Annotated in this window: 49 protein-coding genes and 1 pseudogene (1 of these 50 running past the window's edge); 17 read left to right on the forward strand and 33 right to left on the reverse strand. The window is 50.8% G+C overall.

Features of this window, described 5'->3' with window-relative positions; all coding sequences use genetic code 11:
• Positions 1-874: 874 nt before the first annotated feature.
• Positions 875-2,770 carry a beta-L-arabinofuranosidase domain-containing protein gene (locus tag D5270_RS09190; protein WP_166543823.1) on the reverse strand — a complete coding sequence of 632 codons (1,896 nt, stop codon included), beginning with the start codon at positions 2,768-2,770 and terminating at the stop codon, positions 875-877.
• 225 nt (positions 2,771-2,995) lie between these two features.
• Here D5270_RS09190 and D5270_RS16600 point away from each other — a divergent pair, with 225 nt between their 5' ends.
• From D5270_RS16600 to D5270_RS09215, 5 genes are all read left to right on the forward strand, one after another.
• Positions 2,996-3,250, forward strand: a complete 255-nt coding sequence (locus D5270_RS16600; protein WP_207709345.1) for a hypothetical protein — start codon at positions 2,996-2,998, stop codon at positions 3,248-3,250.
• A gap of 64 nt (positions 3,251-3,314) precedes the next feature.
• Positions 3,315-4,169, forward strand: coding sequence for a carbohydrate ABC transporter permease (locus tag D5270_RS09200; RefSeq protein WP_166543825.1), 855 nt, complete (start codon positions 3,315-3,317; stop codon positions 4,167-4,169).
• Positions 4,170-4,193: 24 nt separating this feature from the next.
• Complete coding sequence (locus D5270_RS09205) at positions 4,194-5,729, forward strand: extracellular solute-binding protein (RefSeq protein WP_166543826.1); 1,536 nt, start codon at positions 4,194-4,196, stop codon at positions 5,727-5,729.
• A gap of 10 nt (positions 5,730-5,739) precedes the next feature.
• A complete protein-coding gene (locus D5270_RS09210; protein ID WP_207709346.1) occupies positions 5,740-6,612 on the forward strand; it encodes a carbohydrate ABC transporter permease in 873 nt (290 codons plus the stop codon).
• A 9-nt stretch (positions 6,613-6,621) separates the two neighbouring features.
• A complete protein-coding gene (locus tag D5270_RS09215) occupies positions 6,622-7,017 on the forward strand; it encodes a hypothetical protein (protein WP_166543828.1) in 396 nt (131 codons plus the stop codon).
• 110 nt (positions 7,018-7,127) lie between these two features.
• Here D5270_RS09215 and D5270_RS09220 read toward each other — a convergent pair whose 3' ends face one another.
• Positions 7,128-8,135 (reverse strand): LacI family DNA-binding transcriptional regulator, encoded by a 1,008-nt coding sequence (locus D5270_RS09220; protein ID WP_166543829.1) that lies wholly within the window; start codon positions 8,133-8,135, stop codon positions 7,128-7,130.
• Positions 8,136-8,264: 129 nt separating this feature from the next.
• Between D5270_RS09220 and D5270_RS09225 the strand changes: the two genes are divergently transcribed.
• The 5 genes from D5270_RS09225 to D5270_RS09245 are packed head-to-tail and all read left to right on the forward strand — an operon-like array spanning position 8,265 to position 14,401.
• Positions 8,265-9,665 carry an L-fucose/L-arabinose isomerase family protein gene (locus tag D5270_RS09225; RefSeq protein ID WP_166543830.1) on the forward strand — a complete coding sequence of 467 codons (1,401 nt, stop codon included), beginning with the start codon at positions 8,265-8,267 and terminating at the stop codon, positions 9,663-9,665.
• Positions 9,655-10,491 (forward strand): transketolase, encoded by an 837-nt coding sequence (locus tag D5270_RS09230; RefSeq protein ID WP_166543831.1) that lies wholly within the window; start codon positions 9,655-9,657, stop codon positions 10,489-10,491. Before D5270_RS09225 ends, D5270_RS09230 begins: the two co-directional genes overlap by 11 nt.
• On the forward strand, positions 10,484-11,422 hold the full coding sequence (locus D5270_RS09235) for a transketolase family protein (protein WP_166543832.1): 939 nt from the start codon (positions 10,484-10,486) through the stop codon (positions 11,420-11,422). The genes D5270_RS09230 and D5270_RS09235 overlap by 8 nt, the downstream gene beginning before the upstream one ends.
• On the forward strand, positions 11,422-12,861 hold the full coding sequence (locus tag D5270_RS09240; protein ID WP_166543833.1) for an FGGY-family carbohydrate kinase: 1,440 nt from the start codon (positions 11,422-11,424) through the stop codon (positions 12,859-12,861). Before D5270_RS09235 ends, D5270_RS09240 begins: the two co-directional genes overlap by 1 nt.
• A gap of 13 nt (positions 12,862-12,874) precedes the next feature.
• Positions 12,875-14,401, forward strand: coding sequence for a DUF5605 domain-containing protein (locus D5270_RS09245; RefSeq protein ID WP_166543834.1), 1,527 nt, complete (start codon positions 12,875-12,877; stop codon positions 14,399-14,401).
• A gap of 83 nt (positions 14,402-14,484) precedes the next feature.
• Here D5270_RS09245 and D5270_RS09250 read toward each other — a convergent pair whose 3' ends face one another.
• From D5270_RS09250 to D5270_RS09260, 3 genes are read right to left on the reverse strand one after another with little or no spacing between them, the layout of a single operon-like run.
• Entirely contained in the window at positions 14,485-15,231 is a 747-nt protein-coding gene (locus D5270_RS09250; protein WP_166543835.1) for an ABC transporter ATP-binding protein, read from the reverse strand.
• A gap of 5 nt (positions 15,232-15,236) precedes the next feature.
• On the reverse strand, positions 15,237-17,465 hold the full coding sequence (locus tag D5270_RS09255; protein WP_166543836.1) for an ABC transporter permease: 2,229 nt from the start codon (positions 17,463-17,465) through the stop codon (positions 15,237-15,239).
• A gap of 52 nt (positions 17,466-17,517) precedes the next feature.
• A complete protein-coding gene (locus D5270_RS09260; protein ID WP_166543837.1) occupies positions 17,518-18,141 on the reverse strand; it encodes a TetR/AcrR family transcriptional regulator in 624 nt (207 codons plus the stop codon).
• 312 nt (positions 18,142-18,453) lie between these two features.
• Between D5270_RS09260 and D5270_RS09270 the strand changes: the two are divergent.
• A pseudogene (locus D5270_RS09270) lies at positions 18,454-19,996 on the forward strand (beta-N-acetylhexosaminidase).
• Between the two features lie 221 nt (positions 19,997-20,217).
• Here the strand turns inward: D5270_RS09270 and D5270_RS09275 are convergent.
• The 4 genes from D5270_RS09275 to D5270_RS09290 all read right to left on the reverse strand — a co-directional run bounded on the left by D5270_RS09275 (position 20,218) and on the right by D5270_RS09290 (position 22,901).
• Positions 20,218-20,796 (reverse strand): anti-sigma-I factor RsgI family protein, encoded by a 579-nt coding sequence (locus tag D5270_RS09275; protein WP_166543840.1) that lies wholly within the window; start codon positions 20,794-20,796, stop codon positions 20,218-20,220.
• On the reverse strand, positions 20,789-21,268 hold the full coding sequence (locus tag D5270_RS09280; protein WP_166543841.1) for an RNA polymerase sigma factor: 480 nt from the start codon (positions 21,266-21,268) through the stop codon (positions 20,789-20,791). Before D5270_RS09280 ends, D5270_RS09275 begins: the two co-directional genes overlap by 8 nt.
• A 10-nt stretch (positions 21,269-21,278) precedes the next feature.
• Positions 21,279-21,821, reverse strand: coding sequence for a hypothetical protein (locus D5270_RS09285; protein ID WP_166543842.1), 543 nt, complete (start codon positions 21,819-21,821; stop codon positions 21,279-21,281).
• A 105-nt stretch (positions 21,822-21,926) separates the two neighbouring features.
• Entirely contained in the window at positions 21,927-22,901 is a 975-nt protein-coding gene (locus tag D5270_RS09290; RefSeq protein WP_166543843.1) for a calcium/sodium antiporter, read from the reverse strand.
• 356 nt (positions 22,902-23,257) lie between these two features.
• Between D5270_RS09290 and D5270_RS09295 the strand changes: the two genes are divergently transcribed.
• The 4 genes from D5270_RS09295 to D5270_RS09310 all read left to right on the forward strand — a co-directional run bounded on the left by D5270_RS09295 (position 23,258) and on the right by D5270_RS09310 (position 26,980).
• Positions 23,258-24,487 carry a Gfo/Idh/MocA family protein gene (locus D5270_RS09295; RefSeq protein ID WP_166543844.1) on the forward strand — a complete coding sequence of 410 codons (1,230 nt, stop codon included), beginning with the start codon at positions 23,258-23,260 and terminating at the stop codon, positions 24,485-24,487.
• A 16-nt stretch (positions 24,488-24,503) separates the two neighbouring features.
• Complete coding sequence (locus D5270_RS09300) at positions 24,504-25,328, forward strand: sugar phosphate isomerase/epimerase family protein (protein ID WP_166543845.1); 825 nt, start codon at positions 24,504-24,506, stop codon at positions 25,326-25,328.
• A gap of 465 nt (positions 25,329-25,793) precedes the next feature.
• Entirely contained in the window at positions 25,794-26,411 is a 618-nt protein-coding gene (locus D5270_RS09305; protein WP_166543846.1) for a helix-turn-helix domain-containing protein, read from the forward strand.
• An 8-nt stretch (positions 26,412-26,419) separates the two neighbouring features.
• Positions 26,420-26,980 carry a Type 1 glutamine amidotransferase-like domain-containing protein gene (locus D5270_RS09310; protein ID WP_166543847.1) on the forward strand — a complete coding sequence of 187 codons (561 nt, stop codon included), beginning with the start codon at positions 26,420-26,422 and terminating at the stop codon, positions 26,978-26,980.
• A gap of 34 nt (positions 26,981-27,014) precedes the next feature.
• Here D5270_RS09310 and D5270_RS09315 read toward each other — a convergent pair whose 3' ends face one another.
• The 22 genes from D5270_RS09315 to D5270_RS09420 form a co-directional block, all read right to left on the reverse strand.
• The gene (locus D5270_RS09315) at positions 27,015-27,968 is read right to left on the reverse strand and encodes a MerR family transcriptional regulator (protein ID WP_166543848.1); all 954 of its coding nucleotides are present in this window, start codon (positions 27,966-27,968) and stop codon (positions 27,015-27,017) included.
• 92 nt (positions 27,969-28,060) lie between these two features.
• Positions 28,061-28,381: a helix-turn-helix transcriptional regulator gene (locus D5270_RS09320; RefSeq protein WP_166543849.1), complete on the reverse strand. Its 321-nt coding sequence runs from the start codon at positions 28,379-28,381 to the stop codon at positions 28,061-28,063.
• A 170-nt stretch (positions 28,382-28,551) separates the two neighbouring features.
• A complete protein-coding gene (locus tag D5270_RS09325; protein ID WP_243150308.1) occupies positions 28,552-28,911 on the reverse strand; it encodes a GNAT family N-acetyltransferase in 360 nt (119 codons plus the stop codon).
• A 397-nt stretch (positions 28,912-29,308) separates the two neighbouring features.
• On the reverse strand, positions 29,309-30,079 hold the full coding sequence (locus D5270_RS09330) for a response regulator transcription factor (RefSeq protein ID WP_166543851.1): 771 nt from the start codon (positions 30,077-30,079) through the stop codon (positions 29,309-29,311).
• 37 nt (positions 30,080-30,116) lie between these two features.
• Complete coding sequence (locus D5270_RS09335) at positions 30,117-31,703, reverse strand: sensor histidine kinase (protein WP_166543852.1); 1,587 nt, start codon at positions 31,701-31,703, stop codon at positions 30,117-30,119.
• Positions 31,704-31,921: 218 nt separating this feature from the next.
• On the reverse strand, positions 31,922-33,343 hold the full coding sequence (locus D5270_RS09340) for an MBL fold metallo-hydrolase (RefSeq protein ID WP_166543853.1): 1,422 nt from the start codon (positions 33,341-33,343) through the stop codon (positions 31,922-31,924).
• Between the two features lie 42 nt (positions 33,344-33,385).
• The gene (locus D5270_RS09345) at positions 33,386-34,291 is read right to left on the reverse strand and encodes a carbohydrate ABC transporter permease (protein ID WP_166543854.1); all 906 of its coding nucleotides are present in this window, start codon (positions 34,289-34,291) and stop codon (positions 33,386-33,388) included.
• A gap of 14 nt (positions 34,292-34,305) precedes the next feature.
• Complete coding sequence (locus tag D5270_RS09350) at positions 34,306-35,160, reverse strand: ABC transporter permease (RefSeq protein WP_166544038.1); 855 nt, start codon at positions 35,158-35,160, stop codon at positions 34,306-34,308.
• A 150-nt stretch (positions 35,161-35,310) separates the two neighbouring features.
• Positions 35,311-37,059, reverse strand: coding sequence for an extracellular solute-binding protein (locus D5270_RS09355; protein WP_166543855.1), 1,749 nt, complete (start codon positions 37,057-37,059; stop codon positions 35,311-35,313).
• A gap of 220 nt (positions 37,060-37,279) precedes the next feature.
• The gene (locus D5270_RS09360; protein ID WP_166543856.1) at positions 37,280-38,140 is read right to left on the reverse strand and encodes a polysaccharide deacetylase family protein; all 861 of its coding nucleotides are present in this window, start codon (positions 38,138-38,140) and stop codon (positions 37,280-37,282) included.
• Positions 38,141-38,200: 60 nt separating this feature from the next.
• Positions 38,201-39,163, reverse strand: a complete 963-nt coding sequence (eda, locus tag D5270_RS09365) for a bifunctional 4-hydroxy-2-oxoglutarate aldolase/2-dehydro-3-deoxy-phosphogluconate aldolase (RefSeq protein WP_166543857.1) — start codon at positions 39,161-39,163, stop codon at positions 38,201-38,203.
• 60 nt (positions 39,164-39,223) lie between these two features.
• Entirely contained in the window at positions 39,224-40,351 is a 1,128-nt protein-coding gene (locus D5270_RS09370; protein ID WP_166543858.1) for a Gfo/Idh/MocA family protein, read from the reverse strand.
• Between the two features lie 110 nt (positions 40,352-40,461).
• Positions 40,462-41,349 carry a carbohydrate ABC transporter permease gene (locus D5270_RS09375; RefSeq protein ID WP_166543859.1) on the reverse strand — a complete coding sequence of 296 codons (888 nt, stop codon included), beginning with the start codon at positions 41,347-41,349 and terminating at the stop codon, positions 40,462-40,464.
• A gap of 13 nt (positions 41,350-41,362) precedes the next feature.
• On the reverse strand, positions 41,363-42,289 hold the full coding sequence (locus tag D5270_RS09380; RefSeq protein WP_207709348.1) for an ABC transporter permease: 927 nt from the start codon (positions 42,287-42,289) through the stop codon (positions 41,363-41,365).
• A gap of 49 nt (positions 42,290-42,338) precedes the next feature.
• On the reverse strand, positions 42,339-43,775 hold the full coding sequence (locus D5270_RS09385) for an aldehyde dehydrogenase family protein (RefSeq protein ID WP_166543860.1): 1,437 nt from the start codon (positions 43,773-43,775) through the stop codon (positions 42,339-42,341).
• Between the two features lie 34 nt (positions 43,776-43,809).
• Positions 43,810-45,057, reverse strand: coding sequence for an AGE family epimerase/isomerase (locus D5270_RS09390; RefSeq protein WP_166543861.1), 1,248 nt, complete (start codon positions 45,055-45,057; stop codon positions 43,810-43,812).
• 23 nt (positions 45,058-45,080) lie between these two features.
• The gene (locus D5270_RS09395) at positions 45,081-46,241 is read right to left on the reverse strand and encodes an alpha/beta hydrolase-fold protein (protein ID WP_166543862.1); all 1,161 of its coding nucleotides are present in this window, start codon (positions 46,239-46,241) and stop codon (positions 45,081-45,083) included.
• A gap of 51 nt (positions 46,242-46,292) precedes the next feature.
• Complete coding sequence (locus tag D5270_RS09400; RefSeq protein WP_166543863.1) at positions 46,293-47,438, reverse strand: Gfo/Idh/MocA family protein; 1,146 nt, start codon at positions 47,436-47,438, stop codon at positions 46,293-46,295.
• A 31-nt stretch (positions 47,439-47,469) separates the two neighbouring features.
• Positions 47,470-48,312 (reverse strand): sugar phosphate isomerase/epimerase family protein, encoded by an 843-nt coding sequence (locus tag D5270_RS09405; RefSeq protein WP_166543864.1) that lies wholly within the window; start codon positions 48,310-48,312, stop codon positions 47,470-47,472.
• 65 nt (positions 48,313-48,377) lie between these two features.
• Positions 48,378-49,547 (reverse strand): serine hydrolase domain-containing protein, encoded by a 1,170-nt coding sequence (locus tag D5270_RS09410; RefSeq protein WP_166543865.1) that lies wholly within the window; start codon positions 49,545-49,547, stop codon positions 48,378-48,380.
• 73 nt (positions 49,548-49,620) lie between these two features.
• Positions 49,621-51,198, reverse strand: a complete 1,578-nt coding sequence (locus D5270_RS09415) for an ABC transporter substrate-binding protein (protein WP_166543866.1) — start codon at positions 51,196-51,198, stop codon at positions 49,621-49,623.
• Positions 51,199-51,276: 78 nt separating this feature from the next.
• On the reverse strand, positions 51,277-52,506 hold the full coding sequence (locus tag D5270_RS09420) for an MFS transporter (RefSeq protein ID WP_166543867.1): 1,230 nt from the start codon (positions 52,504-52,506) through the stop codon (positions 51,277-51,279).
• Positions 52,507-52,814: 308 nt separating this feature from the next.
• Here D5270_RS09420 and D5270_RS09425 point away from each other — a divergent pair, with 308 nt between their 5' ends.
• Positions 52,815-54,416 carry a sensor histidine kinase gene (locus D5270_RS09425; protein ID WP_166543868.1) on the forward strand — a complete coding sequence of 534 codons (1,602 nt, stop codon included), beginning with the start codon at positions 52,815-52,817 and terminating at the stop codon, positions 54,414-54,416.
• Between the two features lie 64 nt (positions 54,417-54,480).
• Positions 54,481-56,097 (forward strand): response regulator transcription factor, encoded by a 1,617-nt coding sequence (locus tag D5270_RS09430; RefSeq protein WP_166543869.1) that lies wholly within the window; start codon positions 54,481-54,483, stop codon positions 56,095-56,097.
• 138 nt (positions 56,098-56,235) lie between these two features.
• Here D5270_RS09430 and D5270_RS09435 read toward each other — a convergent pair whose 3' ends face one another.
• Positions 56,236-57,627 carry an alginate O-acetyltransferase AlgX-related protein gene (locus tag D5270_RS09435; RefSeq protein ID WP_166543870.1) on the reverse strand — a complete coding sequence of 464 codons (1,392 nt, stop codon included), beginning with the start codon at positions 57,625-57,627 and terminating at the stop codon, positions 56,236-56,238.
• A gap of 31 nt (positions 57,628-57,658) precedes the next feature.
• Positions 57,659-57,671, reverse strand: the 3' end of a protein-coding gene (locus tag D5270_RS09440; protein WP_166543871.1) for an MBOAT family O-acyltransferase. It continues 1,406 nt past the right edge of the window; 13 of the gene's 1,419 nt are visible here — the last part of the coding sequence; its start codon lies off the right edge, out of view; the stop codon is at positions 57,659-57,661.

A 57,671-nucleotide genomic window follows, 5' to 3' on the forward strand; every position in this document is an offset into this window, starting at 1 on the left:
ACATGGTTTACTGTCTCCTTTCTGAATGGGGTGTGATAACTTCATTCTACCAGAGAGCTGCAAACCGTGTCTCTTTTTGTTTTTGCGAAACTTATTTTACCTTATCGTGCCACACCATGACGAAACCATTGACCAAATACCAGCGAATAACAAGATACCAGCATTGTCCATAACTTAATAGGTGATAAAATCACAATAAACATGATAGATTCCACCCCAAAATTGTGTTTTTGATTTTGCTGGATTGCAGGGCAAAAATGCAATGGGTTATAAAATTTTGCGTAGGTTCGAATGCATCCACCAATTGGGTAAAAATATCTTTTTGGTCGTGCGTTCACAACAAACAGACTTGCTAAAGCATCATTACTTTTAGGTAGGTCTGTTTTCTTTTGTGACCGGGGTAACATAGATATCGACCCAGGTTTCCAGTTAAGCATATTTCTGTTTTTGGGCCTCTGCCCCGGATAACCTTGATTTTTCCATATGTCTCTTGCCTTCAATATTTCGAGTGTAATAAACTATTAATGTCATTCATTTATCTTTCCTCCTTGCTGTAATGTAGTGCGGTTGCCTAGACTACTTCTATCCTGCTATACAGAGGATAGCGTCAGAATCGGTTGCCCCCGCTAGCCGCAAGTTACTGGCAATATAATATAATGCTTGTCCCAAAATCAGTAGAACGCTCACGGTCAACAAGTGCTCCCTGATAGGAGAACGTCCAGCCTCCATAGCTGGTGGCTGGACGGATTTATTGGGTATCAAAAATCTGCTTTCCCATTTCCCTTTTCGTTCATCCATACAATAACTTCTTTGAACTCAATATACTGTTACACTACGATATCCAGCTCGACCAAATTATGCTCCTTACCTCAGCCTATTTTCCCCCACTGCAAGGAAGCCACACCGCAATCCTTTTATCATAATCCTTCCCCGCCGAGGCATAGTCAGTGAAACACATACGTCCGCCATTCTCTAGCTCCGTTTTGAATGCCATCCGTGCTTCAAAAGGTACCTCTGCAAGCTCCAGCGGCTTGACTTCTAGCCTGCCACCCGCGTCCGTCTTAAATCCTGCTGGCGCTGACAGGTCATCCTCCGGGAACTCCTCGGAAACAGCCAGCGCTATCGGCCCCCTGACTAGAGCCTGATGAGACGGCAGCTTTTCACTCTCCTCGCCCATTTCATTGGATGATAGGATCTCCACCGGCATAGGGAAACGAAGGCTGACCCTGTCGCCGTCCTGCCAGAGCCTCTGAAGCTTCAGCCAGCCGGGCCCCGCAGAGGTACCTTCGCCATTCACGCGGACTTTGGCTGCCTTGCACCAGCCCGGGATTCTCATAGCCAGCTCGAAAGTCTCCGGCCTGTCCAGTGACAGCTCCAGCATGATGTCCTCCCCCACAGGATATGTGGTTTCAATAGTCAGTCCCAGCCTATTGCCCTCTGGCGTGGTAAGGTTTAGCGTGCCGGGAAAATACAGATTCACCGCCGCGCCGTTTCGGGTGTGCATAGCGCTTAGCTGAACCGCTGCACCCAGCCCAGCCGCGCCAATAGCCGCGCAGCAGCCATATATAGTGTTGTCCTCCATTACCATGCGTCCGCCCACAGCCTGTCCTCGGGGTGCGGCACGCAGGGGGCTATAGCTGTCAAAAGGCAGCCAGCCGCCCGGAGATAGCGGGTCTCTGGGAACCATGCGGGTGTTCACAGCACCCAACAGAGCGTTGTGCAGGGAGCGCTCCATGGCATCACCAAAAACAGGGTCACCGGTGAAGCAGAGCACCTGTCCGCAGAGCTTCATCCATGTTACCGTAACGCAGGTCTCCTGCATAATGCCGGCATAGTCCGGGTCAATCTGCCGGAGCCTTGAGTGGTCAAAGAGCTCGTGGGTACATCCGGCGCTGCCGATAATTGTATTGTCTGAATCCAGCACCCGCCGGGCGAAATTCACCACAGCCCTGCTCCATTTTCCGTTGCCTGTGGCTCTGGCGTACTCCAAAAGCCCCTCAAAGCAGGACATCATCTCATAGGCCTTTGTGACCGGGTACTGCCAAGGGTCCAGCCGGTCTTCATAAGCCAGCTCGAAAATATTCGCCGATTGGATTCCCCCAAGGCTCACAATATAATCCGCAAAGTCCAGATATCTCTTCTCACCTGTCATATTGTATAGCCTCACCACCGGTTCAAGTATCGAGGATGAGTTGAGCCCCTCCCAGTGGCAGCTGGCCTCACGCAGGTCGGCCTTCCCCGGGCCAAAATGAGCTAAAAGACAGTCGGTCTGTGCCATCAAGGAGTCCAGAAGCTCCCCTTTTAAACTTTCGTCTGCACAGATATCATAGAAATATTCCATTCCCAGCAGCACGTATTTCCTACCCCAGATGTCCCAGCCCTGGAACTCAGCTTCCCGGCTGTAGGTGGATATCCTGCCGTCAGGTTCGGCATTTTTGAGCATATCTCGGGCGGCGGCTTCCAGCTGCCGGTACAGTTCCGGGTTCCGGGTATAGGACCAGACCATCGCCCCGCCGCGCATGAGCTTGCCCCAATATTCGCAGCGCCAGCCCAGATCATGGTCGTCGGAGGGGCGGGTAAACTGCTCAGCAAACCTGGTCCAGAGGGCGGCGTCCAAAAGCTGGTGGCTCTCGATAAACCGAACAGCCTCGTGGAAGGGACCGGTATAGGCCCAGGAGCCGGGACCCGGGCAGAAAAACTTATCTGTGGAGAGTCTTGGGCGGTATGCGGATTGATTGGCGATAAGGCGTGTGCTCATATCGTTTAACATACTATACTTCCTTTCTTCTGTCATTTTACTCTTTTACTGAGCCAATGGTAATGCCCGTCACAAAAGCATTGATGGAGAACGCAAGTACAAAGCTATTGTATATTTTACAGTTCATAATGTCAACTCCTAAAAAATTCGGTAGTCAGTATAGCGGCAGGCGATATAGTTTGCCGTCAGTGTCAGGATAAGGGCGAGGCGAGTATTTTTGCCCGCAGTGATTTCACTGTGACCATCTGCCGCGATTCGAACCATAGTCCGGAGATATTTCCGTTTGCCTACGATACCCTGGAATATGTCAGCAAAGAATTTGTAAATGAAGGCATTTTGAACGACGCTGTTCCGCAGATAACCACGCCCTATTCCAAGTTCTACGAACATCAGGTTCACTGTATGGAGGGTAATACTGCAATGCCGGAAGCATCCATCCGGGATTACTACGGCTATTTATACCACCTGCAGCGCCGCTCCATCCGCCATTGACAATCCCTCCCATCCCTGCTATAATAAAACCACGATAATCTTTTCACACAAGGCAGTGAGTTCATTGAAAAAGCACACCTTTATTTACTGGCTTTTCCTGCTCCCCAGCCTGCTGGGAGTGGCGCTGTTCTATGTGTTTCCCTTCCTGTTTTCCCTTTACTATGCGACAGTGGATAACCTTGGGGATATGCGCTTTGCCGGTTTGGAAAATTTTGCGGACACACTCTCAAACCCCCTTTTTCAGCAGGCCGCCGGGAACACCCTGCTCTTTATTGGACTATGCGTTCCGCTGGGGATGGTACTGGCGCTGTTTCTTTCCATCTGCCTGCAGAGGATGGGGCGCGGCCGTGTACCGGCTACATTGGCGCTACTGATACCGCTGGTGGTTCCCTCGGGCAGCATCGTGTATTTCTGGAAAGTTTTATTCGACCAGAACGGACTTTTAAGAAAGCTTCTCCTGCAGGCGGGTTTTTCCCCTGAAATTGTCTTTCAGAACAGTTGGGCCATGGGTATCCTTGTGGCGGTGTTTCTTTGGAAAAACGTCAGCTATAATATCGTGCTGTTCTGGTCGGGGCTGGTCTGGATACCCAAGACTTATTACGAGCAGATGGCTCTTGAAGGAGCCGGTGCCTGGAGGCAGTTCATAAATGTCACATGGGTCTACCTCTCCCCCACTACCTTTGTGGTGCTGCTCATGTCCATTGTGAACTCCTTCAAGGTATTTAAGGAGATTTATATGCTCTACGGCCCCTACCCCAGCACAGATATCTATATGCTCCAGCACTACATGAACAATCAATTCCAGTCATTGAGTCTGCCGCAGCTTTGCAGCGGCGCGTATATTCTCTTTCTGGCGGTCAGTTTGGTGCTGCTGGTGCTGTTTAGACTGCAAAAGCGTGTGACGGACACATATCAATAAACCAATTTTGAAAGGGTGAACCATGTGAAAACAGTCAAGCCGCTCTGCTCCCTTCTGCTGGTACTCTGCCTGGTCTTTACCTGCGCGGGGTGCCAGAACGAACAGGAAGCGTTATACAGCCAGGCTTTGTCCTCTCAGACGGATGAAGCTTCAGCGCAGGAGTCTATGCCTGAGAGCGCTCTACAAAGCTCCGAACCCGGAGACGGATTGAGCGGAACTCTCACCATAAAGACAGCCTCATATTTGAAAAACAGCTCTATCAACTTTCTGGCTGAAGAGTTTATGCAGCTGCATCCCCAGGTCAAAATCGAGTTTGACTATGAACTGGGCGAAGCAGAGCTAAACTCGCTCTCCCGCACGGAACGAAATATGCGCCGGGACAGCTATTACACACAGCTGCGTCTGGAGCTTGCCTCCGGGGAGGGCGATTACCTTCTCTATAACGTGCAGGAAAAGCTGGATCTTCCAAGCGTGAGCGGACTGCTGGAGGATATTCACGAATATTGGGACAGCGACCCGGACATAGACCCCGAAGAATATTTCACACCTGTCTTGGAGGCCTTTACTGTTGGCGGAAAGATACCAGTCCTGCCCTTTTCCTTTAAGTACAATGGTATGTATTTCAGCAGTTCCATTTTACAGAGCTTAAGCGCAGACGCCGGCTCTATCCAATCGGTGAGCTGTGACGATATTTTGGACTGGTATGAGGAAGCTCGAAAGAGCGACCCGCAGCTCAATCTGATTTTCACATCACCCGGTAAGGACACATTGTTCGCTGCGGAAAAGCCCCGGTACATAGACCTGGAAAATAAAACGGCGGATTTTCAGTCTCCGAATTTCATCCGCTTTCTGGAACGGACCGCCGCCGTATCCAACGAGGACCCGGAACTGGACCCAGAGAGTGAGATTGGCATCTCGGACCCGGAGCTTATGAACGAAAAGCTGCGCTGCCTTTATACAGGGGCCGACCCGTCCGTAACCCTTGGCAATTTTGCCGAGCTGTTCGGGCACCTTGTCACCGCCAGCCGACCGGCATTTGCCGCGCAGCTGGATGTGGGCTTAGCTGAGATGGCAAGCGCCCTGCATCCTATGGAGTATGTTGCGGGACCCTATCCCTATACCAGCTCCGACGGCAAGCTAGGTATAACCTCTTTGGAGAGCTTTGCTCTGCCGGTAAGCTGCAAGAACAAAGACCTTGCCTGGGCATTTATGAAGCACTGCGTCCTGCCCAGGGACAGCGTGGACTTTTCCCATATGGGCTCCCGCCAGCGCTACACCCATGATATCCCTCTCAGCAAGACAAACTTGCGAAATTTTCTTGAGGATTTTGCGGAAAATGGCGTACCCATGATGATAACCGAGCCTCGGCTTGACCCTATGGATTTGGAAAACACGACAGAAGTCCTGGAGCAGATTTTGTCCATGCCCCTGGTCAATACCGGCGCTTACGGCGTTGACCTGCAGGATTATCTGGATGAATACTATATAAATGCTCTGACCACCCCGGAACAGTGCGCCGAAAAGCTGCAGGACCGGGTAAATATCTGGCTGCATGAATAAGAAATCGCCTATGAAGTCAAAACATATTTGGGCCGGTACCATCATCTGGCTGGCGGCAGCAGTTGCCCTGTTCCCTGTCATATTTATCGCGGCAAACTCCTTTATGGGCGGCGGGGAAATTGTCAGCCGGTACTCGCCTGAAATGCTCCCCACGAATGCCGGGGATTTCACCTCTCACAATATCCACTTCGTGCGCTTCGGGCTTATCCCCCAGGAGCCCACGCTCGAACAGTACCGCAGGCTGCTGCTGGAAAGCCCCGGCTACCTTCGGATGTTCTGGAACTCCGTGCTGATTGTCGCGCCGGTGCTGCTGGGTCAGTGTGTGCTGGCCCCCTTAGCCGCATATGGCTTGGAGAATATCCGCTGGAAGTATAAAGAGGCCATTTTCTTTACGTATATAGTTGTCATGCTAATGCCCACACAGCTTTCGCTGGTGCCGAATTTTATCGTAGCCGGGTGGCTGAACATCCGGGACTCTTACCTTGCCATCATACTTCCCGCGCTGTTCCATCCGCTGGGCGTGTTTCTGGTGCGCCAGCAGCTGATAAGCTTTCCAAAGGAGTGTATGGAAGCCGCCGCCCTGGACGGCGCCGGACCGTTTCGGACGTACAGTTCGGTGGTGCGCCCGAACTTAAACTCTGTTGTCGCTGCGCTGTTGGTGCTTCTCTTTGCAGATAACTGGAACGTCATCGACCAGGCGGTAGTCTTCATCGGCCAGACCTACCGCAACCCGCTGTCCGTCTATCTTGGCAATGTGGTCACTGACGAACCGGGTATGTTTTTCGCGGTATCTGTATTCTATTTGATTCCGGCGCTGCTGGTATTTTTGTTTGGGCAGGAACATCTTACAGAAGGCATCGCGCTGTCGGGCCTGAAAGCATAGGAGAGCGGCATGAAGAAAAAAATGCGGGTTGTTTACACCTTTATCGCGGTGATTTATTTCATAGCTGTGATATTTGCTACCGTCTACGCGCAGACCGGTTATATTGGCACGCTGCCGTCAGTGGAGCTGGGCCGGGTGACAGATGGGCGCATCCCCAAGAAATGCACCTGGTATGACACGGAAAAGGAGTGCCTGCGAGTCAATACCGTTGTCCAGGAGGATGGTCCATGGGGGAAGCGGTATGTTATACACACGAAGGATATTCTCAACTATCGGGAGCTGGATGAAGAGAGTATCGTGGTCTTTGGCGTCACAGAGATTAAAGAGCCGATTGTGGTTTCCGCAGAACGGGAGGTTTTCAGCGGGCAGGAGGTTCGGCTGAAAAGTGTGAATGAGCAAGGTTGAATTTGTCCGGGTTCTGTGCTATTCACTAGGCAAAAATGTTTCTTATAATCTGCCCAAATAACATATGGTCCCTAACACCGCCAATAAAATTCAAATACTCCGGACACCTTCTACACACTTTTGCGCTTTACAAGCACCGTGCTAATCTCAATTTTCATCGCATGTGAATCCACTTTCTCCGCCATTTCCGCCAGCCTGCTTACGGCTGTTTCTCCCATAACCTGAGTGGGAACGTGAATGGTGGTCAGCGGCGGTTCCATGTAATTGCAGAGAGGCAGGTCGTCAAAGCCAACCACTGCCACGTCCTCGGGAATCCTGTACCCCGCCTCCTTCAGCGCCGCGATTGCCCCGATAGCAATGTGGTCGTTGTCTGCAAAGTAACAGTCCGCCGGTTCTTCTCCGCTTTCCAGCAGGGCTTTCATGTCGGCATAGGCGCCCTCCTGAGAAGGCGTAAGCTGATAAACAACAGACTTCGCGGTTGACATGCCGTTCCTGCGGATAGCCTTGTAAAAACCGTCGGCCCGCTCTGCAAAATTGCTGATTTTATAGGACGAGCACAGGTAGCCCGGCTGAGTCCTGCGCTTGGAAATCAGATAATTGGTGGCAATAAACGCCCCCTGAATATTGTTGATAAGGACATAGTTATAGTCTGCCGTTTCAAAATAGGCGTCAAGAATGACAATGGGCGTTTTAATTTGAGAAAAACGGGAAAGTGCCGAAGCGTCCAGTTCGGTAGCCAGAAGAATGATTCCCCGAAAGCCGGAGGTCTCCAAAGTGTAAAGCTGGTCGGGCAGAGTTTCATCTTCGTATAGATAACGGATAAGTAAATCGTACTGCGCTTTTTGACACCCAAAGCTGACGCCGTTTGTCAGGTCTGCAAAGAATGGAGTGTCCCCCACAACAGCTCCGCTCCGTCTGTACACCACCAGGCAGAATTGCCCTTTCCAGTTTCCGCGGGCAACTGCCTTTCGGGAAAAATCGTATCCCAGGCGCCGGGCAGCTTCTATCACCTTCCGCCTTGTAGCGGTGCTTACGCCGGGCTTATTGTTTAGAGCCATTGAAACCGCTGCCTGAGAAAGTCCCAGTGCCTTTGCCAGCTCTTTTGCTGTAACTGCCATAATCTTCACCTCTATTCAATTTTAGTATATAAGATTTAGTGAATTAAGTCAATAAATACTGAATTTTTTCTGTAAATTAAGTTCCTCATCTGGTATTCTAAGTATAGGAAACCGTGAAGGAGGAATTTTATGGCAAACATCAAACTGGGCTTTGCGCCTACCAGAAGGAGTATCTTCAGCGCGCCGGACGCTGTGAAATATCGTGGCCTTACTGCCGGCCGCCTACAGGAGCTGGGCGTGGAATTCGTAGATATTGACGATATCAACGATGAAGGGCTGCTATATGATGAAAATGACCGGTTGAAGATTCTGGAGAAATTCAAAGCCTCGCAGGTAGACGGCCTCTTTCTGCCCCACTGCAATTTCGGCACAGAGTACCTGTGCGCCAGGCTTACAAAAGACCTGCATGTCCCGGTGCTTCTCTGGGGACCCCTTGACGAGAGGCCCGAGCCAAATGGCGTGCGGCTTCGCGACACCCAGTGCGGACTGTTTGCCACCGGAAAGGTGCTCAGGCGTTTTGGCGTGCCATTTACCTACATGACAAACTGCCGGTTAAACGACCCTGTGTTTGCCCGGGGCATAAATGATTTTCTGGCTGTGTGCAATGTGGTGAAGACTTTCCGCAATATCCGCATTTTGCAGATTGGGCCAAGGCCCTTCGACTTTTGGAGCACCATGTGCAACGAGGGTGAGCTGTTGGAAAAATTCGGCGTGGAGCTGTCGCCCATCCCCCTGCCGGAGCTGACCGGGGAAGTTAAGCGGGCTATTGCCGACCGGGACGAGGTGCAGAAAACCATTGCCTGCTGCAAGGCAAATATGGAAATCAATGTAACCGAAGAACAGCTTGAAAACATAGCCGGGCTTGCAGTGGCAATGGAGCGCCTGATGGGGAAATATCACTGCAGCGCCGGAGCTATTCAGTGCTGGAACGCCTTGCAAGGCGAGCTTGGCATTATGCCCTGCGCAGCCAACGCCATTCTGAACGAAAAAGGGCTGCCCGTTGTTTGTGAGACCGATATTCATGGGGCGATTACCGCTCTGCTGGTGGAAGCTGCCGCCAACGACGGAACACGCAGCTTTTTTGCCGACTGGACCATCCGCCACCCGGATATTGAAAACGGCGAGCTTTTGCAGCACTGTGGCCCCTGGCCCATTTCCTGCGCAAAAGGGAAGCCCTGCATTACTTACCCGCTGGCGTTTGATTACCCCGGCGCAGTCACAGCCGAGGCAAAGCACGGTGAGCTGACCCTCGCCCGGTTTGATGGCGACAACGGCAAATACAGCCTGCTTTTGGGCAACGCCAAAGGCGTAGACGGTCCAAAAGGTATGGGGACCTATCTTTGGGTAGAGGTGGAGAATATCAAGCGTCTGGAAGCCAAGATAGTAGAGGGGCCATATATACACCACTGTGTGGGCATTCACAGGGATGTTGTGCCGGTGCTGTATGAGGCCTGCAAATATCTGGGCGTTGCGCCTGACCTTTACGACCCTATTGAGGAGAAAGTGAGGGCGTATCTCCGTGGAGAATAAAGAACTGGAACTGCTCTCCTGGAATCTGCGCCGGGACACTTTAGACATTATTATGGCTGGGGGCGGCGGGCATATTGGCGGCGATATGAGCCTGCTTAACGCTTTGATGGTGCTGTATAAAAACCATCTGAATATTACGCCGGAAACAGTTGACGACCCCGACCGGGACCGGTTCGTGCTGTCCAAGGGCCACGCCATGGAGGCCTATTACGCCGTGCTGTGCCATTGCCGGTTTCTTGACCTGGACGACGTAAAAGCGGGGTTTAATAAATTCGGTTCACCCTATATCGGGCACCCCAATAATAAGCTGCCGGGCATTGAGATGAATTCGGGCAGTCTGGGCCATGGACTGCCTGTCTGCGTGGGCATGGCCCTGGCGGGCAAGCGGGACGGCAAAAAATATCGGGTCTACACCATTTTAGGCGACGGCGAGCTGGCTGAAGGCTCCGTATGGGAGGGGGCTATGGCTGCTGGCCACTATAAGCTGGACAACCTCTGCGCCGTAATTGACCGCAATGGCCTGCAGATTTCCGGCTCCACCGAGGATGTAATGAGTCACAAGCCCCTGGGCGCCCGCTGGGAAAGCTTTGGCTGGAATGTGCTGGAGGTAAACGGAAACAGCATTGCGCAGCTTGACAAGGCTTTTAGTCAGGCAAAATCATATATGGGAAAGCCCACTGTCATTATTAGCCAGACCACCAAGGGCTTTGGTAGCCCGCTGATGGAAAACCGCCCAGAGTGGCACCACCATCTGCCTACTGAAGAAGAATATGAAGCAATCAAGGCGGACTTTCAAAAGGGAAAGGAGGCAGTTGCCAGTGAATAAAATACCCAACCGGCAGGCGATTTGCCAAACACTTTTGAAGTATGCGGAAAAGGATAAAAGCATTTTTGCCCTGTGCAGCGACAGCCGGGGCAGTGCCGGCATGTCGCCCTTTTTCCAACAGTTTCCGGAGCAGACGGTAGAGCTCGGCATTGCAGAGCAAAATCTTGTAAGCATAGCGGCGGGACTCGCCTCCTGTGGCAAAAAGCCCTATGCTTTTTCCCCTGCCTGCTTTCTTGCGAGCCGCAGCTACGAACAGGCCAAGGTGGACTGTGCATATTCCAACACCAATGTGAAGCTTATCGGTATTTCAGGCGGCGTCAGCTACGGCGCTCTAGGCATGAGCCACCACAGCGCCCAGGACATCGCTGCCATGGCTGCTCTTCCCAACATGCGGGTGTATCTGCCCAGCGACCGCTTTCAGACTGCAAAACTGATAGAAGCCCTTTTGCAGGACGAAAAGCCCGCCTATGTTCGCGTGGGCCGCAATCCGGTGGAGGATATTTACAGCGATGAAGCTTGCCCCTTTGAACTGAACCGGGCAACCTGGCTGCGAAGCAGGGCTCAGACCGTAAGGGTAGCGCTTATTACCTGCGGAGAAATGGTGTGCCCGGCCCTGGAGGCTGCCGGTTTACTGGAGAGGGAGGGGATATCTGTCAGCGTGCTGGATATGTACTGCGTTAAGCCGCTGGATAAGGCTGCTGTGACCGAGGCCGCACAGAATGCGGATATTGTGGTTACGGTGGAGGAGCATTCTCCCTACGGTGGGCTGGGAAGCATGGTGGCCCAGGTAGTGGGTGAATGCTGTCCCAAACGAGTAAAGTGCCTGTCCCTGCCGGATGCGCCTGTGATTACCGGCACCTCTGCTGAGGTGTTTGCCCACTATGGGCTCACCGGCCGGGGGATTGCAAAAACTGTGAAGGAGCTGCTGTGATGAAATATGTGCTAGCCATTGACCAAAGCACCTCCGGCACCAAGGCTCTGCTTTTGGATGGGGCCGGTGAGCTTCTCAAACGTGCAGACTTGTCCCATGAGCAGAAAATCAATGCCCTGGGATGGGTCAGCCACGACCCTATGGAGATATACCGAAACACCATCGAAGCGGCCCGCCTGGCAGTTTCAGGCATTGACCCGGCAAAGATAGCAGCTATTGGCATCAGCAACCAGCGGGAAACCGCTCTGATATGGGATAGTGAGACCGGGCTGCCTGTAGCTGACGCCGTTGTCTGGCAGTGCGGACGGGCGCAGGAAATCTGTGACCGTTTAGCAAATCAGGCCGAGACTGTACGGCAAAAAACCGGACTGCTACTTTCCCCTTATTTTCCGGCAGCCAAATGGGCATGGATTTTAGGGAACACTCAGGGCCTAGAAAACCGGCAGTTATGTGCGGGGACGATTGACAGCTGGCTCGTCTACAAACTTACCGGCAGCTTTAAAACTGACTTTTCCAATGCAAGCCGCACCCAGCTTTTTAATATTAATCTGCTGCAATGGGATAAAGAACTGTGTGAGCTGTTCGGCGTGCCATTGGAATCCCTTCCCGAAGTCTGCATGAGCGACAGCTGTTTTGGAGAGACCGATATGGAAGGGGTACTTCCCGGGCCAGTCCCTATATTCGGTGTTTTGGGCGACTCCCACGGAGCCCTTTTCGGTCAAGGCTGTGTGAAACCCGGCATGGGAAAAGCCACCTACGGCACCGGCTCTTCCGTTATGGTAAATGTGGGAGAGAAGCCGGTGTTCAGCGACAGTGGCATTGTCACTTCGCTGGCCTGGGGCATTGACGGCAGAATCCATTATGTGCTGGAGGGAAATATCAACTACACCGGCTCAGTAATCAAATGGCTGGTGGACGATGTTAAGCTGCTGAGTTCCTCGAAAGAAGCCGGAGAGATTGCCGCCGGCGCAGACCAAAACGACGGCACTTACCTGGTTCCAGCCTTTACCGGCCTGGGGGCGCCCTACTGGAAATCTGACTCAAGGGCCATTCTCTGTTGCATGGGGCGGGGAACCGGACGTGCCGAAATCGTCAGGGCCGCAGAGGAGAGCATTGCCTACCAGATTGCAGACGTGGCCCTTGCCATAGAAAAGGGCTCCGGGATAATGCTTAATGAGCTGCGGGCGGACGGCGGGCCTACCCGGGACAAATTCCTCATGCAGTTTCAAAGCGATTTGCTGGGCCGCCCTGTGGCTGTTTCAGAACGCGAGGAACTGTCCGGCATAGGCGCGGCATATTGTGCGGGAATCGCCTGCGGCCTGTATGGCTGGGAAATACTGGAAAAGCAGGCCCGCACCAGTTTTCTTCCCCAAAGAGATTTGGCCTGGCGGGAAAAGAAATATAGCGGCTGGAAGCAGGCTGTGAGCCTGTTATTATAAGGAGGAAATTGTTATGTCAACTAACAAAACAGAACGCTGGTCTGTATTTGAGGTCGTGATTACAGGCCCGAGAGACGGCAATCCCTTTACAGAGCGGGAGCTTTCCGGAGTATTCCGGAGCAAAAACGAAGAAAAGCGTGTCATGGGCTTCTATGACGGAGAGGGCGTGTATAAGCTGCGCTTTATGCCCAGCTTTGAGGAGGAATACACCTACGAGACCACAGGAAATTTCCCGGAGGCCCAGACCTCAGGCAGTTTTACCGTAACGCCGCCCAGAGAGGGAAACCATGGCCCTGTTCATGTGGTGAACGGCTGCCATTTTGCCTATGAGGATACCACGCCATATTATTCTGTGGGCACCACCTGTTATGTGTGGGAGCATCAGCCTGACGAAGTTTATGAAAAGACCCTGAAGGAGCTTGATAAGGGGTATTTCAACAAAATGCGGTTCTGCGTATTCCCCAAGCACTATATCCACAATTTCAAGGACCCGGAGACCTTCCCCTATGAGGGCACGCCGGTGGACAATTCTGGGCTCTGCGAGGAGACCTTCACCTATGAAGCAGATTTTTCCGGAAACAGCTGGGATTTTACCCGGTTCAACCCCGAGCATTTCCGCCGTGTAGAGCGGGCAATTCTGGACCTGCAGAAGCGTGGAATTGAGGCGGACCTTATCGTTATGCACCCATATGACCGCTGGGGATTTTCCGCCATGACCAGAGAGCAGGACGACCTGTACTGGAAATACGTCATTGCTCGGTTTGCCGCCTACCGCAACGTCTGGTGGAGCCTTGCCAATGAGTACGACCTGCTCCGCGCCAAAACACTGAAGGACTGGGAGCACTATGCAGATATGCTCTGTAGGCTTGACCCCTACAACCGGCTTCGGGGCATTCACAACTGCATTGCATTTTACGACCATACGCGCCCATGGATTACCCACTGCTCCCTGCAGCGGCAGGACCTTTACCGCCACGTGGAGTATACCGCAGACTACCGCACCCAGTGGGCAAAACCCGTGGTATGGGACGAGATTGCCTACGAAGGAAACATCGACATGGGCTGGGGCAATATCTCGGGCCAAGAGCTGACCCGCCGTTTCTGGGAGGCCAGTCTGAGGGGCGGCTATGCGGGCCACGGAGAGACTTATGTAGACAATGAGAATGATGTACTGTGGTGGAGCCACGGCGGGGAACTTCACGGCGAAAGCCCGGAGCGAATCAAATTTCTCCATCAGATTCTCTGCCAGACTCCCGGCTATGGGCTTCGGCAGGGACATGGCAGCTTCGACGAGACCGTGGCCGTGCCTGACGGCGCAGATTTCCTAACTCCCGGCGGCCCCGGCTATGAGATTCACTATTACGGCTTCGGCCGCCCCAGCTTCCGGGATTTTTACAAATCTCCCGACGAAAGCTGGCAGGTTGAAATTATCGACACTTGGGAAATGACTGTCACCGACGCCGGGATACATAGCGGTAAATTCCGCATTTCCCTGCCGGGCAAAGAGTATATGGCTGTCAGGCTGAGAAAGCTTTCCTGAACGGAATAAACACATTGAGTGCAAAGGTTTTGCGATTCAGGGGCCCTGTCATTGAGACAGGGCCCCTGAATCGCTGCCGCCATCTACCAGCCCATCTCCATGAGCCACTTTGCCACTTTTTCCTCCCGCTGCTTCTCATCCCCGGCCACTATTTTGCCCATCCTCAGCTCTGCAGAAATTCGTCCGTCCAGCAGGTATGTAATCCTGTCACAGCTGCTGGCAACCCTGCTGTCGTGAGTCACCAGCAAAACCGTGGTCCCCTCCCTGTTCAGCTTGACCAGTTCCCCCATGACTTCACCTGCCGCGCTTTTGTTCAGCGCCCCGGTAGGCTCATCGGCAAACAGGATTTCCGGCTCGTTCATCATGCTCCGGCAGATACACGCCCGCTGAAGCTGGCCCCCTGACACCTGGGTTATCTTCCGGCTCTCCAGCCCGGTGATTCCCAGCTTTTCCATAAGCCTTCGCGCCCGCAGGTTCAGTTCCTCTTTCGATTTTCCATCCCGTCCCCTGTTGGCCTGTATAGCCGGGAGCAAAATATTATCCAGAATATTCAGATTTGCCATCATGTTCATCTGCTGGAACACAAAGCCCATGCGGTGCAGCCGCAGCCTCGCCTTTTCGTCCTCGGACAGCTTCGTGATTTCAACGCCACCAAGCCACACCAGGCCGCCGGTGGGCTGGTCCATTCCGGCTACGTTATATAGCAGCGTAGATTTCCCGGAGCCGGACGGCCCCATGACCGCCAGCATTTCCCCCGGCTCCATATCAAACGAAATTTTGTGCAGGATATGTTCTTTTGTCAGGTTTTCTGCCCAAAGCAGCTTCTTCATTGCTATCAATCCCTCCCTGTGCAGCACTCATAGGCTTTGATTCGCCGGACCTCAGCCGTTCCTGTCAAAATAGCTGATATCGTTGTTCCGAGAATGACAGCCGGGATTCCCACAAGCAGGCAGTCCCAGCGGATGATAAAACGGAAGCCGTCCGCGCCAAAGGATTTCAGCACAATCCCGCAAAGGCCCTCCCCAAGTAAAGTACCAAGAAACAGTCCAGACAGAACGCCCGCAGCGGCAGAGAGAAAGCCTTTCATAAAGTAGGCGCGGGTAATATCGCCGCCGGTAAACCCCAGAGCCTTTTGCAAAGAGACCGCGTCACGGCTCTGCTCCACAATCAGCCGCATAAACAGCGCAATCACCACAAATGCCACAAACGCAGCAATCAGCATGGCTCCTATTGAAGCCAGCTTGAGCTGGGCCAGTGTCGGCCCATAGGTATCCTGCACATATTCCTCAATATCTGTCACCTCGGCCCCGGTCTGCCTGTAGATTTCCATCCATTGATGGCTGGCTGCCGAATCTTTGAGCGATACATACGCAACGCTCCAAATCACGGAACTACTGCTCACTATGCTGCCTGCCTTCGCTGTTTTCCCGCCGTTTGTAATGTCAGAATAAATCCCACAGACAGTGTAGGGTATTTCCTCGCCGTTTATTTCCAGCCGCAGCGTATCGCCGATGGACAGCCCCAGTTCCTTTGCGTTTAAAACAGACAGCGCGATTTCATCGTCCATAACCGGCATTGTCCCGGCTGAATACTGCACAGGAAATATGGAATGGTCGCCCATCTCCACAGTCAGATTGCAGGCCGTGCCATCCACTAAAGCCGCTGGGACAGACTGAGTCTGAAGCACGGCGTATCTTTCTACCTGCGTGTCCCTTTCCAGGACTTCGGCAATCTGGGCCGCTGCCGAGCTGATGTCCACACCCTGGCGGATATCCATACGGATATCTGCTTTCCCAATGCCCATATAGGTGATAAATGTGGGAGAAGATAGAGTTGAATACAGATTTTGCGGTAGCAGCATCAAAAAAGTGCATGCGGCAGACACAAAGCCAATCAGCCGATATTGCCTCCTGCTCTGCTTCTGCTCCTGAGCTGGGAACAGAGCATCCAAAACAGACAGCTTATCTGTCTGTTTTAAGCTTCGCCATACAAAGAGCAGAATCACAGCCTCCACTACGGCGGCGGTACAGATGGCAGCCGCCTGCCCACTGTTATCCGCGGCGCCGTACAGCTCACGTATCCGCTGTTCCAGCGGCCCTTGCAGAGCAGTTGAAGCTCCAAAACCTAAGAGGCCGCCACAGACGGAAAATAAAATATACTTTGAAAAATAGAGCCGCTTGACCTCGCCCTTTCCAATTCCCAGGGCTTTCAGCATCCCTACCTCCCGCCTATCCCGCTCCATACGAATGGACAGAATAAAGCGGATACATAGCAGGGAAACAAGCAGTACCACCACAGCCGTTAGGAAGATTACCAAAATCGTTGTCCCGTCTGACAGAGCATTCATCATGCGAATCAACGGCTTTGTTATGGCAGGACCGTTTGCCGGAAGTCCATGCTGTGTGTATGCTGTGCTGAGATTGTTGACATCCGCGCCGTCCTTCAGGAGAAATTCAATAAGATATTCTTCCTCGCCGCTGGTTTTAAGCCGCTCATAGTCCCATTCGCTCACAAGGAACCGCTTAGAGGAAGCCATCATGGAGTTCATCTGCGCATCCCGCAAAAATCCGGCTATGGTAAGTTTCTCACCGCCGATTTGCATGGTGTCACCAATGCTCAGATTATAGCGTGTACGGTAACAGGCAGGGACATATACCTGCCCGGGCAGCACCTCAAGGCGTTTGCTGTCCATGTCCAGCAGAAAGTCAAATCCCACGTTCTGGACACATAGGCCGTTGTCCTGCGTGCTGTCCAACAGGCTGTGGCTGCCCAGTGTGACCCCGCTGTTATCCAGGTTTAGTATGCGGCAGAGCTGCCATTGGCCTATCTCCTGATGCTCCTCAACAAACTGGTCAATCTGTCCTTCGTTTATTTCACCGGTGTGCATTTGCACAAGGTCTGGAACCTGCGCCTGTTCCATCAGTCCGTTGACCGACCCAAGCAGGCTGAAACACAACAGTGCCGTCAGCGAAAGCATCATAGCGGAAACTGCCATAAAGAAAACTGTGGCGGCAGACAGCAGCTTGTTTTGCCGAACATCGTTCCAAATCAGTTTGTTTAGCATGATGCCTCCTGTTCCAGCGCCTCAACGCTTTTTAGCAGATAAAGACCTACCATCATCCAAAAATCGGGAGGATGGCCCCCTGCAGGCTGTCTCGCTCCATTCCCAGCAGCCGCTCCAGGTTGTAGATGAACGCGGTAATCTTTCTCTCCCTCTCCTCAACGCTATGTATCGCCAGATTATCGAATATTGTGCTGGAATACAAAAACGTCATCTCCGCTACCTCTGTCGGGTAATCTGTCTGGCAAATTCCTTGAGCAATGCCCTCCCCAATCAGGGCAGTAATGATTGGATTTACCCCAGCCAGCAGCCGTTCCTGCATTTTCTGGTGCATGAGAGCGTTTTGTGGCTTATGTACCTGCTCCATTATTTCATACCCGAGACCGTTGTCCACATGCAGCGCCAGCATCATCTGTGTCATGCGCCGTAATACTGGCTCATCCTTCTTTCCGGCAATTTCTGTGGCCTTTGCCACCAAGCTGCCAGTCATACGCTCGATTATAGCGTCCAGAATGTCCTCTTTGGATTTGAAGTGGTAGTAGAGCGTTCCCCTGGCAATGCCGGCCTCATTGAGAATATCTGTTGTACTAGTACCGTCAAAGCCCTTTGTTTCAAAAAGCAGCTCCGCTGCATCTAGTATCTCGCTCTTACGCACATTTGCCTCTTTAACTACCCGCATATCGTGCTTCCTCCCTTTATTATACCGACAGTCTGTCAGTATTAATATTATATCACCCCCACCATAGTTTGTCAATATAAAACCCGGAACTGCATGAAGTGCCGGGCTATACAGTGTTTTGGTACTTTTGTGTTTTTAATTTTGAGAAAACTAAAATGTCACCAGTAAGAGTATAAAAGTCTGATATAGTCTGTCCTTAAAATGGTATTGTGCTCGCTATATCAGTTTTAAAAGTTTTCCCATATACTTGTACTATTTGGGCAGATATGCTATACTAAACCTAATATATTCGCCCTGAAAGGAGGGTTTGGGATGAATCTTATCCCAAAAATCAACGGAAAAATTTCTCTGACTGGAGGTACCTGCAGCTATAGCAGCAAAACCCCTGTAACTGTAGTGAACGGTACAGATATCCCGCAAGAGGGCTATATGCTGACTGTGAGGCCGGAGGAAATCGAAATAAAGGCCGGAGATGGAGCTGGGGCCTTTTATGCCAGACAGACCATTGAGCAGCTTGCCCGCGAGGGAGATATCCCCTGCGGCTGTTATGAAGACTCGCCGAAATTCCCGTTCCGCAGCTTTATGCTGGACGTAAGCCGGCATTTCTTTGGCGTTGACGAAATCAAAAAGCTTCTTGACCAAATGGCCAAGCTTAAGTTCAATACTTTCCACTGGCACCTTAGCGATGACCATTCGCATTGAGAGCCTGAAGTTCCCTGAACTCAACCGCATCGGTTCCTGGCGCGACGAGGGAGGCCAGAAAGTCGGGGGATATTATACCCAGGAGGAAATACGGCAGGTAGTTGCCTATGCGTCGGAGCGGTTTATCAATATTGTACCTGAAATAGACCTGCCCGGGCATACCGGAGACATTGTCGCCACTATGCCGGAATTGAGCTGCTCAGGCGAGCCTCATATGGTAGGGTTTGGCACCGGGCTGAACCCCCGGATACTCTGCGCCGGAAATGAAAAGGTGTATGACTTTCTGTACGAACTGCTGGATGAAGTCTTCCAGTTGTTCCCCGGGCCCTACTTCCATATCGGCGGTGATGAAGCGCCTAAGTCCGAGTGGGAAAAATGCCCCCGCTGCCAGAAGAAGATTAAGGACGCAAACCTTAAAGACGAAGAAGATTTGCAGGCATGGTTTACCGGCAGGCTTATAGAATTTTTAGAGAGCCGGGGCAAAACGGTAATTGGCTGGAACGAAATACTGGCGTCTGGTACAGTCAGCCCCAAGGCCATTGCACAGTATTGGATAGAGAGTGGCAGTGAGTACTCTGATAAGGAGGCCGATAAAGGCCGCAAATTTGTATTTTCTAACATGAGCGCGTTTTACCTGGACTACCCCTGCGCGCTGATAGGAATGCGCTCTATCTATAATTATAACCCCTATATCATAGACGGAAAGCCTATCCCTAAAGAGCAGGTGTTGGGCCTGGAAGCCCCCTTATGGACGGAACGTGTGATAGAAAACAGCCACGTGGAGCGGCTTGTTTTTCCACGGCTTCTGGCCCTGGCAGAAAATAACTGGACTGTTGAGAAAGATTTTACGGACTTTATGTCTCGTGCCGGGAGCTACACTGAATATCTTCTGGAGCAGGGCATTACAGCTACCCCAATCACAGAGTGCGACTACCACGGAATGGAGGGGGCCCGCATGGCCGGCACACAAATTGTGGAAGTTGTCACAGGGTTTACCCAGGCACAAAAAGACAAAGAACTCCGTGGCAAGGCCTTGCGCCAATTAGGCTGCATACTGCTGGACAGCTTCTTAAAGCGCTCGGGTTATAGCCAGGATGAGCAGGCCTTAGCTCATGAAAGTATGGAGACGGCAATTCAGGATATGGGATTCTAGGCCCTCCCGAATTTTTGGTCTTTCTCGGTCTCTTATTCTTTAGTCACGCGATTTACTACAGGTTTCGGCTAAAAATCCCCCCGGCGGAGCCGGGGGGATTTTTATGAGGGTATAGCCCTATGTTACTAGCCACGTGTCACATCACGTTGGTATGGTCTGACACCTGCGTATGCCCTTATCTGCAAGCCCATACACAGGTTTCTGACAATACTTTTTCTCTCCTATTTCTCGCTGCCGCCTCTATGCCTATGGTGCTTGCATTGCTGCCCGCAGGACTGCCTCCCGGCTGAGTGCCCGTGCCCAGCACCGCTTCCAGCGTGGCAGGTCACATTTCCCTCTTTGCCAACGCAGCCCTCTACTCTCTTCAGCATTTGGTTGCAGCGCTGCTCGTCGTCGCACTCCACGTATATCTCCATATCCTTCCCCTGCTCAAAATACTCCTGCATTCGAGGGTCGGCGAGGAGCGTATCTATTGCCTCGGAATACTCGGAGAACATCAAATTAGTTTCCTCGATTATTCGCTTTCCGTCCTTATTTATGGCCTCAACGCCAACGACTATATCAAATCGGTTTATTTTCAGCCTCAAAGCGGGGTTTATCTCTATGCCTATAGCCGATACCGGAATGAAAAACAGCCCGCTCCCAAGGCCCAGAAACAGCACTAAACATGCTGCCGCCCATATAAGCGGATTTGCCCTCCTGTGCCGTTTGGCGGGAGCATATATCATCTCAATGGTCCTCTCCTTCAGCGCGGCCTCAGCATGGACTCCGGCAAAAGCACTCTGAATCCTATTACGCATCCTCGTCACCTCCCAGCTTCTCCCGCAGCAGCTTCTTTGAGCGTGTCAGAAGTGAATATACCGTGTTTACATTTTTTTTCGTGAGCTGACCTATCTCTGAGGCGGTGTATCCCTCAAAGTAATGTAAGTATACCACGTCCCTATACTTTTCAGGCAGTTCCAAAACCGCCCCCAGCACTTCTTTCGTATCGGACTCCTCGGCGGGCAGGTCTATAAGCTCCTCCAGCGGGACTGTCCGGCTTCGGAAAAAGCTCCGCAGCAGGTCCCTGCAGGCGTTTATTGTCACGCGGATGAACCACGCCTTTTCGTGCTCTTCATTTTCAAACACAGCAGAGCTGAGGACGTATTTCACAAACACTGTCTGAAACACGTCCTCAGAGTCGGCCTGGTTCTTAACATGTATCAGGCATAGCCTGCGCACCATATCCGCGTACCGGTCCATTGCCCGGGCCGTCTCCTGCTCGCTGCGCATATGTCAAATATCAGCCGTGGTGCCTGCCGTGTCCGCGTCCACCTCCGGAGTGATGTCCGCCGCGATATCCGCTGCCGCTGCCTGCACCGTTACCGGCACCATTTCCGGCTCCTGTACCATTTCCATTCCCGGCGCCATTACCAGGGCAATACTCTGGGTCATAATTATCACAGACGCCATCGTTGTCCGAGTCAACATAACCACCGCCATTGCCGGGGCAGTACTCCGGGTCGTAGTTGTCGCATACACCGTCGTTGTCGGCGTCAACATAGCCGCCGTTCTGTGCATAGTTGCCGCAGGCGCCGTTGCCGGGGCAGTGCTCATGACCATAGTTATCGCAGATACCGTCGTTATCGGTATCCACACAATAGTGGTCGTCCCAGCAGTAGTGCCCGCCTCCCCACCTACCAATACAGGTGGGCTTCAGGTGCCCAGTCTGCAGACCGCCGCACACAGTATCAAGGGCGGCCCTGTGGTGATGCGCCGACGCACTGACAGTCATAAGGCTTAGCGCCAGCGCCGCGGTAGCAATTCCTGCTAAAAGTTTTTTCATTTTATTGTCCCTCCTAAATTTGCTCTGCCGTTTACAGGCTTCAACTATAATACGTTTGACCCAGGCATTTCCATGCGCCCTAAAAAAATATTTTTCTAGAAATTTCTACACGCCCATCACAGCGCAGGTCAGCACCATATAAACTATATAAATACTCAGCAGCAGCACTCCCTGTACTCTTGTGAATTTCTGGGTAAACATGGTTGGTATCAGCGCCACCCCTCCTACCAGCAGGCAGGCGGGCAGGTCCAGCACAGCAGAGGCCGAGGCGATTGGCAGGGCCTGGCCTGAGACCAGCGCACTGATAGGGAGAATCAGCGTCAGGTCAATGATATTCGCCCCCAAAATATTGCCCACCGACAGCGACGACTCCTTCTTAACTATTGCCGTTATGGTGGTGATAAGCTCAGGCAGCGATGTACCCACAGCTATCACTGTAACGCCGATAATCCTCTCGGATATCCCAATGAAGCGTGCCAGCTCGCTTCCGTTGTCCACCAGCAGGTCTGCGCCCCAGACAATACCGATGGTGCCCACCGCAAACTTTATGATATTTACAATTATCTCCCTGCGCCCGGGCCTTGGCCGCTCTATCTCCCTGGTGCTGTCCGTGCGTGTAGTCATGGAACTCTTGGCCTGCAGGATGTTGTCACCCATAAATATAGCGAAAATTACTATCATTACTATAGCTATGGCAATCCCCATCTGCCCCAGGAACCCGGACAGTACCACCAGCATAGCCGCTGCCAGCATGAGTACAGACTTTCTGAGATAGTCCTTACGTTTTGCCTTGCCGGGCATACAGAGTACAGATATCGCCATGATAAGCCCGATATTTGCCGTGACGCTGCCAACAGCGTTTCCGATAGCCATGTCCACCTTGCCCTGGGCCGCAGCCATTACGGAGACAAGCATCTCCGGAAGCGTCGTTGCAAGGCTGACAATAGTCGCCCCGATTATAAGCTTCGGGATACCGCTAACCTCCGCTATCCAGGAGGCCGCGTCAACAAAGTAGTCGCCGCCCTTGACAATGAAAACGATACCTACCAAAAACAGAAAGATTACCAGTGCCAGTTCCATTTCTTTTCCCTCTCATCCGTTTAATTTCAAACGAAAAGGCCCACGTACAGCCCAAAAGCCATACGTGAGCCCAAGAAGACAAATTTGCACATGTATAGCCCTCAGCCATACATGAGTCTCGTTATTTAAGACAAGCCAGGCAGACTGCCGGGTATGTTGACTTGCCACGCGAAGCGCGCTTACTACTCCCTCATGGGTATTTCGATTGTAGGTGTATTATACCAGGCCATGCATATATTGTCAAGTACAATTTTCCCAACATATCGACAGTCCTCAGGCTTGTTTTATGTGGGCTCCTATGCTATAATTGGCAAAGAGCTGGAATTTATGCCGTTTTGGCAGAAAGGAGACCGATTATGGACAGAAAACCTGTAAAAATTGCCATGATAGGCGTTGGGGCCATTAGTGGGATATATTTGCAGAACATCACCCACACCTTCCGGGAGCTTGAGCTTGTGGGGGTCTGCGACCTGATACCCGAGCGCGCTGAGAAGGGCGCGGCCTATGTGAAGGGCGAAATTGAAAATGACCCGCAGCTTCGTGAAAGGAATGTCAGCGTGCCGAAGATTTATAAGGACATGTATGAGGCCTTCAATGACCCTGAGGTGGAGGTGGTGCTAAACTTAACCCGTCCTTATGAGCACTTCGAGGTGACAAAGCAGGCTCTCTTACACGGCAAGCATGTGTACAGCGAAAAGCCGCTGGGAGTTGACATGGACGAGGCTAATGAGCTGATAGCTCTTGCAGAGGAGAAAAACCTTCGGCTTGGGGGCGCTCCTGACACGTTTATGGGCGCCGGAATCCAGACGGCCCGCAGGCTTATAGACGACGGATACATAGGCGACGTGGTCGGGGCCAGCTGTGCCATGGTCTGCCACGGACACGAAACCTGGCACCCAGACCCGGAGTTCTACTATAAGCGGGGCGCAGGGCCTATGCTGGACATGGGCCCGTACTATATCACCGCCCTTGTGCAGCTGCTGGGTGAGGCCAAGGGGCTGATGGGCATGGCAAAGCGCTCCTTTACTCAGCGTCTCATAACCTCAGAACCCCATAGGGGTGAGATTGTTGATGTGGACGTAGACACATGGCTTTCCGGCAATATCGAGTTTACAAGCGGCGCCATCGCCCAGGTCTTCACCACCTTTGACGTACACTACACCGCCCAGTCCCGGTTTGAGGTGTACGGCACAAGGGGCAGCATGATGGTCCCCGACCCAAATACCTTTGGCGGACCCGTACTGCTCCTGCGCCCCGAGGATTTTGCGGCAGCCCCGAAAACTGACCCCGGACTCAGCCGCCATGGCGTGCCGGACTTCTATGCCGGCTGGAGAGAGATGCCTCTGATGTACGACTACCCGGTGAACAGCCGCGCTCTCGGCCTTGCCGACATGTGCAAGGCTCTGCGCACCGGCCGGGACCATAGGGCCAACTACCAGCAGCAGCGCCATGTGCTGGAGATAATGACCGCCTTCTCAAAGTCCGGAGAACAAAAGGCCTATGTGCCCATCACCACCGGCTATGAGCGCACCGCACCCATGGTAAACGACCCGCTGAAAATCATGCACGGCATTTTAGATGACTAATTAGGAGGATACTATAATGAAAGCAGCATATACCGGCTGGACCTGGATACACGGCGACCAGGAGACCGCAAAAAGACAGCTTGAGCAGAGCTTCAAGGAGTGCAAATTCTTAGGATACGATACCGTTGAGAACTTCGCATTTATCCGCGACTACTATAAAGAGGACCCCAGCGAGCTTAAAAAGCTGGCTGACAGCTGTGGTGTAGAGCTTGTAAACCTCTACGGCCACTTTGACTTTGACATAGAGGCCTCCCTCCAGCGGGCTATGGAGCAGGTGGACTTCCTCTCGGAGATTGGCGGCAAGTGGTATAACTGCCAGCACAGCGGCTTCGGTGAGGAGCCCTTCGAGCGGCCCACCAGCCCCGAGATGATAGACAAAATATGCGAGATAGTAAACCGCCTGGGCGAGTATGCCAAGGGCAAGGGTGTTACCGTCTGCTTCCACCCCCACTACGGCACCTGTGTGTTCTCCCAGAGCGACATCGACTATTTTGCCGCCCATACTAATCCTGAGTATGTTTTCTTCTGCTTTGACACTGCCCATACCACCCTGGCAGGCATGGACCCGGCTGAGCTTATAAGGCAGTATGGCAGCCGTATTGCCTATATGCACCTGAAGGATGTTGACACCTACGCTCTCAAAAAAGCCGAGGGCCGGGCAAAGATGGCCTCCTTCCGTGCACTGGGCCACGGTACAGTGGACTTCCCGGCAGTTAAGGCGGCTCTTGAGGAAGTCGGCTATGACGGCGTGCTCTGCGTAGAGCTGGACCAGCCCGAGGTGTGCAACTTCCACTCTGCTGAGGTGTCGCGCATATACCTTAGGGATGTGTTGGGAATTTAAGCATAAAATATATAAAAATATTTTTAGGCGTGTGTTTTGGAAACGCAAACGGCTCAACGGTGCGAAAAACTGGTTGTTGTGTGTCCGTTAATGTTTTTCCTCATACCATATAAAACCGCATTCCAATGGCTCTACTCCTTCCGCTCCTGCCACAAAATTGGAGTTGTCCAAGTATAAAGCCCGCCGGAATTTCTATGGATTCCGGCGGGCTTTTCTTTTGCGTTGGGCATTGAGGTCACATTGGGGAACACCTTAAATTGGGGAAACATTAACATATCCGCGACCATTACGATATACTTGTTCCAGACCACCCCTACCTGAAAATTGTGAACCTGGGAGTCGTGCTTACTATACAAAACACAGGGCATACTGCAACTTGCAACTGCGGGTTGACAAAAAGCACTTTAATGTTGGTGGCAAATCGTGCTGGTATTTTGTATAATACTCATTAAAGGAGGTGCGGCGATGAAACTGTCAGAAAAAATTATAGAACTTAGAAAAGCAAATGGCATGACTCAAGAAGAGCTTGCGTCAATATGTAATGTCAGCAGACAGTCCATATCAAAATGGGAAGCTGACATTGCATTGCCGGAGACGGAAAAGCTGTTGATACTTGGAGAAACCTTCAAGGTGTCTATGGACATCCTGTTAAAGGACGAGCTGACATTAAATGAGGTCAAAGATATTTATACCTGCGGAAATAATGCAGTTCAGGAAAAGAAGCAAGAGCTGTATGAAGGGATACTGATTAAAGAAAGCGTAGTAGAGGACAGTATTATTGACTGTCTCAATATCCACAAAATTGAACTGTGGAATACCGGGGGGAAACCTAAATATTGGACCGCATTGTTTTTTACAAGTGACAAGAGGAATTTCCCGGAACTAATCTCAAAAGTCATGCTGTCTGACACTGCTGCAAAGCAGAATTGGTTTGTTGATTTTAAGGCAGGCAATAGGAAATACATTGTATTTAGAGACAGGATATTGAAATATCAGATTGGGAATCGGAATGAAAAGGAATATGTATGCAATGAGTGCAGAAGGCTAGGCGTTTCTGATAAGCAGATGAACTGGCCAGAATAGGAGGAAACATGAGAGTATTATTAACATCAGCGGGTTTGGAAACCGAAGAAATCAAAGAGTGCTTTGTGGATATGGCAGGTAAGGATATGTCCTTAGTAAAGGCCCTGTTTATCCCTACAGCGGCAATAGACGCAGACGCAATAGAAGTTTTGCCAAAGTGTATGAACGACCTGCTAAAATGCGGTATCTTAAATGAAAATATCCGCGTATATGATTTACATGCTGGAATGGAATTTGAGCAGCTACAGGAATACGACGTTGTATATTTGTGCGGCGGAAATACGCGGTATTTGCTTGAAAGAATCAACGATACAAGGTTTAACAAGTCATTGATGGAGTATATCAATAACAATGGACTGGTAATAGGGGTAAGTGCCGGAAGCCTCATTTTTTCCAATAATTTGAGGGATAATTTGGGTTTGATAGATACAAAATTGGACGTACATTGTATGACAGGGGAAAAAGAAGGGAAATTGGCATACCCACTAAAAAGCAATGTAAAGCTCACAAATACATGCGCCCTTGTCATACGGAATTTTCCTGACGACATGGAAATAATTGGAGAGTAGAAAACAGATAGCATGTTTCAGGGATTTAATTAATTTATTTATCTCCCCGGATTTTGATAGGCACATATAAATCCATCTGGTCATATCCCAGCGCCTTCTTAATTTCCTCTGTGGGGTTGAGCATATGCCCCATGGCCCGATGACCCGGCCTCTCATCCAGCTCAAAGCCGCTGTCCTCTATCCACTTCAAAATCCCCCCGTAGACCCGATTGCCCATATCATCGTCCCCATCCACCGACATGGCGGCTGCATACAGCCCTCCTTCAAATTCAATCAGCTCATAGGGAGCTACATCCTCCTCTGTAACGCCGTCCTCCACCGCCCAAATCCAGGTGGCCTTGTCCTCCTCAAACCAGAGAAAATCCGGGGCACCGTACAGCATCTTTCTGATCAAATGATTGTGGGCCTCCTGCCATTCCTGGAAGGGCCCCATCACGTTTTCAATGGTATCAGCGCCCGAGGAAAACGCCTTGAAGGGGTTGATTTGGACAATCCGCACCTCCGGGGCCTTTTTGAGCTTGTTTGAGATATCAAACAGCTGGTTCACTTTAGAGGCGTTCCCCTTGTAGGGGATGTTCTCAATGCGGGTCTCTACCGTGGCGGCTCTTTCGTAGAGCAGTTTCACATCCGTATCGCTGCTGAAATCCATTTCCCTGATTTGCTCGATAAACTCCAGGATAATGTCCCGCAAATCCCGGAGCAGGGCCACTTCCTCGTTAATATCCTCTACCTTTCTCCCCAGGACCTCCAGGACAGTCTCTGAGCCGGTGGCCTGGAAAATCAGTTGGATGTCCTTAATGCCGATGTTAAGCTTGCGTAGTATCAGTATCTGCTCCAGGCGTTTGAGCGCCTGCCGGTCGTACAGCCTATATGCGTAATCCGCAACCCTTGCACTCTCAATCAATCCCATGTCCTCATAGTACCGCAGTGTGCGGGCGGGAATGTTATACCGCTCTGTAACCTCTCGAATTTTAATTAAATCTGTCATGTGCAAGCACCCTTTCCTTAAGTTTTAAGGGTATTATATACGCTTCCCCAACGGCAGAGTCAAGGGGCTTTTGCTTAAAATTCTTTTTCCCTTTATGTAATTGCAGAGGCGATTTCTTTTAGAGCGTCCATCTCCAGTTCTTTGCTTCTTCGCAGTACCACAATTAGCATTTTCCTTTTTTCTCTGGATTCCTCCGCCGTCTCAGGAGCGCTCTCCGACAAACTGTACAGGCATTTTTCGCACATGCTTATCATCTCCTCATACTTGGAAATTGCTACTGTAGCGTGTCCGTTCTCCCATTTGCTTACAGCCTGTGGGCTTATGCTTAACCTAACGGCAAGCTCCTCCTGGGTCAGGCCCATCTTCTTCCTTTGAACCACAATTTCCCTGCCTGCTTTTACGCTGTCAAACATCTCCATTCTCCTTGTCTGATTGCTGTGATAGGGTTTTACCCTTCCAGGATAGTATGTAGGGTTTACGGATTATTAACAATATGCCGGGAGTTGAGTATCCCCATGAAAAATCAACCTGTGGTTTACAAGGGGTAGGATTTTTGGGGAGGTTAAAGTGTCAACGTCTCTGTTCAGAAGCCAAATGACTCCGTTAAGTTCATGGCGTATTCCAACTCGTCCTCGTCCACCACGCCAGTGTGATGGAATCCCATTTTCTCATAAAATGAAATGGCTGACCGATTCTCCCTGTGGCAGGTGAGGACCACCCTGTCAGATGGGCCGAAGGGCTTGGTGCGGATGTATGAAAGGACCTCTCTCAATGCCGCCTTGCCGTATCCCCGCCCCTGCTGAGCGGCGTCAATCATCATGTGCCAGATGTCGTATTCCGGCATGTCGTAGTCGTAAATTACCATGACGTAGCCCACCATTTCCTCCCCGGCATATATGCCGAAGGGGACGCATTGGTGGTAGTACACATATGCCTGGGCCAAGCTTCGTATGGGATGAGAGACAAATCGCTCTTGCCCTTCCCCCAGATGCAGCCTAAAGGCATCCAAGAAATTTTCCGCATCGATTCTTTTTAGTGAGATTTTCATTTGCAATACCCTTCCTGTGGGTTAGCTCCACTGTGAATTCTGGCAATCCAATTTATTAGAACTGCGTTATATCAATAATTATATCACGGGTAGGCGAAAGCGGCAAGAAGGATTTGCGCTCCCGTTTCCTGCGTTTGTCCGCGAACACGCTGCACTATTCCAATGGCAGTGTTCACGCTATAGTCTGCACTCTTACTGATAAAGGCAGCATTAACATAAGTAATCTCATCGTACCTAGTATTTCAGCAACGGCTGAACTGCGTTCTCATAAATCTCCGCCTAATCTTGTTCCTCACTTCTTCGGGCGTTTACCCGCCTGATACTCCCGGGGGCTGCATCCCACATACTTTTTAAAAAGTTTACTGAAATACCGCGGGTTATGTCCAAAGCCAATCTCCTCAGCTACGGTATAAATCTTGTTATTCTTCTGCGGATCCAACAGCTCTTTCGCCCGCTTTATCCGGCAGCGGTTTAGATAGGTTAGGAAATTTTCTCCGGTATGGGCGGCAAAAACTTTGCCTACATAGTCCTCGTTACGGAAGACCACTTTATTGGCAATCCATTTTAGATTCAAGCGGCTATCGCTAAGATTGGCATTTACATATTCTATAATTTCATCTACAAAATGCGGGTTACTCTGGGTGGCGGCATTTTCCGGATTTTCTGCCGCCGTTCCCATCTCATACCTCTTAATATAATTTTCCTGTGCGCTGCGCAGGACCTCGCCCAGTTCCTTTTCACCGCATGGCTTTAGAAGATAATATCGGATACCAAAGCTCATGGCCCTTTTGGCAAATTCAAACTCGCTGAACCCGGAAAGAATGATAAACTCTGCTTCAACCCCCATATCCTTTGCGCGCCGGACCATTTCAATACCGTCGATTACTGGCATTTTCACGTCAGTAATCACAATATCCGGGGGCGATGTCTCCATGAACTGCAGAGCTTCCAGAGCATTCTGACATGTCCCCGCCAACTCAACGCCATAATTTTCCCACCGAATAGTGCTTGCCATCGCTTCCAGCACGTCCTTTTCGTCGTCTACCAGCAGTAATTTCAGCATGAGCCCCTTCCTTTCCCTGTTCCGTTATTCCGATACTCTATCTCTGCCTATGGGCGAGAGGCCGTTTCTTGCCGCCGCTTTTAGGAAGCAGAAGCTCAACCCGTGTTCCATGTCCGGTGTTATATATTTTCATCGTATATTGTTCCCCCAGCAGCAGCGCCAGTCGGCGGCGGATATTGTTAAGGCCGATTCCCCCGCCAGGCTCTTCAAGCTTCTGCAGCACCTCGCTGTCAATCCCGGGACCGTTATCCTCCACAAAAAGTTGCAGGCATTTGTCGTGCTCGGCAGCCCCCATGTGAATCACACATGGCTCAAGCATATTCTCTAAAGCGTGCTTTATTGAATTTTCCACCAGATTCTGAAGCGCCATCGGCGGGATTGGAACACCATGCCATTTGGGGGGAATGCAGATTTCAACGCTCAGCCTGTCGCCGTATCTATATTCCTGGATAGAAATATACCGCCGGACAATCTCCAGCTCCTCTGAAAGAGGGACCAGCGCCTCTGTTTTATGCAGGGTATACCGCAAAATCTTTCCCAATGCCTCGGTAATCTGAGAGATTTCCTCCTGTTTCCCCATTTTAGCCTTCCAGCTAATAGTCTGCAGAATATTGAACAGAAAATGCGGGTCAATCTGATTTTGCAGGGATTTGAGCTGGGCTTCCTGAATGGCAATTTTTGTCAGGTAGTTTTCCTCAACCAGCCTGCGCACATCGCGGACCATCTTGTCAAAGGAGCTGTTAAGATAGCCCAGCTCATCTCTGCGGCTGTCGCTGCGGTACCGGTCCAATTCTTCATATCGTCCCGCCTGGAAAAGCTGCATTTTCATAACCAGCAGGTCAAACTGCTGCACAATTTGAGAAACCAGCTTAGAGCAGAACAATGTGTTTACCAGCATAATCAAAACTGCAACAGTCAGCGTCAAGGTGTTCATCAGCCGCAGTGAGCTCGCCACAGTATCAAATGGAAGATACATGGCGTATTTCAGACCGAACGATGAGTGGGTTGCGTAGTTGACAAAATAATCTTTTTCATCTATGCGGAGAATCCTGTACTCATTTTCTGTGGGCTGATACTCGTACTCCTGTACAGCGTCAGGGGAGCTGCTGAAAATCCTCTCCCCTTTCTGGGAAAAAATGACAATCTGCGGCTGGTAATTTAAGTTTTCCCGGCTTTTCAGAGCGTCTGCCACTATCTTTTCCAAGTCTACCTGGAGCACAAGCACGCCTATCGGGCGCAGGCTCATCCCCCGCATATTCGTAATATTTCTGACGTAAAACAGCTCGCCGCCGGTCTGGTGTAATATGGGCTTCCCATAGCTTTCCAAGACTACCGCCGAAAGCTCGTCAATTATCCCCTGCTCCAGCTTATAGGCGTCTCCGATGCCAAAGCTCTTTCCGTCAACACAGACGGCGGCTAAAAGTACATATGGCAGCTGTCCGTAATGGTTTAAAAGCAGGTCGTTTAGGGCACGGTATGCCTTGCTGAAGGGGAACACCGGCTCCCTAGCATTAAAATCCAGCATGGAATCCCCGAGCATTTCCTGCACTGCGTCTCCTGTGACTACATAAGAACTGGTCTTGTCTATTGCAGAAAATTCACTTTCGATAGAGTCAATGCTCATATTCAGAAACTGGGATGTGTTTCGATAAAGTTCCTTTTCATACTGGTGAAATACGTACATGGAGGTGGAGAGTACAGTCAATACAGAAACAAGCAGGAGCGAACAGAAAACAATCATGAACTTTGGCTTTAATCTGATATTTGCCGTAAACCGCCGGATTCTATTCATCTGTAACACCTCCGGAAAGGTGCATATTGTGCGCAGGCCTGCTCCGCATTTTACAGGTCCGTAATACGGAATATCATGCCGGCATTTTGGAACTCGCAGTAATGCTCCGGCCCATTCAAAAACTGCGACTCCGGGATTTCCCCAGACAACAGCCTGCCACAGAGAAGTGCCATATCATTTACCACATCCTCAGAAATTGGGAGATAATATGTTGAACTGCCGCTGAGATAATCCTCCTGACGGTCCAGGTCACAGCCGTTTTCCTGAATAAAGTGCCCGCCATACCATGCGTAATTTTGCAGAGACGGCAGGTATTTCTGGAAGCGAAGCAGCTCGTCCCGGTAATGGGAAATCATTTGCCGCCACTGGTCCCTGCCGCAAATCATCAGGGCGATATAGCCAGAGCCGATGGCGTCACCTGTAAAAACGCACTCATGGGCCCGGTCAATAAACACCACGGAATTTGGCGTATGCCCGCCCAGCTCTACGGCTTCAATAATAACCCCTCCCCCAAGATTGATTTTTGTGCCGTTACTTAATGGGCATAACTGCTCAAGTTTGGGAGCCGGAGACAGCTTTCTGGCGAAAACCTTTGCCATCTCCGTCCTGTTTTCATCCATTGCTTCAATATCATGCTGATGAAGCCATGTTTTTGAAAAACCTGCCGCGTTTGCCATATGGTCTTCATGGGGATGTGTAACCGCCACTTCCACAGGCAGCGGCGTCAGGCTCCTCACCAGCGCAGGCAGGTCTCCCTCTCCCATCCCGGTATCAATAAGCAGCGCCTTTTCCGTACCGTATACCAGATAGGCTGAAGATGTAAAATAGTCGTCTATCCGGAAAACTCCGGGGCGCAGGTAAGTTACTTCAAACATTTTTCTCCGGTTCTGTTCAAACATCCAGGTGGACACCTCATAAGAACTGGAGAAGGCTGTGTCCCAGATACTTTTCTCCACCGGGACCTCCGTATACCGCACATACTGTGAACCGCAGGAGCGCAATGCCGCCGCAGCATACTTAGGAGAGGCCGGCAGCCACCGGTCTCCGGGCTGTGTGCTGCCAAAGGCCCATACCGGAGTAAATTTCATGCTGCGGGCCGCGTGAGGGTCTCCCCGCCCGCCAAGAGCTACAACAGCGGCAAATCGTCTGGGAAACCTTGCCCCAATGGTCCAGGCGGCGGAGCTGCCGATTAAATATATGCGGCAGCCGTCAATTACTTCAGGCTGTTCGGCCTCCAGCTCAAACAGAAGGCTTCTAAGGGCTTTTGCCGGCTCCCAGGCATTCAAATCCGCCCCGCCTTCCACCAGCAGCACTGAGCAGGGAAATTTCTGCTGAAATTCTTCTGACAGGAATACCTGTGGCTTTACCTTTGGCTCTCCAGCGTTTTCTGAGAGAAGTACCAAAAGCGGCTTGGGAGCCCCGGTTTCCTGCTTCCAGCACCGGCAGTGGATTTCACCTCTGATATAATTCATTTCATTCATCTTATACTTTCCTCCGTTTTTTATGTTATTCTATCACTCTTTCACCGCTCCCACAACAATACCGGTCACAAAGTATTTCTGTAGGAACGGATAGATTATCAGAATCGGCACCATTGATACGACCACCTTTGCCGAGTTAAATGTCAGGCTGGACATAGCAAGCTTTTCCTTTATCTCTTCCGGGGACATGGTCGCCATCTGTGTCGGGTCTAGTGTCGCGGACAGCGACTGGATATAGGTCTGCAGCGGAAGTTTGGAGAGCGAGTTAATATAGAGCTTGCCGTCGAAGAAGCTGTTCCAATGGGTCACAACGGCAAACAGGGCGATGGTCGCTAAAGAGGCCTTAGACAGCGGCACAAAGATATGCCAGAGAATATACCAGGGGCTGGCCCCGTCCACAAAAGCGGCCTCTTCCAGAGCAGCAGGAATATTCTTGAAGAAATTCATCAGCAGAATCACATTGAATACAGGCACAGCGGTAGGCAGTACCAGGGCCCAAATCGTATCCATCAGCTGCAGCTGCCGTATCACCATGAATGTAGGAACTAGCCCGCCATTGAACATCATGGTAAACACCACAAACCACATATAAAATTTCTTGCTGCGAAACATCCGTGGGCTCTTAGAAAGCGGATACGCCATCAAAATTGAAAGGACCATATTGATTGACCCTCCCAGAATGACCCTAGCCACGGAAATCATAAAGGACTGTCCAAACTGGCGCTCCTCCATCATTGCTTTATAGGATGAAAGCGTAAAGTTTACCGGCCAAAAGCTGACACGCCCCAGCGCCGCGCTGGTACGGTCGCTAAAGGAGATTGCTACTGTATTCAGGATAGGCACCAGGCATATCAATCCGCAGAATAGCAGGACCGCTGCAATCATTATGTCTGACAGGGTAAGTTTTCTCTTCTTTTTAGGTACGCTAGTTGGTTTCATATATACTCTCCTCACTAAAAGATTCGGTATCCGCAGAATTTGTCCGCCAGCTTATAGGCCATGGCAAGCAGCCCGAAGCTGATTGCCGACTTGAACAGGCCCACGGCTGTGGCAAAGCTGTATTGGATATTGACCAAGCCCTCCCGGTAAACATAGGTGTCGATAATGTCGCCGGTACGGTATACAAGAGGCGAGTACATATTAAATACCTGGTCGAAGCCGGCATTGAGCACATTGCCGATACTCAGAGTGCCCATCAGGATGATAGTTGGCAGAATGGCCGGCAGGGTGATATGAAGGATTTTCTTCCAGCGTCCTGCGCCGTCAATATCCGCGGCTTCATATAGAGTTGGGTCAATACCGGTCATAGCAGCTACGTAAATCACGGCGTTATAGCCGAACTCCTTCCACACATCAGTACCGATAATAATGGGGCGAAACCATGTGTTGCTAATCATAAACATTGTGGGCTCTCCGCCAAATGCCATGATTAACTGGTTGATAATACCGGTATAGGAGAAAATATTGCTAAACATCACCGCCAAAATAACCCAGGAGAGAAAATGCGGCAGGTAAACGGCAGTCTGTATAAAGCGCTTATACCGGACGTTTTGACACTCGTTTAGCAAAACCGCAAATACAACTGCCAGTAAAGTCCCAAGTATGATTTTTGACAGGGCGATTATCAGCGTATTCTGCAAAATCTGCCAGAAGTCAGGCAGCCGGAACAAGCGCTGAAACTGGGCAAGCCCCACAAATTTCGAGCCGAAAATACCCTTTGCCGGGATAAAGTTCTGGAAGGCCATTACAATTCCAAACATGGGGATAATTGAGAATGTTATAAGGAATATCATGCCCGGAAGCAGCATTGCGTGGTAATATCTGGCGTTCTTCTTATTATACAATAAAATCGACCTCCTTAAAGTGTACCGAAACGGCAAGGGTACGCCCGAATAACCGGGCGTACCCTTCTCCGCACGGCAGAACCGCAGGGACCATTCTAGCTGCGGGTCGTCCGATTAGCCTTGGTCAACGATTGCCTGAACTTCTTCCGTCAGGGTGTCGCCGCCCAGGGACTTCCATTGGTTGACAAATTCATCGAAATATTCCACCGGCTTATCGCCTACGATGATTTGCAGATACATCTCGTCTTCCAGCTTGTCCAGCGCCGCCTTTAAGGTAGTTGAAGACTCTGTCTCATAGTAGTAAGCCGGATAAACCGGGTTCCCTTCCTCGGTGACGTTGCCGCCTACATACCGGGTCCAGTATGCCCAGAAGCCCATCTCGTCCTTGTCTCCGTCGGCGAATTTCCTGGACGCTGTGCACTGGCTGCGGTCGTAGTCCGTCATGCCGGGATACTCGGTGTATGAGCCGTTCTCTACGTTGTCCTTCACGCATATGCTCAGCTTTGGCACCACGTCAAAATAGTCAAAGGTCAAAGCCCCCAGCACATTCAGGCTGCGGCCGCCCGCGTCATCCACCGCGCCGCTGTTACGCAGTTCAAGGCTCTTTTCGGCATATTTGCAGGCAATTTCATCGTTAGGGTCATGTGTGCCCCGGACTATTTCATTGTTAGCCGCAAGAGCAATTACTGCAGCCTCAGGGTGCTCACAGTCCTTACTGACAACACACACGGTCTCAGTGGGAGAGCCGGTCATGTAGTTGAACTCACCCTTGCTGTTCACCGGCCCAGGAATTGCCACATACTCAATGTCCGGCGTATTGGCCAAAGCGTCGTTTGCGATTGCCCACCAGGCCCCGAATTTGGCGCCTGCTGTGCCTGAGGTCCACAGGGCCTCTGTCTCGCCGGAGCCAATGCGGGTTGGGAACTGCTTGTCAATCAGGCCCCGCTGATACCAGTCGGCAAGAAGCGCCAGGGCGTCTTTCATTCTGGGGTCGGTAGAACCGTAATATACCTTTCCGTTCTCGTCCTTCATCCAATGAGTTGGGTACACATCGAAGGCATTGAATACGGATTCCAGACCGTAATTGTTGGCGTAGCCCAGCACGGGCTTTGTCGCCTGCACCACCAGGCCCACTGTATCATCCTCACCGTTTCCATCGGGGTCCTGCGTGACAAAAGCCTCGAGAACACCGGCAATTTCGTCCAGTGTCTTGGGTACTTCAAGGTTTAGCGCATCCAGCCAGTCCTTGCGCATCCAGAGCAGATTCTGAGCATAGCCCAGATTACTTCCGGGAATTGCCAGCTGCTTGCCCTCAACGGTTACAGCTTCGATATTGCGGTTTTCAAAGCTCTCGTCTACCAGTTCCAGTGTGGCGCCTCGATACTTGGGGTAAATCTCAGTTAGGTCGGCTAGGAGGTCATTTTCAGCCATCTGGCGGAAGGTGAGATACTTATCAACATACATCAAATCGCAAAGCTCGCCGGAGGCTATGTTTATGGAAAGCTTGTTATTGTACTCGGAAGCCTCGGCGCTCCATGCCAGCTTCATCTCAATATTATAGCGCTCCTTCAGAAAATCGTTGATGTAGTTTTCCTCCGGAGACTGATCCGCCGGGAACTTGGCACCGGGATACATTACCTTGCTGTACGTGATAGTTACAGGCTCCCTGTACCTCCCATTTTCATCAAACGGACCGTCGTCTGCGGAAGTCTCTGACGGCTCTGAATCCTGCTGAGTGGAGGAGATTTTGTCGCCTCCAGCAGAAACGTCAGAGGAGGGCTTGTCTCCGTTACCGCAAGCTGCACTGGAAAGCATCAGCGCAGCAGCCAAGAGCAATGCGGCTAATTTTCTGCTTTTGTTCATTACACATCACCTTTCTTTCGTTGTCTCGCTGGATTTTTTAGCTCCAACCGCTTTAGTTTAGTATACTATGCTGTCAAAAATAATGAAATAAATAAACCCGACATGGTTTGTGCACAAAACCGACATGGTGAGTTTCCTGTTTCGCCTGCGGCTCAGCTGCCTAATGGCTAGAACCAAAAAGAGAAGGGTGCCTCCCGGCTCCCTTCTCTTTTTGTGTAATTTACAGTACAGCAGGCTCAGGCAGTGTTGTCACACAGCCCGGCTTAATCTCTGTGGCAGAATCGGACCCAATAGCTCCGACCCATACAGAGACGCAGGTCGGGTTATACACAAGGCACCCATCCACAGAGAAAATCAACTGCCGGTAGGCTGAGACATAGCTTTCAATCTCGCCATTGGTTGCATACCAGATGTTTTCGTGGCCTGACATCTTTTCCAAAAAGCGCTCGATATAATCCCAATTATCGTTTTGGTCGAATTCATAGCAGTGCCCCCATACATAGAACAGCTTCAGCATTGGGAACAAGGAAGTGTCTTTCAGAAAATTCTCTGTAAGCTCCGGAAGCCTTTCATCATCGTGATGGCATGTGGGGTCCCAAATCAGGAAATCTTCCGGGATATCAAAAGCATGGGTAGCTTTTATGGTCCGGGCGTAGGTGATACCGCAGCTCTTCAAGGCGTTCACCACCGTGTTATCGTAGGCGCCAAAGGCGTATGCAAAACCGGTGATTGGATACCCCGCCAATGCTTCCAGCTCTTTCCGGCAGTTTAAAATCTCGTTAAGGCACCGGGCTGAATCTGTATTGCAGACGGTGGTATGGTACAGTCCGTGAGAGGCTATCTCATGACCGGCGTATATGTTTTTGACCTCTTTGGGAGGCACCTTATTATGGGTCGCGGGCCTCTTCCCCATGTTAATCATTCCGGGCTGTCCCAGCAGTCCTGAATTGAGATTAAACGTCCCCTTTATCCCATATTTATTGAGCAGTTCAATGAATCGGATATCCTGGGTCACGCCGTCGTCATAGCTTAGAGTAAAAGCCTTTCGCTTCCCGCCGGGCCACAACAGTCTGTCGTGCATTTGAAGACTCATAAAAATCATCCCTCCGCTTTTGTGAGATTACAGAGCCTGCACTAAGGTTTATCTTTTGACAAGGTGCAGGGCAAACCCGCCAATCTCTTCTTTTAAGTAAATGAGCGTTGTATGGCCCTCGCAATCCACCTTGCAGGAGGTTTCATCGAAAGCCATGCCCCGCTTTTCCAGCTGATATACAGCTCTGTCAACATTCCTTGTGCCGATTGCGATATGTCCATGCACTCCTAAGTACGGGCCCTTTATACACTCTACCAACGAGCCTGCAAAAACAGCCGTTTCATTCGGCAGGTACGGCACATCAAATAAACGGCTGAAAAGGCTGGCAATCTGCTCGGCTTCCGCTGTGTCCCTACAGTTTATACCCACGTGGACAACTTTAAAATCCAGCATGGCGCGTACCGCCTCTTTACAGATAGCTGTAATCCCGCTCCAGTCTTCGTTTCGGATTAGCTCCTGTTTTATCATCCACGAACCGCCGCAAGCAAGGACTCTGCCGCAGGAGAGATACTCATTCATATTCGCTGTATTTATCCCGCCGGTAGGCAGCCACTTTAGGCTATTGTAGGGGCCTGCCAGAGCTTTCAGCTTGGCTGCCCCTCCGCTCTGCTCGGCAGGGAAAAATTTTACCACGTTCAGCCCCAGGCCCATGGCCTGCTCCATTTCGCCCGGCGTTGATGTCCCGGGAATGACAAGGGCACCTTTGGAAATGGCATAGCGGATAACATCAGAGTTAAAACCGGGAGTGACTATAAATTTGCCGCCTGCTCCCAGAGCCTTATCAACCTGTTGGCAGGTAATGACTGTCCCCGCGCCTACCAAAACCTCCGGGCACTCCTGAGAGATTCTGCTAATGGACTCCTCTGCCGCGGCTGTACGGAAAGTGACTTCTGCAACATGGAGGCCTCCGGCAGCCAAAGCTCTTGCCAGAGGTACTGCCTTTTTCGCGTCATCAATCTCAATGACTGGGACGATACCAATTTTTGAGATTTGCTCCAACCGTTTATCCATTTTTTACACATCCTAAACAGTATTCAAACAGAAGAAAGAAGCTCCCGCTTTCCTGTCATGTCACTCCCTAAACTCTACAACTTTCTTCGTATTTGCTGATTCAAAGCAGGCCTCAATTATCTTCAAAACACGCAGGGCGTGCTCGTTGGTGACAATCTGCTCAGCCTTGCCCTGGCAGGTCTCTACAAAATTTCTGTACAGTGCATTGCGGTCAAAGTCAAATTTTGGAAGGGGCAGCTCGGTCAGGGTCTCCTTGGTTCTGGGAGCCATGGTCTTGGTAAGGCCTGAGCCTGCTATAATGGGCAGGGCGTCCTTGTCATGCCAGCTTGACAGAAGCGTTATCTTGCCGTCGCAGTTCCAGTTTTGAATCTCTGCAGAGCCGTGGCTTGCAAAAAGGTTCCAAAGGGGGAGGCTGACAAAATGGCAGGTGTCCACTTCAAGGCGGACTGTAAGGCCATCTTCAAATGTCATATGGACAAACAGATTATCATCGCATTCCTCGCTAGTGATGTTTTTTAAGTCGCAAAATACGCGCTCCGGCGCTTTGCCTACCATCTTCACAATCCGGTCGATAATGTGTACGCCCCAGTCATACATCATCCCGCCGCCAAACTCCTTCTTGCTTCTCCAATCCCCAGGGATACCACGGGCGCCCATTATCCTGCACCGTATCTCAAATGTCCTTCCAAGAAGCTCCTCTTCATAAATCTTTTTGATGATGAGAAAATCCTCGTCCCATTCCCTGTTCTGTCTGGGATAAAAGACTTTGCCTGCTTTTTCAGCTTCCTCTACCACCTCCATAAGGTCGGTGCTGCTCAGCATGACAGGCTTTTCGCACAGCACATGCTTGCCTGCCCGCAAAGCGGAAATAGCCATGGGCTTATGCAGATGGTTTGGAGTGGCAATCAGGACAGCGTCTACGGTTTTGTCCCCCAAAAGTTCCTCATAACCGGCGTAAACGGAAATCCCCTGGGAAACCGCCCATTCAATACGCTCGGAGTCGATATCGGTTATGCCTGCAAGCTCGGCTATCTCTCCAAGGTTGGTAGTCATAGCGCTGTCGGGCATTTTGGCGTCGGCAACATTTCCCTTATAAACGGTCTCACCGGTTCCGCTTTGCAGCGCCACAGCATGTCCGCTTCCCATGCCACCGCAGCCAACTATGGCAATTCTGAATTTCTTATTCATGTTCAGTTCACTCCTGGTAAAATGATTCTTTTAAACCCACCGGGTAAGCTCATTATTATCCTGCACCAATTCCGTCTCTTTTGAAGGCGCTTTGGGCTCCTCTGTTCTCATCAGCCCTTAACCGAGCCTATGGTAATGCCCTTGATAAAGGATTTCTGGAAGAATGGGTACATTATCAAAACCGGCAGAACTCCGATAACCGCCAAGGCCATCCTTATTCCCATAGAGGGCAAATCCTTAACGTCAATTCCCACCTGGCCGGAAATCTGGCTTTGCAGCACATTGACACTGTCCAGCACAGTTTTCAGGTAGTTCTGAATACCATACATGTCAGTACGGTTCTGGATGTAATAGATACCGTTGGTCCAGTTGTTCCAGTAGCCGATGAAAGACATCAGGGCAATGGTGCCGATGATTGGCTTACACAGCGGAATGACTACAGAAAGCAGGGCACGGTAGTCTCCCGCTCCGTCAATTTTCGCCGCGTCAACAATCTCGTTGGCTACATTTGATGTGATATATGTCCTCACCATAATGACGCTAAAGGGGCTCATCAGCAATCCGGGAATAATCATTCCGAACAATGTGTCCTTGATGTGGAATAGCTGGGTATAGACCATATAGGTGGGCACAAGGCCGCCGTTAAACAGCATGGTGAAGAACAGGAAAAACGCGAAGAAATTCTTCCCCGGAAGCTCCTGCTTGGAGAGTGGGTAGGCAAACAGAATTGTAAGGACCAAGCAGGTAAAAACTCCGCTTCCGGCAATGATAATACTCATCATATAGGCCCTCAAAACGCCGCCGCTGACAGAGAACAGGTAGCGGTAAGCGTCAAAGGTAACTATCTTTGGAAAGAGCGAGTAGCCGCTTTCAAGAATCTCCTTTTCAGTGGTAAAGGAGCTGGAAATCAACAGCCAGAAAGGTATGACAGCCATAATAACCAGGCAGAAGAGAAAGATATATTGTATGGCGATAAAGACCTTGTTGTTTGTAATCATTTTCCGGCCTCCTTTAAAACAGCGAGCTTTCCGCGTCTACTTTTCTGACAATCAGATTGGTGGAGACGACAAGCACGAAACCGAGAACAGACTGGAACAATCCTGCCGCGGAAGACCTCCCGATACTGTTCTGCTCCAGCAAAGCCCTGTACACAAAGGTGTCGATGGTCTGTGTGGTGGAATAGAGCAGCCCGCTGTGCATGGGCACCTGGTAGAACAGGCCGAAGTCTGAGTAGCATATCCTGCCCACAGCAAGAATCAGAAGGATGATAATGGTCTTTTTCATGCAGGGCAGGGTAATCCTGAAAATCTGCTGCCACAAGGAGGCTCCGTCTACCACCGCAGCCTCGTAAAAAGTCTTGTCGATACCGATAAGCGTGGAATAATAGAGGATTGACGTGTAGCCAATGGACATCCACAGGTATACGATGATTAGGATTATAGGCCATGGCCCGGGGGTGTTGTACCAGCTGACCGGCTCCATATTGAGCAGCTTCAGTATGGAGTTGTTCATAAAGCCGTTCTGCTCGTTCAGGAAGGCGTAGACTATATAGGTAATAATAATCGTGGAGAGCAAGTGGGGGATTAGAATAATTACCTGTGTGGCATTCCTGAAGAAGCGGTTCTTTACTGTATCAAGCGCAATGGCAACAATCAGTCCTAGAAGGTTTCCAAGGATGATAAATGCTATATTGTAAAGGATTGTGTTCCTAAACATGATGTATGCGTCGTTAGAAGCAAACAGATACGTAAAGTTAGAGAAACCTGTCCAGGGGCTTTGGAGAATGCCAACGGAATAATCCACCTTTTTAAAGGCAATCAGAATTCCGAACATTGGCAGATAGTTGTTGATAATCAGATAAATCATCCCTGGAATCAGCATGGTATACAGGGGCCAGCTTTTAAAAATGCGCTTTTGCAAGCTTGAATTTTTCCTCATTTTACCCACCCTTCTATTTCTTTTAAGTAAATTGAAAAGTAAAGGCTACTCAATCATTAAGTATTCCTTTGAACGCAATGGTCTTCTGCTGGGTCATCTCCTCAAGAGTGGAAACCGCGCCTTCCCTTCCCACTCCAGAGTATTTATAGCCTCCAAAGGGCTGGTGGGCAAGCCTGTAGTTGCCGCTTCCGCCGATAATGCAGGAGCCTGATTCTATACGGTTTGCCACCTTCATGGCTGTCTGCATGTCAGAGGTAATGACGCCGGAGGACAGTCCGAAAATGGTGTTGTTCGCAATCTCGATGGCGTCATCCATGGTATCGAAAGGTATAAGAGGCCAGACAGGACCAAAGCACTCCATGTCCCTGGCGATATCCGCGGTCTTTGGGACCTTGATAACAGTGGGCTCCACAAAGGCGCCGTTCCTCTTGCCTCCCAGCAGTAACTCCCCGCCCTGGCTGACGGTCAGCTCAATCTGCCTTTCCACTTCCATAGCGTCCGCTTCACGCACACAGGGGCCCATTTCCACAGAAGGGTCGGCAGGGTCGCCCACCTTGACAGCGGACAGCCGGGCCGCCAGGTCCTTCGCAAATTTATCGTAAATCCCCTTCTGCACAATAAATCGCTTGCTGGCGCAGCAGGTCTGGCCCGCATTGCCGATTCTGCCAGCTATGGTCTCGTCGAGCGCCTTCTCATAATCAGCGTCATCAAAGATAATGAGAGGGTCGTTGCCGCCAAGCTCAAGGGAAACCGGGCGAAGGGACTTTGCGCAGGTCTCAGCCAGAGATATCCCCACGCCGGTGCTGCCGGTAAAGCTGACAGCCGCCACGCGGGAGTCCTTGGCTGCCGCGGCGCCAATCAAGCTGCCCTTGCCGGTAACACAGCAGACAGCGTTTGCGGGCACGCCGGCCTTATAGAGCAGGTCCACAATCACAATAGCGCTGCGCGGGGTCTTGGAGGATGGCATTAAGACTACGGAGTTGCCTGTAACCAGCATAGGGGCCAGCTTATGGGCCGCAAGCTCGCATGGATAGTTAAATGGTACGATATTGGCAAACACTCCCAGCGGCTCGTGGACAGTCATTACCACGTCGCCCTGTGACCTTGCCTCTCCGTTATAAGGCAGGGTCTTCCCATAGAAGGTATACGCCGCGGCGCAGTATATCCTGAAAATAGCCGCATTCGCATAGACTTCAGTTCTGCACTGCTCGATAGGCTTCCCGCCTTCTTCGCACATAACCTTGGAAATCTCCTCCACGCTCTCCTCGACGAGGCAGGCGTACTTTTCCAGGATACGCATTTTCTCGTGGAGCGGAACCGCATTCCACTCCTTCTGTCCCTCAACCGCAAGGGAAATAGCTTTATCCAAATCCTCCAAAGTTCCGGCCGGCACGGTGTCTATCACTTTACCTGTGGCAGGATTGACAATGTCAATTTTGCCGCCGTCGGATGAATCCACAAACCTTCCTCCGATTAACATCTTCATACAACTCAGCTCCTTTATTTGACTGTTTATAAACTTATTGGGCTTTGCCCAGCATCTTATCTACTCTTTTCATAACCTCCAGGCACATCTGCCCATTATGGAAGGGACATTTCCCCGGATTCAGTTTATCAGTTCCATGCTGACCGTCGGAGAGGTGCCCTCCGGTCTCGTCGGACCGTATGTTATTGTACCAGTCTCCGGTCTCCCTGTTGACAAAATACTTCTCGATGAAGTCAATCTGCCTTTCACAGGCGTCCAGAAATTTGATGTCGCCGGTAATGTCATAGCCGCACAGCATTGCGGAAACAGCCTCGGAAACTGCCCACCAGACGTGGACGCTGCCGGTTTCCCCTGTGTCAATATTCGCGCCGTTATACATACAGCCGTTTGAATCAAAGGCCTTTTCTACAACATTTTGCAGCACCTCTGACACGACCGTATATGTCCTATCCCTGATATCATCAAGCTTCAGTTCATCAACGATATTGATAAACAGGTAGCTCAGTTCACAGTCATGTCCATAGCTGACGGAGTTCCCCAGACGCTTCATGTCTTTCGCGGCCAGCGTGATAAAGCTGTGGTGCTTATCGTCGTACATCCTGTAAATCATTATCTCGACCATTTCCTTCAAAATCCCGGCGATTTTATTGTCGTGAGTGGCCTGATACAGCCGGTAATAGGCCTGGCACAGATGGTGAGGATACATTATTGCGTCGTCGGGCAAAGAATATGATGAGTTTCTCCGTCCGTTGTCAAAGCCAGGCTTTGGAGACCAGTCCCTGTGAAGGGTGGCATGGTAAATGCCCGGGGCAACTCTGGCGTTGGCCTCCATCAGCTTACAGGCCTCCAGGCACATTTCAAGAGCCTCTTTGCTGCCGGTGGCGTGATAATATTCCGCAAGGCCCATAATGTAAAAGGCCTCGCAATAGTTGGGCTTTGTGTCTGAGAGGACTGTGCCGCCGGCGTCTACCGACACGAAGGCGCCGCCAAACTCCCTGTCGTAAAAATGCTCCTTCATCTCTTTGAAAGCGTAATCGGCCCGGTCCAAATAGAGCCTGCCCTTAAGGTGTCTATAGGAGGAAGAAAACACAAAGAGCATCCTCCCAAGGAGAGTAAGGTTCCGAGGCTCAGAATAGCCGCGCTCGCCATCCAGGGTGACTACGCCATAATAGCCGCCGTTTTCCCTGTCCATGATGTACTCGCTGCACCACCAGGGCAGGATTGTCCCCGTCAGGTTTAAATTCGCCCAAGTACGAATCTTCTTCAGCCGTTCAATGTCCACTGGCTTCTCACCTCTTATCGTATTTAGAAGAGCAGCTTCAGGAAAGCGTGGACGCTTTTCCTCCAGGTCTGCCACTCGTGAATGCCGTCGCATAGGAAATACTCCACCTTGATACCGTTCCTGGTCAGGGCCTCCAACTCGCCGGGAAGCTTCTCGCCACCCTCCAGCATACCCCTGCTGAAGAACAGAAGCTGGTGCTGGGCGTTGAAGCTCTCGGCGTTTTCCGCAGTGGTAAATTTTTCTGTGCTCACCTCCGGGAAAGCATTGCCCACTGTGCCGCTGAATATCCCTATATAATCAAAGTAGCCGGGATTGTTAAAGGCGGTCCACTGGGTCTGGTAAGAGCCCATGGAAAGCCCTGCAATGGCCCTATGGGTCTTGTCATTGAGAGCCCTGAAACGCCCCTCGATAAAAGGGATACAGTCTTTGATAAGCAGCTGGTCAATCTGACCTGGCAGGACGCCCTCCTGCTGGCTGTCAGGGGCATAGGCATGTCCAAAATTCATCACCACAATCATTTCCCTGCATTTCCCCTCGGCAAGCAGGTTATCCATAATAAAATTGATTTTGCCCTGCCAGACCCATCCGGTCTCGTTTTCGCCGCCGCCGTGCAGCAGATATAGAACTGGATATTTCCTGTCCAGATTATCCTCATATCCGGGCGGCGTATATACCCAGCAGTTACGCAGGGCGCCGGTATATGTGGAGCGATAATACTCGCACCGCACCGCGCCGTGGGGCACATCCTTATAATCATAGAAATCAAAGTCTGGGTCCGGCACATCCACAAAATTGCACACCCTATTATGGGCATAGCAGACAGGGGCGTGTTCATACAAATGCTCCTTGCCGTCAAAGTAGTAGTAAAGGAATTGCACGCCGCCGGGGATGTCGGGGATAACGGCCTGCCACCAGCCCTCTTTGTCCGTCCTGTGTAGCGGACGCTTTTCTTCACCCATCCTGGTGTTCCTAGTGCCGCTCACCTCAACGCTGTCGGCATCAGGGGCATAGACGTTGAACTCTACTCCCTCAGGCCTGAACTCAATGGCCCGGGGCTCCCGGGTATAGCCCATCCTGCGGGGCTCCTTTCCATCGGCAGAGGCGGGAATTATCCCCATCCACATATCGGTCTCTGAAAAATTTACCGGGCTCGCATTTAGCGTGTCAAATTTACGGTGCTCCATAATGCTCTTCTCCATTTCCCTGTTGCAAAACAGCTTTTTAAATATCCCGGCTTATTCAAAATCTATAGCCTGGTTTTTCTCGCCGCTGAGCAGCGCTGCCTCCATGATTTTAAGGACTCTAAGGGCCTGCTCGCCGGTAACTATCTGCTCTGCTTTGCCCTCAATGCAGTCCACCAGGTTTCTGTACAGGGAATTCCTGTCGAAAATTGGGCGCTCCAGCTCAATCACATCGTTGTTCATAGGCGGGGCGGCAAACCAGCTGGGGCCTTCGCCGCGCTTAATACTGGGCTTTCTCACAGGAAGAGCGTTAAAATCCCGGACAAAGTTGGGGTCTCTGGGTTTTGCCTTTAGGACCTTTGCTCCCTCGCCGGAAAAGGTGATGACTTCACCAATGCCGGTGGTCCCGTTCAGCCTCCATCCGGGAGCGGGGGAATCAAAGTGGCCCACGCCGCTCTCTATGTAGGCAATGAATCCGTCCTCAAAGATGAGAGTAAGGTTAAAGCCTTCGTCCACGTCTGTACCGGTAAGATTGATGACCTGGCAGAAAATCTGCTTGATTTTGGACTTGTTCATCTGAACAATACGGTCGATAAGGTGCACGCCCCAGTCCAGCATCATGCCGCCGCCGAAGCGCTTCTCGCTGCGCCAGCCGAAGGGACCGTCTGCACCGCCGCCACCGATACGGTTTTCCAGGCTGAGCGGCTTGCCAGCCAACTGCTCGTCATAGATTTTCTTTACCAGCAGGTAGTCGGGGTCCCATCTTCTGTTCTGCCGGGGATAAAATACCCTGCCGGTCTCCTTGGAGACCTTTAAAACCTCCTCAAGCTCGGCAGAGGTGGGAGTAACAGGCTTCTCGCAGAGCACATGCTTACCCGCGCGCATGGCTTTGATGGCAATCTCTGCATGGAGATGGTTGGGCACAGCTATCAAAACGATGTCCACCTCCTGGTCGTCTAAAATTTCATCTAAGGACTGATACACATGAAAGCACTCGCCTCTAGCCCACTCCTGCCTTTTCTCGTCAATATCAAAAATGCCGGAAAGGTGCAGGATTTTAGAGATATCAGTGGTAACTGCCTCTACTTCGTCGTCGATGATTTGGGGCAGCTGCCAATCGGTATAGCCGGTTCCGTAACCGATAGCCAAAGCGTGCCCACCGCCCATATTTCCACAGCCAACAATAGCAATATTTTTCATTTTGTTTGTCTCCTTTGTTGTTTCTAATTTTTTACAGAGCTCTCAGGTAGCCGGCGTCAGCTGCAAGAGTGGTAAAGATGTCCCCTGTCCAGGCGTAATCGCGCTCCACAATGTAGATTGGCTCGCAGGGCTGGGCGTCGGCGGCTGCCTTAACAGCATTCATGTCTACAATACCCTTCCCCAGCTCACAGTTGATGGAGAGGGCTTCATCCAGCTTTTTGGCAGCCTCGGGGTCCAGCTTGGGCCAGCCCGAGATGTCCTTCTCCCCCTGCTTTTCCTTGGGTATAGGCTTCATAAAGTCGAGCTTCATTGGAAATTCCTTTGTTTCCTTCACATGGACAAGCTCGAATCTCCCGGGGTATTTCCTTATGTACCCGGCGGCGTCAACATCTGCCCTGTACGCCCAGGCTATGTCCATTTCAAAGGCCACAAGCTCAGGGTCAGTGTTCTCAATGAGAATATCGCAAATCATTTTGCCGTCCAGCTTTAGGAAGTCGTTGGAATGATTGTGGTAGCCGTACTTCATTCCAACGCTCTTTGCTTTTTTGCCCATCTCGTTTAAGAGCTGCGCGGCTTCATAGGCCTCCTTCGTGCTGGTGATAGCTAGTCCGGGATTTATCATATACCTGCAGCCGGTACCGGGCAGGTATTTCAGGTTTTCCTCGGTGTCTTCGGTCTCAACGTGAGAGCTTATGACCTCCATACCGATGGAACCAAGGAAGTTTTTCAGCCCCTCGGGAGTATAGCCCCCATGCAGGCCGTAGAAGATTTCAATACCGTTATAGCCCAGCTTTGCTACCTTTTCCATCACGCCTTCATAGTCATGGACCAGCTGGCGGGAAAAGCCGTCTAATTGAACATAAAACTTATCCATATTATTCCTCCATAAAATCGTTTTACTTTATAAGCTGCTGCGGCTCCCGCCCGCTTGGGCAGACCCTACTCCATACATTCATAGACCAGGTCCCTGATTTTCGGATGGATATCGGAATAAACTCCCCGAAGCCCCAGTATGGCCTGTGCGTAGAACAGGCTGATACCATTCCTGGAATCTATCAGGGCATAGGCTCCGGCAGCGCCGTCCCACCCAAACTCCCCGGCGGGGCTCTTGGCCTTCGTATCATCCACCAGGACGCGTACACCCAGGCCATAATTATAGCCCGGACGGAACATCCCCTTCATGGTAAAATCATCCAGCTGCACTGCATTCAGTCTAGGAGTTTTCATTGCCTCAATGCTTTCCCGGGAAATAATCCTGTTTCCGTTTGCCCCTACCCCTCCACAGGCCAGGGCATCCAGCAGTACGGAATAGCAGTCCACTGTAGTTATGAGACCCGCGCCGCCACTGTCGTATTCGTCGGTCAACTCGAAAGCGTTGCCCTCATGCCGGGATTTTTCGCCGGTTTTAAAATCACAGGAATACTGGTCTGCCAGCCTATATCTGTCCTCCTCCCGCAGATGGAAATATACGTCTTCCTCCCCAAGGGAGTTAAAGATATGCTCAGCCACATAGTCCCTGAATTTCTGCCCAGTGACAGTCTCGACTACCGCGGCAATAACGTCGTGGCCCAGGCTGTAGGCGTGCCTTGCTCCAGGTTCATAGAGCAGGGGCATTTTAGCGATGGCGCTTACTATCTCCCGTGTAGAAGCCTTATTGCCGCTCCTTTCTTTCAGTTCCATAATGGGCTCTGAGGTGGTGTTATAGGAAAGCCCGGCGGTCATAGCCATAAGGTCCCGGATAAGTATGGGATTTTTGGCTGGATGTGCCGGAGAAGACTGGTTTGGCAAATTGCCAAAATCGCCCATCACGTAATTATCGGCAACCTTCATGTTGGCAAATTCAGGCAGATATTCCGACACGGGAGCATCCAGCCTGATTCTGCCCGCGTCTACCTGCTGCATACATGCCGTCATGGTCGCAATCTTCGTGCAGGAGTACAGATAATACAAATCATTTTCTGAGACTGGTCTGGTGCAGTTATAATCACTGTAACCCTGCTTATGGCGGTAAATGACCTCGTGTTTTTTCTTAACAATCATGTCAAGGCCCTTGATATCATAACTGTCTTCTAAAGATTCCAGATACTGCGTTAGCTTTTCAAATGACATCTTTCTCACCACAAATAGTTAGTAATAAATAATGAGAGGGGACGATTAAGTCCCCTCTCGGTTCCTCAATCAATTATTTGGCAGCCAGCCACTCGTCAAACTGCCTCTGCTCCTCGGCAATGATATCCTCAATACCTGCGTCGCGGAGAGCCTGCTGGAAAACAGGAAGTGTGTCGTCAATGTCCACAACGGCGTTTACAATTGGAGCATAGTACTGGGCAATCACATTGGCGCAGGCCGCATACTGGTCTGCAACAGAAGACAGATTTGGAGTAAAGCCCAGAGCTTTGGACTTAATTGCGTTGGCATTGTCCTCCTTCAGGAGCTCATAGGCGTCAGGCCTGGAATAATTCCATGTTGGACAGAGGAATCCGTTGGGACGGGCCGCATTGTACATGGCAAACCATCCTGCCTCCTGATGATTGGTGACGCCCTCGGGATACTCCAGCTGCCCGTTCTCGTCAATCTGATAGGTCACGCCTTCCAGACCGTTCATTAAGATATTTGCGGCCTCGGGGTCGGTGTAGAGAACATTGAGCACACGCATGGCGGCCTCAGGGGCTTTGCTGAATGAGGTGACATGCCACATATACGTGCTGGCATTTGCGCTGGTCAGATACTTCTCGCCAATCTGGGTTCCCAGAATTGGGCCGTCATACGAATCCTGCTTCTCGGCCTCGTAAACGGTGTTCTTCATGTTGTAGTCATAGCCGGTAACGCCATAGGTAATCTTGCTGCTCAGGTTTCCCAAAACGGCGGTATTATTACTCATGGGGTCGGGAGAAATCAGGTCGTTCTCCTTCCAAATTTTCACGTTCTCCAGGAAGTTGAGAAAATACTCGGACTCATAGAAATTCTCAATTTTGGTGCTGTTCTCAGGGTCCAGTATGACGCCAAGATAGTTGTTGTCGCCCAGATAGTCGATGGTCTTGGGTATCCAGTAGGGCGAGGTTGAACCGGCGATAAAGTATTTATCGGGGTGGGCCTCCTTCAGCTTAATCAGCAGGGGGGTGAGCTCGTCCAGGTCGGCAATCTTCTCGGGAAACTCGATATTGGCGTCCTTAACGATATCCTCCATAACAAGGTAGCAGTTTTCACAGGTCCAGGCGCACACAGAAGGGATACCATACAGCTTGCCGTTTACCCGACCGCAGTCCAGAATCTCGGAATAGGGCTCGAAAATCTCCTGGATACCCTGGCCGCTGGAGGCCAGCAAATCGTCAATAGCCATGACCTGACCGTTTGATACCAGCTCGCCAACGCCTGCATACCAGAAGGAGCTGAGCAGGTCAAGGGAGTCGTCGCCGCCGGTGAGCAGCAGATTCAGCTGGGTCTTAAGGTCGGACATCTGCACATAAACGAACTCTATCTCTGCATGGGCTTTTTCCCGCATGATGACGTTTAAAGCTTCCTGAATGCGGTCGCCATTTTCGGGAGGCCCGCCGTAAAACGCGGTCTCGTTAATACGGATAACAGGGTAGTCTTCATCATCCTCTGCGGGTGTGCTTTCACTGTTGGCTGAGCTTTCCTCAACCTGACTGCTGCTGCCGTCCACGGTGGAGCTTGTAACCTCAGACTGCGTTCCGCCGCCGCAAGCAGCGAGGGAGAAAACGAGCAGGCAAGCCAGCAGGACAGAAATGATACGTTTCATTTAGTTCCACTCTCCTTAAATATTTTCGTCATTTTTACACAATCTTGTGAAAATCTGACGTTTACAGTCTAATTTTACTTATTTTTCAGCGGTAAAGCCACTACTTTCTTGACATCTAGTATTGTTTTTCTGACATTGACCGGAATACTTTCTACCAATTTTCCACTGGACCAAGGTTAAAAGAGTCTCCGCGATTATGATAAATATACCGGCCCCGGCAAAAGCCGCCTCGTAACTAAAGGCGCCGATAAAGAATGAGCCGACTATGGGGGCGATGGCGTTGCCGATGTTCTGCCCAATCATGATAGTGCTGGCCGCCACGCCTGTGGAGGCTTTGTCCACTGTCTTTATACAGTGGGCCTGAATGGACGGGAGCCCCGTGCCCTGTCCGATGGCGCCGAAGACGCTTGCAATCAGGAACATGAATAATGCCTTGCCAATGCCTACAAAGAGCATACAGAGCCCGCAGCCCAGAAAAGCCGGGATAATCAGGCAGAAGATTCCCCTGGAGTCCAAAACCCTGCCGGTAACGGGCCGCATGGCTAAGGAGAGGATGGAGAAAACGGTAAAATACATTGTGATATCTGCAATCTGCCTCACGTCCGCAATGATGGCTAAATATGTGCTGATAAGCCCACCTGCGGAACTGAACAGAAGGGCCATCAGCATAAAGCATGTAAATCTGGCGGCAAAAAGCTCTTTCAGGCGCAGGCCTTTTTGTGCCTTGCCAGTGGAATATGTGACCGGGTATGGAAGGAGCACAAGCAATAGGACACAGAGGAATGTAAAGCCTCCCGCCGCCAGGAAGGTCAGGGAGTAGCCCCCTATTTCCTGAAGCTCCATGCCCACCATGGGCCCCAGTGCCTGGGCAATTACGGTGGAAAGCCCAACATATCCCATCCCCTCACCTGTCCTGGATTTTGGAATATAGGCTGAGGAGTACGCCACATTCGCCACGGTGCAGAGCGAAAAGAACACTCCTGTTGCCATTCGGACAGTAATTAGGGCAGGGATGGACGCACAGACACAGTGCAGGGCGAGGGATATTCCATAGCCGAGATTTGCAACGATAAGTATATGCTCCCGGCTGCCTTTATCACATAAAACGCCGGCAAAAGGACAGACCACAAGGGCCACCAGAGACATCATGCCTGCAATAGCCGAGGCCACGGTCAGATTGGCCCCAACGGACAAGGCGTACTTGGCAACGATGGGAAAGGTCATCATGCCTGCCATGCCGTTACAGAACATGTTAAGCAGGATAACCGCATATTTAGGGGTCCAAAGCTGTTCTTTTTTAGCTGACAAAATAGCTCCCTCCTGCGTGGAAACTTCCAGCAAATATAAATTGACAATGAGTTGGAATTCCACTATAATATAAAAAATGTACCATGCAATCAGCAAGTTTTTTTAATTCTATCAATTTTATCAGCCTTTTTCTATATTCAATTCCGATTTATACTATTGCTATTCTGACCTATATGCCCTGCCCAGACTTCAGAGAGGAAGGTCGTGAAAATATGCAGCGGTCTTTTTCTGTAAGAAAATATACCAGCCGGGTTTTCCTAGTTACTATCCTAGTATTCGGTATCGCTTCTCTGATTTATTCCGGCCTTATGTCCTATTATTCTGTCAGGTCAATCCTGTCCGACTTCTCCGTCTCCATACAGAGCTATATGGCTAATCTGTCGTCTAACCTGCGGGCTGAAAGTGATTTCAACCATACTATAGTGGCCTCCGACCCCAATTTTGCCCTGCTCTCCACCAACGGCACTTCGGAAGCAAAGCGGCTTCCTCCTCTCTATAACCTTAGGCAGATTATCTACTATCACGACAGCACCTATTGCGTGAATATGTTTTCCGACTCTAAAAAGGATGAAGTCTACTATTTCCCCACTCTCTTCCCAACGGAAGATTTACAGTCCTATCAGGCCGCATACCACCGGATTGGAGAGAGGGCCTGTGAGGATTACGCCATCTTTGGCCGGTGGTTTCACGAAAAAGTGGTGAATGACGATTATTTGATTTTACAGAACAAAAAAGGCAGGCTGAACTTGTGTACCTTGTTCAGCCTGCAGAAATATACCAGCCAATACCCTATCCCCTCCCCTACCGACGGCTCCATTGTAAGCGTCTACTCCTCGGATAAGATTATCACCTCTCAGGAAGCTCTCGAGTCCTGCAATATCAGTCTAGCCGATTTGCAGAATAGCGACAGCAATTCACACCTGTCACTGCGCGGCGGCAATCTGGTGATTTCCTATTATATTGAGGAATATCAGACAGGTATCGGGGTAGTTACCCCTCTCTCAGAGTTTGTGCCCCTGGTGTCCGAACGCTTCCTGATGTCTGCGGTATTCCTCATCATGACGGTGTTTATGTTTGTGGCATTTTACAAAATCTCCAACCGGATGCTATTGATGCCTATTGTGGAGATTTCGGATTTTTCAAAAGAGATTGAGAAGACCCATGACTATTCCATCTCCAGGCCCAGCAGAATCAAGGAAGTGCAGAAAACTCAGGAAGCCCTGGTGTCACTGGCAAAAACCGTTTCCGAGCTTGAAGCCGTGCGGCGTGCTGAGAAAGAGGAAAAATCCCACGTCCTTTTGCAGTATTATCAGCTGCAGACAAAGTCCCACTTTTTTATCAACTGCCTGAAAAGCCTTTACGGTATGCTGGAAAACCGGCAAATCGACAAGATGAAGTTGATGATTATCGCCTTTTCCAACCACCTGCGGTATTTATTCCGCGACAATATCTCCACGGTGCCCCTGTCTTTGGAGCTGCGTGAGATTGAGGATTATTACCAGATTCTGTCTCTGGATTCGGGGAAGATTTTCCTTTTGGACGTGGACGTTGAGGATGGGCTCCAGGAATATCCCGTACCGCCGCTAATCATCCAGAGCTTTCTGGAAAACTCTTTTAAATATAACGGCGGTAAAAATGATATGGTGATTTTCAGTGTAAAGGTGAGTACCATTGTAGAGGACGGAGCCAATTATATGTGCATACGTATGCAGGATAACGGCCAGGGCTATCCACAGGATGTGCTGGACGCCATTAACCAGAGGGTAAAGTATTCTTTTGAAGAAAACCATGTGGGTATCAACAATTTAAAGTACCGCCTCAGTATCCTGTATGGGGATAATTATACATTCGCGTTTTATAATCATCCGTCCGGCGGGGCCTGTTCCGTTATCTCCATCCCGCTGCCATAACGCGCCTATATCCTCATGTTCTTAATATTAGCAAGGCGTAGTAATATCGAAAGGAAGGGAACGCATGATGAATCTGCTGCTGGTGGACGACCAGAAAAGCGTGCTGCAGGGCCTGCTCCATGGAATTGACTTTGAAGCGCTCGGCTATTCCATGGTTTTTACGGCGCTAAATGCCGCAGACGCCATAAAAGTCTGTGAAGACAACGCCATCAATGTACTGGTCACAGATATTGAAATGCCAGGGCTCTCGGGTATCGAGCTAATCGAATACCTGCAGCAGCATTTTCCGAATGTCATTCGTATTGTGATGACCTCTCATGCAAAATTTTTCTATGCCCAGAGCAGTTTACGGCTGGGCTGCTTTGATTATATCGTGCAGCCCGCACCCTATGAGGCAATCGCCCAGACCTTGAAAAGAGCCGTGGAAGCGTGGAATTTGAATTTCAATAACAGAAGAATGATGGAATATGGCACTTTGTTTAAATGCAACCCAAACGAGTTTTTGGCAAAGGCTATAAATAACCTCTATGTAGGCACCGCCGACGAGATTGAAGAGAGCATGGAGCTCCTGAACAAAGCCGGATATTCTTTTACCATGGACAGCCTGGTACATTTATTCTGGGTAGACATCCATGCTTACACCAATAAAGAGCCGGGGTACCCCTCCCAGCGCTATCTGATGAAGACCATAAACGACTCTATTCCTGTTCTTTTCAACACTGATTCACTGAGCCATTTTATTGTTATGACCCCATTCCGGATGTTCTCCATATTTATCATCGACAATAACAGCGAGACCCAACCCTTGAACGAAGAACGCATAGACGAGTTTTTCCATACTCTGCAAAAAAAGCTGGAAACCGAAAGCATAACCCTTTATTTTTCAGACCCGGTAGAGTACAAGAATGTCCTCCAGGAGATTCACTATGCAAACACATGTATCGGCAACAATGTTTCAAGCAGGTCCGGTATTTTTAACACCTCCACTGCAAATGCCTCGGACCCGCCAGCCAATGCCGATACTTCCGCCAACCAGAAATACTGGGATTCCCTGCTGCGCACAGGGTCATTCCCTATGCTGAAAAAAGAAATCCAGCTCTATCTAAATAGAAACATTTTGGATAAGCCCAACAGCCTGCAGCTTTTAAAGAAAACCCATCAGCAGATTATCAACCTTTTCCTGATTTACTTTTATAAAAACAATGTGGAGGTCAGCTCAATTTTTTCAAAGGACTTCACCTTTCAGGACTGTATGGACAGTTTCTCAACCATTGACGCAGTGATGAAAACTGTTGATTTTCTTACAAACGCCATGAAGGAGAGCCAGAAAACAGAGGATACTGAAAAGGATTACGTCAGCCGCGCAAAAAGCTATGTCATAGACCATTATAATTCCGAACTGTCTATAAAAGAGATTGCCGACTTCGTCCATTTAAATCCGGAATATCTTACCAGGCTTTTCAAAAAGGAAATCGGTACGACCCTGAAGGATTATATCATCGAGTGCCGCATTTCCAAAGCAAAGGACCTGCTGGCAAATTCCTCCCTGTCCATCAGCATGATTGCCTCAGATGTGGGCTATCACAATTTTTCCTATTTTGCTTATCTTTTCAAAAAGCTGGAGCAGGTTACGCCCCGGGAATACAGAAATAAATTTGCGGGGCGGGCTCTCCGTGATTGACTGTGGGGATGTTTTTCTTATGTTTTAAGTTGGCGGTGCAGAAATTATACTGCACAACTATAACCGCATGTCAAACGGTTGCATATGGCTAGACAAAAACGCCCTCAAATTCGCTGAGGGCGCTTTTTCTAACTTTTTTCAATTTTTACCTGCCCATTTCCACCGTCCGTCCTCGTGGAACACCATGTATATGGCACTCCCTTCCTCAACGTCATCCGGCAGATATCCAGTGCAGGCCGTTCCCTCTCCAGTGTAGACCGGGAAAGCCTCCCAGACCCTGGTACTGCCGTCCTCCGCCATTCGCGCCAGGTACACCGGTGAATCCTCGTCACACTCTGCCTCTAAGTCCGAAGTTACCTTCTGGTACATCCCTGCTTGCTCCACGCTAAAGTTGGTGGCCTCCTGACAGCGATTATCTTCCGTGAAAAAGTCTTCGCCCCAAAACGCCTGCCAGTCTTCCAGTTGAGGCGACGGCATTAAAAATGGGGCTTCGGCCAGGCGCGGCAGGTTGCGTTCCACAAGCTCAATTATAACATATTTTGCCCCGCTCTGCCCTGTCAGCTCCATATTGTATGGCATGGCCCGGGAGAAGACCGCAGATGAAAAGCTTTCTGCCATTAGGCTGTGCAGGGCGTTGCCGAAGGAGTCCCGGAACATCAGCAGGGGGCCGTTGTTTGAGGCGCTGTACGTCTCAATGCGCAGGTCGTCTACATTCCGGATGGGCCGGGCATAGGAAAACTCCAGCGGCCGGGCGAAGCTGTACTCTAAGTCCAGATGAGACGAGGCGGGATAGAGCATATCATATAGGTCCCCGCGATGGGTAGGCCGGTAGTCTCCGGGCTTTGAGAATGCTGACTCCTCCGGCAGACCAAGGGCGTCCAGCAGCACATCGCGGGCCAGCGCAGCGCCCCTATTGGTCCAGTGTGAGTCTGTGGCGAAGTACAATACCTCCTCCTGATTTTTCAGCGGGCCAAACAGGTCTGCGTAGTTCACCCCCTGCTGTTCCATTGCCGCTATTACCGGGGCTGAATACTCCTTTGGCGCGATGGATTTTTGCAGGTTCTTCGGCAAATGCTGTGGATAAATGCTGGCCTTATTTGGCGCGATGGTAAACAGGAAATCCGCGCCCTGGCTCTCAGTATAATCCTGGGCTATGCTCAGGGAGCGGGCGATACAATAGGCCTCTCTGGGAGTTATAGTGTCCGCTCCGGTGAAATCGTCCAGGGTCTCGGCGTAATAAAGCCAGTCGTCCCTGCCCAGGGTCACCAGGGACTGGCTGGAGGTGCCCAGGAGCCTGGCCTTTAGGCACGAGTCTGCTGTAATGAGCTCCCGCCTGAAGCCAAAGCTTTGGGAAAACCAAGCGGCGGCGTCTGAGAGCAGTTCTACATTTAGTGAGCCGTCCGCCTCTGTCAGTCTTGGGAGCGCCTTGACAGTTTCATTTCCGGCGGCAGGGCTTGGGCCGAAGGCCAGCATACCCACCCCCGGCAGCAGGCAGGCCGCGATAAACAGTGTTGTAAAAAATAAATACAAAAATTTCCTCATAACTTCCTCGTGTATTCCGCTAGAAGCGGAAA

It is taken from the genome of Acutalibacter sp. 1XD8-36, assembly GCF_009917525.1.
GTDB lineage: Bacteria > Bacillota > Clostridia > Oscillospirales > Acutalibacteraceae > Acutalibacter.

What these genes read in the sequence shown, in the direction of transcription:
- D5270_RS09250 (WP_166543835.1), bottom strand. Translation starts at nt 15,231, where the DNA reads ATGAAGAAGCTGCTTTGGGCAGAAAACCTGACAAAAGAACATATCCTG.
- D5270_RS09430 (WP_166543869.1), top strand. Translation starts at nt 54,481, where the DNA reads ATGATGAATCTGCTGCTGGTGGACGACCAGAAAAGCGTGCTGCAGGGC.
- D5270_RS09415 (WP_166543866.1), bottom strand. Translation starts at nt 51,198, where the DNA reads ATGAAACGTATCATTTCTGTCCTGCTGGCTTGCCTGCTCGTTTTCTCC.
- D5270_RS09335 (WP_166543852.1), bottom strand. Translation starts at nt 31,703, where the DNA reads ATGAGCATTGACTCTATCGAAAGTGAATTTTCTGCAATAGACAAGACC.
- D5270_RS09405 (WP_166543864.1), bottom strand. Translation starts at nt 48,312, where the DNA reads ATGGATAAGTTTTATGTTCAATTAGACGGCTTTTCCCGCCAGCTGGTC.
- D5270_RS09240 (WP_166543833.1), top strand. Translation starts at nt 11,422, where the DNA reads ATGAAATATGTGCTAGCCATTGACCAAAGCACCTCCGGCACCAAGGCT.
- D5270_RS09305 (WP_166543846.1), top strand. Translation starts at nt 25,794, where the DNA reads ATGAAACTGTCAGAAAAAATTATAGAACTTAGAAAAGCAAATGGCATG.
- D5270_RS09215 (WP_166543828.1), top strand. Translation starts at nt 6,622, where the DNA reads ATGAAGAAAAAAATGCGGGTTGTTTACACCTTTATCGCGGTGATTTAT.
- D5270_RS09395 (WP_166543862.1), bottom strand. Translation starts at nt 46,241, where the DNA reads ATGGAGCACCGTAAATTTGACACGCTAAATGCGAGCCCGGTAAATTTT.
- D5270_RS09315 (WP_166543848.1), bottom strand. Translation starts at nt 27,968, where the DNA reads ATGACAGATTTAATTAAAATTCGAGAGGTTACAGAGCGGTATAACATT.
- D5270_RS09410 (WP_166543865.1), bottom strand. Translation starts at nt 49,547, where the DNA reads ATGTCATTTGAAAAGCTAACGCAGTATCTGGAATCTTTAGAAGACAGT.
- D5270_RS09370 (WP_166543858.1), bottom strand. Translation starts at nt 40,351, where the DNA reads ATGAATAAGAAATTCAGAATTGCCATAGTTGGCTGCGGTGGCATGGGA.
- D5270_RS09360 (WP_166543856.1), bottom strand. Translation starts at nt 38,140, where the DNA reads ATGCACGACAGACTGTTGTGGCCCGGCGGGAAGCGAAAGGCTTTTACT.
- D5270_RS09275 (WP_166543840.1), bottom strand. Translation starts at nt 20,796, where the DNA reads ATGCGTAATAGGATTCAGAGTGCTTTTGCCGGAGTCCATGCTGAGGCC.
- D5270_RS09310 (WP_166543847.1), top strand. Translation starts at nt 26,420, where the DNA reads ATGAGAGTATTATTAACATCAGCGGGTTTGGAAACCGAAGAAATCAAA.
- D5270_RS09350 (WP_166544038.1), bottom strand. Translation starts at nt 35,160, where the DNA reads ATGCTGCTTCCGGGCATGATATTCCTTATAACATTCTCAATTATCCCC.
- D5270_RS09225 (WP_166543830.1), top strand. Translation starts at nt 8,265, where the DNA reads ATGGCAAACATCAAACTGGGCTTTGCGCCTACCAGAAGGAGTATCTTC.
- D5270_RS09220 (WP_166543829.1), bottom strand. Translation starts at nt 8,135, where the DNA reads ATGGCAGTTACAGCAAAAGAGCTGGCAAAGGCACTGGGACTTTCTCAG.
- D5270_RS09355 (WP_166543855.1), bottom strand. Translation starts at nt 37,059, where the DNA reads ATGAACAAAAGCAGAAAATTAGCCGCATTGCTCTTGGCTGCTGCGCTG.
- D5270_RS09285 (WP_166543842.1), bottom strand. Translation starts at nt 21,821, where the DNA reads ATGAAAAAACTTTTAGCAGGAATTGCTACCGCGGCGCTGGCGCTAAGC.
- D5270_RS09300 (WP_166543845.1), top strand. Translation starts at nt 24,504, where the DNA reads ATGAAAGCAGCATATACCGGCTGGACCTGGATACACGGCGACCAGGAG.
- D5270_RS09280 (WP_166543841.1), bottom strand. Translation starts at nt 21,268, where the DNA reads ATGCGCAGCGAGCAGGAGACGGCCCGGGCAATGGACCGGTACGCGGAT.
- D5270_RS09400 (WP_166543863.1), bottom strand. Translation starts at nt 47,438, where the DNA reads ATGAAAAATATTGCTATTGTTGGCTGTGGAAATATGGGCGGTGGGCAC.
- D5270_RS09290 (WP_166543843.1), bottom strand. Translation starts at nt 22,901, where the DNA reads ATGGAACTGGCACTGGTAATCTTTCTGTTTTTGGTAGGTATCGTTTTC.
- D5270_RS09255 (WP_166543836.1), bottom strand. Translation starts at nt 17,465, where the DNA reads ATGCTAAACAAACTGATTTGGAACGATGTTCGGCAAAACAAGCTGCTG.
- D5270_RS09295 (WP_166543844.1), top strand. Translation starts at nt 23,258, where the DNA reads ATGGACAGAAAACCTGTAAAAATTGCCATGATAGGCGTTGGGGCCATT.
- D5270_RS09320 (WP_166543849.1), bottom strand. Translation starts at nt 28,381, where the DNA reads ATGTTTGACAGCGTAAAAGCAGGCAGGGAAATTGTGGTTCAAAGGAAG.
- eda (WP_166543857.1), bottom strand. Translation starts at nt 39,163, where the DNA reads ATGGATAAACGGTTGGAGCAAATCTCAAAAATTGGTATCGTCCCAGTC.
- D5270_RS09260 (WP_166543837.1), bottom strand. Translation starts at nt 18,141, where the DNA reads ATGCGGGTAGTTAAAGAGGCAAATGTGCGTAAGAGCGAGATACTAGAT.
- D5270_RS09340 (WP_166543853.1), bottom strand. Translation starts at nt 33,343, where the DNA reads ATGAATTATATCAGAGGTGAAATCCACTGCCGGTGCTGGAAGCAGGAA.
- D5270_RS09330 (WP_166543851.1), bottom strand. Translation starts at nt 30,079, where the DNA reads ATGCTGAAATTACTGCTGGTAGACGACGAAAAGGACGTGCTGGAAGCG.
- D5270_RS09375 (WP_166543859.1), bottom strand. Translation starts at nt 41,349, where the DNA reads ATGATTACAAACAACAAGGTCTTTATCGCCATACAATATATCTTTCTC.
- D5270_RS09425 (WP_166543868.1), top strand. Translation starts at nt 52,815, where the DNA reads ATGTCCTATTATTCTGTCAGGTCAATCCTGTCCGACTTCTCCGTCTCC.
- D5270_RS09210 (WP_207709346.1), top strand. Translation starts at nt 5,740, where the DNA reads ATGAAGTCAAAACATATTTGGGCCGGTACCATCATCTGGCTGGCGGCA.
- D5270_RS09245 (WP_166543834.1), top strand. Translation starts at nt 12,875, where the DNA reads ATGTCAACTAACAAAACAGAACGCTGGTCTGTATTTGAGGTCGTGATT.
- D5270_RS09385 (WP_166543860.1), bottom strand. Translation starts at nt 43,775, where the DNA reads ATGAAGATGTTAATCGGAGGAAGGTTTGTGGATTCATCCGACGGCGGC.
- D5270_RS09380 (WP_207709348.1), bottom strand. Translation starts at nt 42,289, where the DNA reads ATGAGGAAAAATTCAAGCTTGCAAAAGCGCATTTTTAAAAGCTGGCCC.
- D5270_RS09345 (WP_166543854.1), bottom strand. Translation starts at nt 34,291, where the DNA reads ATGAAACCAACTAGCGTACCTAAAAAGAAGAGAAAACTTACCCTGTCA.
- D5270_RS09190 (WP_166543823.1), bottom strand. Translation starts at nt 2,770, where the DNA reads ATGTTAAACGATATGAGCACACGCCTTATCGCCAATCAATCCGCATAC.